The 55,135-nt window shown below is 69.7% G+C and carries 56 protein-coding genes and 3 pseudogenes (2 of these 59 running past the window's edge); 40 read left to right on the top strand and 19 right to left on the bottom strand.

The features are described 5' to 3' along the window. Window positions 1-444 carry the 3' end of an ADP-ribosylglycohydrolase family protein gene (locus tag ABZX12_RS29145; RefSeq protein WP_355698265.1) on the top strand. 690 nt of this gene lie to the left of the window's left edge, so 444 of the gene's 1,134 nt are visible here — the last part of the coding sequence; the start codon falls outside the window, past its left edge; it ends in the stop codon at window positions 442-444. A gap of 3 nt (window positions 445-447) precedes the next feature. On the opposite strand, the gene ABZX12_RS29140 is transcribed toward ABZX12_RS29145, so the two are convergent. Together ABZX12_RS29140 and ABZX12_RS29135 are read right to left on the bottom strand one after the other, a co-directional pair. Then, window positions 448-1,269, bottom strand: a complete 822-nt coding sequence (locus ABZX12_RS29140) for a hypothetical protein (RefSeq protein WP_355698263.1) — start codon at window positions 1,267-1,269, stop codon at window positions 448-450. Between the two features lie 12 nt (window positions 1,270-1,281). Further along, window positions 1,282-2,853: an alkaline phosphatase D family protein gene (locus ABZX12_RS29135; RefSeq protein WP_355698262.1), complete on the bottom strand. Its 1,572-nt coding sequence runs from the start codon at window positions 2,851-2,853 to the stop codon at window positions 1,282-1,284. Window positions 2,854-2,933: 80 nt separating this feature from the next. Between ABZX12_RS29135 and ABZX12_RS29130 the strand changes: the two genes are divergently transcribed. The 8 genes from ABZX12_RS29130 (at window position 2,934) to ABZX12_RS29095 (ending at window position 12,626) form a co-directional block, all read left to right on the top strand. Further along, the gene (locus ABZX12_RS29130) at window positions 2,934-4,244 is read left to right on the top strand and encodes an ADP-ribosylglycohydrolase family protein (RefSeq protein WP_355698260.1); all 1,311 of its coding nucleotides are present in this window, start codon (window positions 2,934-2,936) and stop codon (window positions 4,242-4,244) included. Beyond that, the gene (locus ABZX12_RS29125) at window positions 4,222-5,127 is read left to right on the top strand and encodes a ribokinase (protein WP_355698258.1); all 906 of its coding nucleotides are present in this window, start codon (window positions 4,222-4,224) and stop codon (window positions 5,125-5,127) included. Before ABZX12_RS29130 ends, ABZX12_RS29125 begins: the two co-directional genes overlap by 23 nt. Further along, complete coding sequence (locus tag ABZX12_RS29120; RefSeq protein WP_355698256.1) at window positions 5,124-7,112, top strand: SUMF1/EgtB/PvdO family nonheme iron enzyme; 1,989 nt, start codon at window positions 5,124-5,126, stop codon at window positions 7,110-7,112. Before ABZX12_RS29125 ends, ABZX12_RS29120 begins: the two co-directional genes overlap by 4 nt. After that, window positions 7,109-8,293 carry a CoA transferase gene (locus ABZX12_RS29115; protein WP_355698254.1) on the top strand — a complete coding sequence of 395 codons (1,185 nt, stop codon included), beginning with the start codon at window positions 7,109-7,111 and terminating at the stop codon, window positions 8,291-8,293. The genes ABZX12_RS29120 and ABZX12_RS29115 overlap by 4 nt, the downstream gene beginning before the upstream one ends. A gap of 12 nt (window positions 8,294-8,305) precedes the next feature. Continuing rightward, complete coding sequence (locus tag ABZX12_RS29110) at window positions 8,306-9,133, top strand: CoA ester lyase (protein WP_355698252.1); 828 nt, start codon at window positions 8,306-8,308, stop codon at window positions 9,131-9,133. A gap of 135 nt (window positions 9,134-9,268) precedes the next feature. Then, a complete protein-coding gene (locus ABZX12_RS29105; RefSeq protein ID WP_355698251.1) occupies window positions 9,269-10,861 on the top strand; it encodes an NAD(P)/FAD-dependent oxidoreductase in 1,593 nt (530 codons plus the stop codon). Continuing rightward, window positions 10,858-11,265 carry a TIGR03668 family PPOX class F420-dependent oxidoreductase gene (locus ABZX12_RS29100; protein WP_355698250.1) on the top strand — a complete coding sequence of 136 codons (408 nt, stop codon included), beginning with the start codon at window positions 10,858-10,860 and terminating at the stop codon, window positions 11,263-11,265. The genes ABZX12_RS29105 and ABZX12_RS29100 overlap by 4 nt, the downstream gene beginning before the upstream one ends. 128 nt (window positions 11,266-11,393) lie before the next feature. Then, on the top strand, window positions 11,394-12,626 hold the full coding sequence (locus ABZX12_RS29095; protein ID WP_355698248.1) for a sigma-70 family RNA polymerase sigma factor: 1,233 nt from the start codon (window positions 11,394-11,396) through the stop codon (window positions 12,624-12,626). On the opposite strand, the gene ABZX12_RS29090 is transcribed toward ABZX12_RS29095, so the two are convergent. The 4 genes from ABZX12_RS29090 to ABZX12_RS29075 all read right to left on the bottom strand — a co-directional run bounded on the left by ABZX12_RS29090 (window position 12,616) and on the right by ABZX12_RS29075 (window position 16,693). Next, window positions 12,616-13,680, bottom strand: coding sequence for a class I SAM-dependent methyltransferase (locus ABZX12_RS29090; RefSeq protein WP_355698247.1), 1,065 nt, complete (start codon window positions 13,678-13,680; stop codon window positions 12,616-12,618). The genes ABZX12_RS29095 and ABZX12_RS29090 overlap by 11 nt on opposite strands. After that, a complete protein-coding gene (locus ABZX12_RS29085) occupies window positions 13,656-14,645 on the bottom strand; it encodes a Gfo/Idh/MocA family oxidoreductase (RefSeq protein ID WP_355698245.1) in 990 nt (329 codons plus the stop codon). Before ABZX12_RS29085 ends, ABZX12_RS29090 begins: the two co-directional genes overlap by 25 nt. Continuing rightward, window positions 14,642-15,649 (bottom strand): alcohol dehydrogenase catalytic domain-containing protein, encoded by a 1,008-nt coding sequence (locus ABZX12_RS29080; protein ID WP_355698243.1) that lies wholly within the window; start codon window positions 15,647-15,649, stop codon window positions 14,642-14,644. Before ABZX12_RS29080 ends, ABZX12_RS29085 begins: the two co-directional genes overlap by 4 nt. Before the next feature lie 63 nt (window positions 15,650-15,712). Beyond that, complete coding sequence (locus ABZX12_RS29075; protein ID WP_355698241.1) at window positions 15,713-16,693, bottom strand: LacI family DNA-binding transcriptional regulator; 981 nt, start codon at window positions 16,691-16,693, stop codon at window positions 15,713-15,715. A 63-nt stretch (window positions 16,694-16,756) separates the two neighbouring features. Between ABZX12_RS29075 and ABZX12_RS29070 the strand changes: the two genes are divergently transcribed. Together ABZX12_RS29070 and ABZX12_RS29065 are read left to right on the top strand one after the other, a co-directional pair. Next, window positions 16,757-18,055: an acyl-CoA dehydrogenase family protein gene (locus ABZX12_RS29070; RefSeq protein WP_355698239.1), complete on the top strand. Its 1,299-nt coding sequence runs from the start codon at window positions 16,757-16,759 to the stop codon at window positions 18,053-18,055. Then, window positions 18,055-19,257, top strand: a complete 1,203-nt coding sequence (locus ABZX12_RS29065; protein ID WP_355698237.1) for an acyl-CoA dehydrogenase family protein — start codon at window positions 18,055-18,057, stop codon at window positions 19,255-19,257. The genes ABZX12_RS29070 and ABZX12_RS29065 overlap by 1 nt, the downstream gene beginning before the upstream one ends. Before the next feature lie 618 nt (window positions 19,258-19,875). Here the strand turns inward: ABZX12_RS29065 and ABZX12_RS29060 are convergent. After that, a complete protein-coding gene (locus tag ABZX12_RS29060; RefSeq protein WP_355698235.1) occupies window positions 19,876-20,022 on the bottom strand; it encodes a hypothetical protein in 147 nt (48 codons plus the stop codon). 8 nt (window positions 20,023-20,030) lie between these two features. Further along, a complete protein-coding gene (locus ABZX12_RS29055; protein ID WP_355698234.1) occupies window positions 20,031-20,279 on the bottom strand; it encodes a hypothetical protein in 249 nt (82 codons plus the stop codon). 167 nt (window positions 20,280-20,446) lie between these two features. Between ABZX12_RS29055 and ABZX12_RS29050 the strand changes: the two genes are divergently transcribed. The 4 genes from ABZX12_RS29050 to ABZX12_RS29035 are packed head-to-tail and all read left to right on the top strand — an operon-like array spanning window position 20,447 to window position 23,597. After that, entirely contained in the window at window positions 20,447-20,818 is a 372-nt protein-coding gene (locus tag ABZX12_RS29050) for a YciI family protein (RefSeq protein ID WP_355698232.1), read from the top strand. Between the two features lie 22 nt (window positions 20,819-20,840). Further along, window positions 20,841-22,016 (top strand): sigma-70 family RNA polymerase sigma factor, encoded by a 1,176-nt coding sequence (locus ABZX12_RS29045; RefSeq protein WP_355698231.1) that lies wholly within the window; start codon window positions 20,841-20,843, stop codon window positions 22,014-22,016. 35 nt (window positions 22,017-22,051) lie between these two features. Further along, window positions 22,052-22,492 carry an SRPBCC family protein gene (locus tag ABZX12_RS29040; protein ID WP_355698229.1) on the top strand — a complete coding sequence of 147 codons (441 nt, stop codon included), beginning with the start codon at window positions 22,052-22,054 and terminating at the stop codon, window positions 22,490-22,492. 49 nt (window positions 22,493-22,541) lie between these two features. After that, window positions 22,542-23,597, top strand: coding sequence for an ABC transporter substrate-binding protein (locus tag ABZX12_RS29035; RefSeq protein WP_355698227.1), 1,056 nt, complete (start codon window positions 22,542-22,544; stop codon window positions 23,595-23,597). A gap of 110 nt (window positions 23,598-23,707) precedes the next feature. Here the strand turns inward: ABZX12_RS29035 and ABZX12_RS29030 are convergent, their stop codons facing one another. From ABZX12_RS29030 to ABZX12_RS29015, 4 genes are read right to left on the bottom strand one after another with little or no spacing between them, the layout of a single operon-like run. Further along, window positions 23,708-23,875, bottom strand: coding sequence for a hypothetical protein (locus tag ABZX12_RS29030; RefSeq protein WP_355698225.1), 168 nt, complete (start codon window positions 23,873-23,875; stop codon window positions 23,708-23,710). Between the two features lie 36 nt (window positions 23,876-23,911). Further along, a complete protein-coding gene (locus ABZX12_RS29025) occupies window positions 23,912-24,736 on the bottom strand; it encodes a sulfite exporter TauE/SafE family protein (RefSeq protein WP_355698224.1) in 825 nt (274 codons plus the stop codon). A 7-nt stretch (window positions 24,737-24,743) separates the two neighbouring features. Then, window positions 24,744-26,120 (bottom strand): MBL fold metallo-hydrolase, encoded by a 1,377-nt coding sequence (locus ABZX12_RS29020; protein WP_355698222.1) that lies wholly within the window; start codon window positions 26,118-26,120, stop codon window positions 24,744-24,746. 7 nt (window positions 26,121-26,127) lie between these two features. Further along, on the bottom strand, window positions 26,128-26,430 hold the full coding sequence (locus ABZX12_RS29015) for a rhodanese-like domain-containing protein (RefSeq protein ID WP_355698220.1): 303 nt from the start codon (window positions 26,428-26,430) through the stop codon (window positions 26,128-26,130). A 133-nt stretch (window positions 26,431-26,563) separates the two neighbouring features. Here ABZX12_RS29015 and ABZX12_RS29010 point away from each other — a divergent pair, with 133 nt between their 5' ends. The 7 genes from ABZX12_RS29010 (at window position 26,564) to ABZX12_RS28980 (ending at window position 31,471) form a co-directional block, all read left to right on the top strand. Next, window positions 26,564-26,821 carry a metal-sensitive transcriptional regulator gene (locus ABZX12_RS29010; protein WP_355698218.1) on the top strand — a complete coding sequence of 86 codons (258 nt, stop codon included), beginning with the start codon at window positions 26,564-26,566 and terminating at the stop codon, window positions 26,819-26,821. A 103-nt stretch (window positions 26,822-26,924) separates the two neighbouring features. Beyond that, the gene (locus ABZX12_RS29005; RefSeq protein ID WP_355698217.1) at window positions 26,925-28,127 is read left to right on the top strand and encodes an FAD-dependent oxidoreductase; all 1,203 of its coding nucleotides are present in this window, start codon (window positions 26,925-26,927) and stop codon (window positions 28,125-28,127) included. 104 nt (window positions 28,128-28,231) lie between these two features. After that, on the top strand, window positions 28,232-28,606 hold the full coding sequence (gene trxA, locus ABZX12_RS29000) for a thioredoxin (RefSeq protein WP_355698215.1): 375 nt from the start codon (window positions 28,232-28,234) through the stop codon (window positions 28,604-28,606). Further along, window positions 28,606-29,010 carry a DUF302 domain-containing protein gene (locus tag ABZX12_RS28995; RefSeq protein WP_355698213.1) on the top strand — a complete coding sequence of 135 codons (405 nt, stop codon included), beginning with the start codon at window positions 28,606-28,608 and terminating at the stop codon, window positions 29,008-29,010. Before trxA ends, ABZX12_RS28995 begins: the two co-directional genes overlap by 1 nt. Continuing rightward, the gene (locus tag ABZX12_RS28990; RefSeq protein WP_355698211.1) at window positions 29,007-29,273 is read left to right on the top strand and encodes a metal-sensitive transcriptional regulator; all 267 of its coding nucleotides are present in this window, start codon (window positions 29,007-29,009) and stop codon (window positions 29,271-29,273) included. The genes ABZX12_RS28995 and ABZX12_RS28990 overlap by 4 nt, the downstream gene beginning before the upstream one ends. Window positions 29,274-29,676: 403 nt before the next feature. Then, window positions 29,677-29,859 (top strand): hypothetical protein, encoded by a 183-nt coding sequence (locus ABZX12_RS28985; RefSeq protein ID WP_355698209.1) that lies wholly within the window; start codon window positions 29,677-29,679, stop codon window positions 29,857-29,859. Window positions 29,860-29,932: 73 nt separating this feature from the next. After that, the gene (locus ABZX12_RS28980) at window positions 29,933-31,471 is read left to right on the top strand and encodes an alpha/beta fold hydrolase (protein WP_355698207.1); all 1,539 of its coding nucleotides are present in this window, start codon (window positions 29,933-29,935) and stop codon (window positions 31,469-31,471) included. A gap of 44 nt (window positions 31,472-31,515) precedes the next feature. Here ABZX12_RS28980 and ABZX12_RS28975 read toward each other — a convergent pair whose 3' ends face one another. Both ABZX12_RS28975 and ABZX12_RS28970 read right to left on the bottom strand, forming a co-directional pair. Beyond that, window positions 31,516-32,085: an OsmC family protein gene (locus ABZX12_RS28975; protein WP_355698206.1), complete on the bottom strand. Its 570-nt coding sequence runs from the start codon at window positions 32,083-32,085 to the stop codon at window positions 31,516-31,518. Window positions 32,086-32,098: 13 nt separating this feature from the next. Next, window positions 32,099-33,280, bottom strand: coding sequence for an NAD(P)/FAD-dependent oxidoreductase (locus ABZX12_RS28970; protein WP_355698204.1), 1,182 nt, complete (start codon window positions 33,278-33,280; stop codon window positions 32,099-32,101). A 148-nt stretch (window positions 33,281-33,428) separates the two neighbouring features. Here ABZX12_RS28970 and ABZX12_RS28965 point away from each other — a divergent pair, with 148 nt between their 5' ends. Together ABZX12_RS28965 and ABZX12_RS28960 are read left to right on the top strand one after the other, a co-directional pair. Continuing rightward, window positions 33,429-34,106, top strand: coding sequence for an AzlC family ABC transporter permease (locus ABZX12_RS28965; RefSeq protein ID WP_355698202.1), 678 nt, complete (start codon window positions 33,429-33,431; stop codon window positions 34,104-34,106). Next, window positions 34,103-34,420 (top strand): AzlD domain-containing protein, encoded by a 318-nt coding sequence (locus tag ABZX12_RS28960; RefSeq protein ID WP_355698200.1) that lies wholly within the window; start codon window positions 34,103-34,105, stop codon window positions 34,418-34,420. Before ABZX12_RS28965 ends, ABZX12_RS28960 begins: the two co-directional genes overlap by 4 nt. On the opposite strand, the gene ABZX12_RS28955 is transcribed toward ABZX12_RS28960, so the two are convergent. Beyond that, complete coding sequence (locus ABZX12_RS28955) at window positions 34,395-34,853, bottom strand: hypothetical protein (RefSeq protein ID WP_355698198.1); 459 nt, start codon at window positions 34,851-34,853, stop codon at window positions 34,395-34,397. The two genes, ABZX12_RS28960 and ABZX12_RS28955, sit on opposite strands and share 26 nt — an antisense overlap. Before the next feature lie 310 nt (window positions 34,854-35,163). On the opposite strand from ABZX12_RS28955, the pseudogene ABZX12_RS28950 reads away from it, so the two are divergent. The 3 genes and pseudogenes from ABZX12_RS28950 to ABZX12_RS28940 form a co-directional block, all read left to right on the top strand. Then, a pseudogene (locus ABZX12_RS28950) lies at window positions 35,164-35,801 on the top strand (transposase); the annotation flags it as partial. Window positions 35,802-36,300: 499 nt separating this feature from the next. Next, window positions 36,301-36,975: a GAF and ANTAR domain-containing protein gene (locus tag ABZX12_RS28945; RefSeq protein ID WP_355698196.1), complete on the top strand. Its 675-nt coding sequence runs from the start codon at window positions 36,301-36,303 to the stop codon at window positions 36,973-36,975. Between the two features lie 112 nt (window positions 36,976-37,087). After that, the gene (locus ABZX12_RS28940) at window positions 37,088-37,294 is read left to right on the top strand and encodes a hypothetical protein (RefSeq protein ID WP_355698194.1); all 207 of its coding nucleotides are present in this window, start codon (window positions 37,088-37,090) and stop codon (window positions 37,292-37,294) included. A gap of 89 nt (window positions 37,295-37,383) precedes the next feature. Here ABZX12_RS28940 and ABZX12_RS28935 read toward each other — a convergent pair whose 3' ends face one another. Together ABZX12_RS28935 and ABZX12_RS28930 are read right to left on the bottom strand one after the other, a co-directional pair. Then, a complete protein-coding gene (locus ABZX12_RS28935; protein ID WP_355698192.1) occupies window positions 37,384-38,493 on the bottom strand; it encodes a beta-propeller fold lactonase family protein in 1,110 nt (369 codons plus the stop codon). Between the two features lie 114 nt (window positions 38,494-38,607). Continuing rightward, a complete protein-coding gene (locus ABZX12_RS28930) occupies window positions 38,608-38,757 on the bottom strand; it encodes a hypothetical protein (protein ID WP_355698190.1) in 150 nt (49 codons plus the stop codon). 34 nt (window positions 38,758-38,791) lie between these two features. Between ABZX12_RS28930 and ABZX12_RS28925 the strand changes: the two genes are divergently transcribed. Further along, window positions 38,792-39,424: a glutamate-cysteine ligase family protein gene (locus tag ABZX12_RS28925; protein WP_355698189.1), complete on the top strand. Its 633-nt coding sequence runs from the start codon at window positions 38,792-38,794 to the stop codon at window positions 39,422-39,424. Beyond that, window positions 39,403-39,705: a hypothetical protein gene (locus ABZX12_RS28920; protein ID WP_355698188.1), complete on the top strand. Its 303-nt coding sequence runs from the start codon at window positions 39,403-39,405 to the stop codon at window positions 39,703-39,705. The genes ABZX12_RS28925 and ABZX12_RS28920 overlap by 22 nt, the downstream gene beginning before the upstream one ends. A 27-nt stretch (window positions 39,706-39,732) precedes the next feature. Here the strand turns inward: ABZX12_RS28920 and ABZX12_RS28915 are convergent, their stop codons facing one another. Further along, on the bottom strand, window positions 39,733-41,172 hold the full coding sequence (locus tag ABZX12_RS28915) for an ATP-binding protein (RefSeq protein WP_355698186.1): 1,440 nt from the start codon (window positions 41,170-41,172) through the stop codon (window positions 39,733-39,735). Between the two features lie 196 nt (window positions 41,173-41,368). Between ABZX12_RS28915 and ABZX12_RS28910 the strand changes: the two genes are divergently transcribed. From ABZX12_RS28910 to ABZX12_RS28900, 3 genes are all read left to right on the top strand, one after another. Next, entirely contained in the window at window positions 41,369-42,298 is a 930-nt protein-coding gene (locus ABZX12_RS28910) for an alpha/beta hydrolase (protein WP_355698184.1), read from the top strand. After that, window positions 42,295-43,068 carry an SDR family oxidoreductase gene (locus ABZX12_RS28905; RefSeq protein WP_355698183.1) on the top strand — a complete coding sequence of 258 codons (774 nt, stop codon included), beginning with the start codon at window positions 42,295-42,297 and terminating at the stop codon, window positions 43,066-43,068. Before ABZX12_RS28910 ends, ABZX12_RS28905 begins: the two co-directional genes overlap by 4 nt. A 265-nt stretch (window positions 43,069-43,333) precedes the next feature. Further along, window positions 43,334-43,879: an ATP-binding protein gene (locus ABZX12_RS28900; protein ID WP_355698492.1), complete on the top strand. Its 546-nt coding sequence runs from the start codon at window positions 43,334-43,336 to the stop codon at window positions 43,877-43,879. A 401-nt stretch (window positions 43,880-44,280) separates the two neighbouring features. Here ABZX12_RS28900 and ABZX12_RS28895 read toward each other — a convergent pair whose 3' ends face one another. Continuing rightward, the gene (locus tag ABZX12_RS28895; RefSeq protein ID WP_355698181.1) at window positions 44,281-47,115 is read right to left on the bottom strand and encodes an AAA family ATPase; all 2,835 of its coding nucleotides are present in this window, start codon (window positions 47,113-47,115) and stop codon (window positions 44,281-44,283) included. A gap of 292 nt (window positions 47,116-47,407) precedes the next feature. Here ABZX12_RS28895 and ABZX12_RS28890 point away from each other — a divergent pair, with 292 nt between their 5' ends. From ABZX12_RS28890 to ABZX12_RS28855, 8 genes and pseudogenes are all read left to right on the top strand, one after another. After that, a complete protein-coding gene (locus ABZX12_RS28890; RefSeq protein ID WP_355698180.1) occupies window positions 47,408-47,905 on the top strand; it encodes a DNA starvation/stationary phase protection protein in 498 nt (165 codons plus the stop codon). After that, complete coding sequence (locus ABZX12_RS28885; protein ID WP_355698178.1) at window positions 47,905-48,504, top strand: sulfite oxidase-like oxidoreductase; 600 nt, start codon at window positions 47,905-47,907, stop codon at window positions 48,502-48,504. The genes ABZX12_RS28890 and ABZX12_RS28885 overlap by 1 nt, the downstream gene beginning before the upstream one ends. Further along, window positions 48,393-49,076, top strand: a pseudogene (locus ABZX12_RS28880) (FAD-binding oxidoreductase); the annotation flags it as partial. The gene ABZX12_RS28885 and the pseudogene ABZX12_RS28880, both read left to right, overlap by 112 nt. A 27-nt stretch (window positions 49,077-49,103) precedes the next feature. Then, a pseudogene (locus ABZX12_RS28875) lies at window positions 49,104-49,907 on the top strand (ATP-binding cassette domain-containing protein); the annotation flags it as partial. An 86-nt stretch (window positions 49,908-49,993) separates the two neighbouring features. After that, window positions 49,994-50,749: a ferredoxin reductase gene (locus tag ABZX12_RS28870; protein WP_355698176.1), complete on the top strand. Its 756-nt coding sequence runs from the start codon at window positions 49,994-49,996 to the stop codon at window positions 50,747-50,749. Further along, complete coding sequence (locus tag ABZX12_RS28865) at window positions 50,746-50,982, top strand: DUF6510 family protein (protein ID WP_355698174.1); 237 nt, start codon at window positions 50,746-50,748, stop codon at window positions 50,980-50,982. Before ABZX12_RS28870 ends, ABZX12_RS28865 begins: the two co-directional genes overlap by 4 nt. Before the next feature lie 64 nt (window positions 50,983-51,046). Beyond that, complete coding sequence (locus ABZX12_RS28860; RefSeq protein ID WP_355698172.1) at window positions 51,047-53,776, top strand: AAA family ATPase; 2,730 nt, start codon at window positions 51,047-51,049, stop codon at window positions 53,774-53,776. Window positions 53,777-53,853: 77 nt separating this feature from the next. Then, window positions 53,854-55,135, top strand: partial view of an NAD(P)/FAD-dependent oxidoreductase gene (locus tag ABZX12_RS28855; protein ID WP_355698170.1) — the 5' portion only. The gene runs 164 nt beyond the window's last position; 1,282 of the gene's 1,446 nt are visible here — the first part of the coding sequence; the start codon lies at window positions 53,854-53,856; the stop codon falls past the right edge of the window.

Here is a 55,135-nt window from a genome sequence, read left to right as displayed (position 1 = left end):
GCCGAAGCGGCCGACGGCGTGACGGACTGGGAGGAGGCGATTCCCGTGCTACGGAAGGCGATCGAGCCGTACGACACGGTCGGTCCGAACTACCGTGAGCTGTCGATGGACGCCCGCCGGCCGAGCCGTACCAAAGCGATCGAAGAGCTTCCGGTCGCGCTCGGGTTCGTCCTGGTCGCCGAGGGAGACGTACGGCGGGCTGTCCTGGGCGGCACCAACTACGGGCGCGACGCGGACTCGATCGCGTCGATGGCGGGCGCGGTCACCGGAGCTTTGCAGGGCCACGACGGCGTACCGTCCGACTGGGCGGAGCGGATCGCCGAGGCCAGCAAGACCGATCTGGTGGCGCCGGGTCGTGTCATGGCGTCCGTCGTACGGGACATCCGGGCGGCCGACGCCGAGCGGTGGGCCCGGCGTGCGGCCGCGTTGGATGCGCTGGTCTGAATGTCAGTTGGCGTACGCCTCGAGCTCGACGATCCGGGAGTACCCGTGGTCGTTGGAGTCGTGGATGACGAGCTGGACGGCGTCGACCGCGCGGGGCTCGAAGGTGATGACCAGCCGGCCTGCGGTGTTGTCCCGAACCTCCTCCATGGTCGTCCATACACCGTCGTTCCGGACTTGGACATCGAAGTCGCGGATGCCCATCACGGCCGCGGGGTACTTGGCCGAGTCGAGGGTTTGGAGGACGACTCGGCCGATGGCGGTCGGCTGGACGAAGTCGACGCCGTAGCTGTCGGGGAAGACGCCCTTGGTGTTGTCGTGCCAGCCACTGGCGCCCCACTGTTCGGAGTCGGCGTTGCCGTCGACGCCGCCGCACAAGCGCATGTTGCCATTGGTGGAGGATGCGACGGCCTGTTCGCCGAGCAGCAGGTTGTCGCGCGCAGGGACGGGCTTGATCACGACGGGTACCTGCAGGTGCTGCTTACCAACGGTCAGGTCGACGGAGTACGTCGCGGGCGCGGTGCCGCGCGGGACGGTGACCTCGAGCGGCGCCTTCACGAGCTGATCGACCGGCAGGTAGCTGGAGAACTGGTGCCGGGACAGCGTGAGGGCGGCGTCCCCGGTGACACGCAGGTCGGCGATCGTGGGTTTGCGGCCGGTGTTGGTCATGCCGAGCGTCAGCTTCCCGGCCGGGAAGCACGGCAGCGGCACGACTTCCACGGGCTGCGGCGTGGCGCTGATCTCGACCTGGTTGTTGCCGCTGGCAACGGCAACGGCGGGCACCACGAGTGTGAGCGGGACGGCGGCGAGGGCGATGCGTCGGAGCATGGGCTGGTCCGTTCAGGCGAGATGGGTTCCGGGACGGCCGTCCTCGACGACCAGGGTGGCGCGCGTGGACGCCGTACCGCCGGGCGTGACGACGCGGTCGACGACACGGAACTCCGACGTCCACTGCGTCCGGTCGAGCCGGCAGCTGAGGTAGCCGCGCTGGACGTTCTGGTACTTGACGTGCGGGTTCTCGGCGAGCAGCGCGCGCCCGGTGGCGTCGGCGTCGACACCGTCCTTGCCCGACGAGATCGACGTGGTGACGAACTCGGACCCGATCGCCGGCGTGGACGGATCCGCGAAGTCCACCCGCAGGTCGGAGGCGACGCTGCGGTGCAGGTCGCCGGTGAGGACGACGAAGTTGCCGACGCCGCGGTCCCGGACGCCGGACAGCACGCGATCGCGCGCGGCGGCGTACCCGTTCCAGGTGTCCATCGGAAGCTCGAGCTCCGGCCCGGTCTTGCGGTCGAGCTGGGCCATGGCGACCTGCTGCGCGACGACGTTCCAGCGGCTCGTGGAGGATCCGAGCGTGTCCAGGAGCCAGCGTTCCTGGGCGGCGCCGGTGATGGTGCGCGCCGGGTCGGTCGACACCTCGTCCGGCGGCAGCCATCCACCGGTCGACGTCTGGTCGTCGCGGAACTGCCGCGTGTCGAGGATGCTCAGGTCGGCGGTACGGCCGTACCGGAGGTGGCGGTGCAGGCGGATCGACGGGCCGTCGGGGGACTGGTCGAGACGCAGCGGCATGTGCTCCCAGTAGGCCCGGAACCCGTTCGCCCGGCGGACGAGGAAGTCGTCGTACGGGATGCCGTCCTCGGACACGTACCCGGCCCAGTTGCCCTCGACCTCGTGATCGTCGAGCGTGACGATCCACGGCGCCGCCGCGTGCGCGGCCTGCAGGTCGGGGTCGGTCTTGTGCAACGCGTACCGGGCCCGGTACTCGTCGAGCGAGAAGATCTCGCCGGCGAAGTCGACCGGTACGGACTGGTTGCGGACGCCGGCGGTCGGTCCGACGCCGACCTCGTAGATGTAGTCGCCGAGGAACAGCACGACATCGTGCTCCCGGCGTACGACGTCCTGGTAGGCGGTGTAGAACCCGTCGTAGTACGCCTGGCAGGACGCGACCGCCAGCGTCACGGCCGGCTCGTCGGACGGCGCCGGCGCGGTCCGGGTCCGACCGGCCGGGCTGATCTGACCGGCGGCGCGGAACCGGTAGAAGTAGTGCCGCCACGGCCGCAGTCCCCGGACGTCGACATGCACGGTGTGCGCGTACTCCGGACGGGCGTGCGCCGTACCTCGGCGTACCACTCTGCGGAACGACTCGTCCTCGGCGACCTCCCACTCGACGTTCATCGGGCGGTCGTCCATCCCGCCGAACGGTTCGAGCGGACCGGGCGCGAGGCGGGTCCAGATGACCACGGCGTCCGGCAGCGGATCGCCCGACGCGACGCCGAGCGTGAACAGCGGTCGGTTGTCGGTGCGATGCGATATCCCTACCGCATCGACAAGTTCGGGGAGGTTTCCGGTAAGAGCGAGCGCGGCGGCGGTTCCGGTCAAGAAGCTGCGGCGGGTGACAGCTGTTCGGGACATGGCCGGAAGTATCAGGCCGCGCCGACTGAACGATCCAGGTGTGCGTTTCGCCTGGCGCAACAGGGGAAGGAAGAGCCTCGATGAGATTGACCTGGGTGCAGCCGGAGGACCTCCTCCCGCACCAACTGGTCCAGGCGCGGTCGGAGGGCGTCGACGTCACGGATGTCCAGGCCCGCTGGCTGGCTGCCGGCGGGACCACGGACGCGCCCGTGTCGGGCGCCTCCGACGAGCCCGCGACGCCCGCGCTGCGGGCACTCGCCCGCGAGTTGCTGGACGTGCTCGACGCCCGGACCGGAGACTGGCGCGAGCCGGTGATCCCGGAGCTGCCGTCGCTGGGTGAGCCGGTCGATCTCGAGACCCGCACGCTGAACGCCTGGCTCGGCCGGATGGCCGGGAACCTGCTCGGCAAGCCGGTGGAGAAGATCCCGCGCGAGGGTATCCGGGAGATTCTGGCCACCTCCGGTCAGTGGCCGCTGTCGCAGTACATCACCGCGGCCGGTGTGCCGGACGAGGTGCAGCGGCGCTGGCCGTGGAACCGGCGGTCCAAGGTGAACAGCCTGCGCGAGGTCATCGACGGCATGCCCGAGGACGACGACATCAACTTCGCCATCCTGGCGCTGCTGATGATGGAGCGTTTCGGGCCGGACATGACTACCGAGGACGTGGCGCAGAGCTGGCTCGGCGACCTGCCGGCCGGCCGCGTGTTCACCGCCGAGCGTGTTGCCTACCGCAACCTTCTGGAAGGGGTCGAGCCGGCCCGCGCGGCCGTCGTCGGGAACCCGTTCCGGGAGTGGATCGGCGCCCAGATCCGGACCGACGCCTACGGCTGGGCGCATCCCGGCGACCGCACGGCGGCCGCGCGGCTCGCGCTGGTCGACGCGCGGCTCAGTCACACCGGCGCCGGGGTCGACGGCGCGCTCTGGGTGGCCGCGATGTCCGCGGCCGCGCTGGTGCTCGACGATCCGGTCGAGGCCGCGGTCGCCGGCCTCGACGTGGTGGGCGGTCAGGGCGCGATCGCCCGCGCGGTCCGCTTCGGCCTCAGCCTCGCCGACGCCGAGCTGGACGACGCGCTCGACGCGCTGCACCACGAGTACGGCGACCTGCACTGGGTGCACGCGGTGAACAACACCGCCCTCACCGCGTATGCGCTGACCGCTCCGGATTTCACCACGGCGATCGGCCGCGCGGTGATGGGCGGCTGGGACACCGACTCGGCCGGTGCCACCGTGGGCGCGGTTTTTGGCGCGACGCGCGGGGTTCCGGCAGAGTGGTCCGCACCACTGGACAATCGGGTGGCCACCAGCCTCCCGGGGATGAACCAGATCGCGATCGACGAGCTGGCGCGGAGGACTGTGGAGGTGGCCCGGGGTGGAGCCTGTCGTGGTAGCTGATGTGTTGGTGGTGGGGAGCGCGAATGTGGATCTTGTGCTGCCGGTTCAGCGCATTCCACGTCCGGGTGAGACGGTTCTCGCCGGTGCGATGACGCGCGGTCCGGGCGGCAAGGGCGCGAACCAGGCGGTCGCCTCGGCCCGCGCGGGCGCCCGGACGGCGATGGTGGTCGCGCTGGGTGACGACGACGGCGGCGCGCTGCTGCGCGACGCGCTCGAGGGTGTGGACCTGTCGCTGGCGACGACCAGCGACGCCCCGACCGGTACGGCGATCATCACGGTCGAGGACGGCGGTGAGAACTCGATCGTCGTCGCCCCGGGCGCGAACGGCGGGCTGACCTTGTCCGCGGCCGCGCTGACCGCGATCGGCGATGCGAAAATCGTTCTTTCTCAATTGGAGATCCCGTTCCCGACGGTGCAGGCGGCGGCCGCGGCGGCGAAGTACTTCGTGCTCAACGCGGCACCGGCCGCGGAGCTCCCCGACGAGCTGCTCGCCGAGGTGGACCTGCTGGTGGTGAACGAGTCCGAGGCCGAGGCGATCGCCGGGCCGGACCGGTCCGCGCTGCTGAAGCAGGTGCCGGCCGCGGTGGTCACGCTCGGCGGGGCGGGCGCGGTGATCCTGACCCGCGAGGCCGAGGAGATCGCGGTTCCCGGCGTACCGGTCGAGGTCGTGGACACGACCGCGGCGGGGGACACGTTCTGCGGAGTACTGGCCGCCACGTTGGCTGCCGAATCAGCTAACGACTCGATCACGGCAAGCGACCTGACGAACGCGGTCCGACGCGCTACCGTTGCTGCTTCATTGAGTGTTCAGGCCGCGGGGGCGATTCCCTCCGTGCCGCACGGGGATGCAATCGACGCGCGTTATGCGGAGGTGTACCTGTGAATCCGCTCGAACCGCGGCCCATCGACCTTCCGGCGAAGGTCGATCTCGGGCTCCGGGCCGACCTGTCGTTCCTGGACGACGCCAAGATCCTCGGCGCCCCGGAGGACCCCGCCGACCTGCCGCGGTGGCGCGCCAAGCTGGCCGAGTGGCGGTTCGGCGCCTTCGAACGGACCAGGTACGACGGCTCGCACTACGACGAACCCGGTCGCGCCTGGACCCAGACGGCGTACTCGGTGGCGCTGGTCTGGCTCTGGGACGACCTGCTCTACAACGTTGAGACGGGGCGCTTCACGCCGGAGAAGTTCGTCGAGCACGGGATCGCCGAGTTCGGCGGGTACGACGCGATCGTGCTCTGGCACGCCTACCCGGTGATCGGGATCGACGACCGCAACCAGTTCGACTTCTACCGCGACGTCCCCGGGCTGCGTGAGCTGATCGACGACCTGCACCGGCTCGGCCTCAAGGTGTTCTTCGACTACAACCCGTGGGACGTCGGCACCCGCCGCGCGGACCGCTCGGACGCCGACGAGTTCGCTGCGCTGGTCACCGACTACACGGTCGACGGTGTGTTCCTGGACACGCTGAAGGAGGGCGACCCGGAGTTCACCCGCGCGATCCGGCAGGCGAACCCGGCGATCGCGCTGGAGGGCGAGTCACGGTTGCCGATGGCAAGGATCGGCGACCACGCGCTGTCCTGGGCGCAGTGGTTCGCCGACACGGACGCGCCCGGCGTGCTGCGGGCGCACCTGTTCGAGCGCCGGCACATGATGCACCACACCCGCCGGTGGAATCGTGACCACAGCGACGAGCTGCAGTCCGCCTGGGTGAACGGCGTCGGCATGCTGGTCTGGGAGTCGGTGTTCTCGGCGTGGGTCGGGTGGAACGCCCGTGACCGCGCGACGCTGCGCCGGATGGTCGCCGCGCAACGGGCCTTCGCGCCGGTGCTGATCAACGGGGACTGGATCCAGCTGACGCCGGAGATCCCGGAGAAGGCCCGCGACCACGGCGTCCACGGGTCCCGGTTCGACCTGGCGGACATCACGTTCTGGACGTTGATCAACCGCCACGACGAGGACTTCGACGGCATCGTGCTGCGCTCCGAGGACCAGGTCGGCGACTGGTACGACGTGACGACGGGCGTCCCGATCACCGCGGACGACGACGGTGTCCATCTGGTCGTACCGGGCCGCGGCGTGGCCGGTATCGTCCGCGTCGGCGCCACGGCCGGCGCCTCCTGCCGGGCCACCGCGCGCCGGCTGGGCACGATGCCGCGCGCCCATGTCGACGAGTCCGCGTTCCCGATGCGGCCGGCCGAGCGGGTCGTCGCGCCACCGGTCGCCGGTCCCGCCGAGATCGGCCCGGCGGTCGACGTACCGGCGGGGGAGCAGACGCTGATCGTCCGGCACCGGCGGCGCGAGACCGGCCTGTACGACACCGCGCCGTACGTCGAGGAGTGGAAGCCGCTGCCGCCTCGCCTGCACGACATCCAGACCGTGACGCGTGAGGTGTCGCTGCCGGGATGCTCGGTGGCTGTCGCCGAGGTGACCAACGCGGAGTACCTGACGTTCCTGCAGGCGACCGGCTACCGTCCGCTCGTCGCGAACCGGTTCCTGAAGCACTGGGTCGACGGCGCGCCCGTCCCCGGGACCGAGGACCAGCCGGTGACGTACGTCGACCTGCCGGACGCCCGGGCGTACGCCGCCTGGCGTGGCGGACGGCTGCCCAGCGAGGACGAGTGGCAGGTCGCCGCGCTCGTCGAGGGGTTCACCCGGCGCGAGCCGTTGGTGTGGAACCTGACCGAGAGCGAGCACCGCGACGGCCGCAGCCGGTTCTGCATCCTGAAGGGCGGCTCGCACTACGTCGCCGAGGGCTCCGACTGGTACGCCGACGGCGGCCCGCAGGAGCCGGACGTCAGCTTCAAGCTGGTCCTCACCGGCGGCGGACTGGACCGCTCGCAGACCATCGGCTTCAGGTGCGCGGGATGAGACCTGCTGCACTCGACGGCGTGAAGGTGCTGGAGGCGGCGACGCTGTTCGCGGGGCCGTTGGCAGCGACCTTCCTGGGCGACTTCGGCGCCGACGTCACGAAGATCGAGCACCCGTCCCGGCCGGACGCGGCGCGCACGCACGGCGCCTCGAAGGACGGTGTCGGGCTCTGGTTCAAGACCCTCGGCCGGAACAAGCGGCTCGCGACACTTGACCTGTCCCGCGGCCGGGAGGTGTTCCTCGACCTGGTCCGGCAGAACGACGTCCTGGTGGAGAACTTCCGGCCCGGGACGCTGGAGCGCTGGGGCCTCGGTCCGGACGTGCTGCTGGCGGCGAACCCGCGGCTGGTGATCGCGCGGGTGACGGCCTTCGGGCAGGTCGGGCCGTGGTCGCGGCGTCCCGGGTTCGGGTCGCTGGCCGAGGCGATGAGCGGGTTCGCGGCAGTCACCGGCGAGCCGGACGGCCCACCGACGCTGCCGCCGTTCGGCCTCGCGGACGGGATCACCGCGCTCGCCACGGCGTACGCCGTCCTGGTCGCGCTGCGCGGACGGGACCGGTCCGGGGCCGGGCAGGTCATCGACATGGCGATCATCGAGCCGATCCTGATGATGCTCGGCGGCGGCATCACGGCGTACCAGCAGACCGGGTACGTGCAGCCCCGGCTGGGGAACCGCTCGTCGAACAACGCTCCGCGCAACGTCTACCGCACCGCGGACGGCCGCTGGGTGGCGGTGTCGACGAGCTCGCAGAGCATCGCCGAGCGGGTGCTGACGCTGGTCGGGCGCGCCGATCTGGTCGCGCAGCCCTGGTTCGCGACCGGACGCGAGCGCGCCCAGCACGCCGACGAGCTCGACGAGGCGGTCGGGTCGTGGATCGCGGCGCGGTCGCTGGAGCTCGTGATGGAGGAGTTCGAGAAGGCCGAGGCCGCGGTCGGGCCGGTGCACGACATCCGCGGGATCATGACCGACCCGCAGTACGCCGCGCTCGGGACGATCGTCAGCGTGGACGACGACGAGCTGGGCCCGGTGCAGATGCAGAACGTGCTGTTCAGGCTGTCCGAGTCGCCGGGGGAGATCAAGTGGGCCGGGCGGCCGCACGGTGCGAACACCGACGAGGTGCTCGCCGAGATCGGTGTGACGCCGGATCAGGTGGCGGCGCTGCGGGCAGCTGGAGTGGTGTGAGGGGGTGTTGAGGTGCTGACCGCACTGTATGTACCGGCGAACCGGCCGGACCGGTTCGCGAAAGCTGTCGCCGCAGGCCCTGATCTGGTGGTGTTCGACCTGGAGGACGCCGTACCGGTCGCCGACAAGGCGGACGCCCGCGGCTGGGCGGTCGCCTGGGTCGCCGCGAACGCCCGCGGGCCAGTCGAGATCCGGGTGAATGCGCTGGATTCGCCCTGGATCGAGGACGACCTGGCGGCGATCCGCGCCGTGCCGCAGGTGCGGTTGCGGGTGCCGAAGGTGGAGCGCGCGGCCGACGTCCACGCGGTGCTGGACAAGGTGCCGTCGGCAAGGATCACCGCGCTGATCGAATCCCCGCTGGGTCTGGAGCGGGCGTTCGAGATCGCCACCGCCGACTCGCGGGTCGTCGCGGTCGCGCTCGGCGAGGCGGACCTGTCCAGCGCGCTCGGCGTGGACGGTCCGGAGGGTTTGACCTGGGCCCGTGGCCGGCTCGTCTCGGCGTCCCGAGCCGCCGGTCTCGGCGCACCGATGATGTCCGTGTACGCGAACGTGCACGACCTCGACGGCCTCCGCCGTACCTGCGAGGAGGGCCGCACACTCGGCTTCGTCGGCCGTACGGCGATCCACCCCCGGCAGTTGCCGACCATCGTCGAGGCATTCACCCCGACCCCCGCCCAGATCACCGCCGCGCAGGAACTGCTGGCCGCGGTCGAGAAGGCAGACATCGCGAACGGCGGAGTGATCGTGTTACCGGACGGCCGCATGGCCGACCCGGCAATGATCGGCCGAGCTCGCGAGCTCACCACCCTGATGCGGGAGATCGAGTCCCACCGGGGCTGACCGGCCCGGACCCCCACCACTCAGCAACCTGCGGCAGCCGGGCCGGCGTCCGCTCCCGCGAGGGCCCGAGGCGTCGTTCGGCGCGTGTTGGTGAGTGATACAGGTCCGCGGGGCGTGGTCGGCTAAGGTCGAAGCATGCTCCCGCGCAGTGTTGATGCCGTGGTGATCGGGTCGGGGCCGAACGGGCTGGTGAGCGCGATCACGCTCGCCGACGCCGGCTGGGACGTGCTGGTGCTGGAGGCCGCCGACACGTTCGGCGGCGCCGTCCGGTCGACCGAGGACGGCGGCTGGATCAGCGATCGTTTCAGTTCGAACTATCCCCTCGGGGTCGCGTCACCGGTGATCCGGGCGCTGGAGCTGGAGAAGTTCGGCCTCAAGTGGGCGCACGCTCCGCTGCCGCTGGTCCATCTGCTCGACACCGACGGCTCCGCGGCGGCGATCCACCCGGATCCGGAGGACACCGCGAAGTCGCTCGGCGCCGAGCACCCGGGCGACGGTGACGCATGGTTGCGGCTCTACCAGCAGTACGTGTCCATCCGCGAGCCGTTGCTGAAGGCGCTGCTGACCACCTGGCCGCCGATCGGCCCGGGCGTGCAGCTGGCCCGGAAGCTCGGTTCGGCGGGGGAGTTGCTCCGGTTCGCGCGGTTCATGGCGATGCCGATGCACCGGATGGGCCAGGAGCTGTTCGACGGGCGGCACGGGCCGGCGATCATCGCCGGGAACGCGCTGCACGCGGACGCGTCGCTGTCGGGCGCCGTCAGCGGCACGATGGGCTGGCTGCTCGCGATGCTCGCCCAGGACGTCGGCTTCCCGGTCGCCGCGGGCGGATCCTCGGCCTTGTCCGGCGCGCTGGTACGACGGGCCGAGCGGGCAGGTGCGCTGCTGGTCGGGGACACGCCGGTGTCCGGTCTCGAGGTGTCGGCGGGCCGGGTGACCGCCGTCCACACGGCCTCGGGGGAGACGGTGGCCGTCGAGCGGGCCGTGGTCGCGGACACGTCCGCGCCGGTGCTGTACCGCGAGTTGTTGCCCGAGGCACTCGTTCCGGCCGGTCTGCGCCGCGATCTCGACGAGCGGTTCGAGTGGGACTACCCGACGGTCAAGCTGAACTTCCGGCTGAGCGGACCGATCCCGTGGCTGTCACCCGAGGCGCGGTCGGCCGGCGTCGTCCACCTCGCCGGGACCGCCGACGACCTGGTGCATCTGTCCGCCGACCTGGACACCGGGCGGGTGCCGTCCCAGCCGTTCCTGCTGATCGGCCAGACCACGAAGTCGGATCCGACCCGGTCGCCGGACGGCGCCGAAGCGGTCTGGGCGTATGCGCACCTGCCGCGCGGTGTCGCCGACGACGCGTCCGCGGAGAAGCTGGCCGGCCGGATGGAGCGCGCGATCGAGCGGTTCGCACCCGGGTTCGGCGACCTGGTCGTCGCGCGGGACCTGCAGCGCCCGTCGGGGCTGGAGTCCGGGAACGCCGCTCTCGGCCTCGGCGCCGTCGGCGGCGGCACGATGCAACTCCAGCAGCAGCTGATCTTCCGGCCGACGATCGGGCTGGGCAGCGCCCGCACCTTCGTCGACGGCCTGTATCTGGGCAGCTCCGCGATCCACCCGGGCGGCGGTGTCCACGGCGCCTGCGGCCACCTCGCCGCCCGCACCGCCCTCCGCGACGCTTCCCTGCTCGGCCCTCTCACCCGCAAGCTCCCCGCCGCCGCTCTCCGCCACCTGCAGAAGTGAGACTCGACGAGGCGACCTGCAGGGCTCGGGTAGCGGCCGCTCGGGTCGGGCGGCTGGCGACGGTCGGGGTGGATCTCCGGCCGCACGTAGTGCCGGTGACCTACGTCGTTCACGGTGACGAGCTGTTCATCGCGGTCGATCAGAAGCCGAAGTCGACGACCGCGCTGAAGCGGCTGCGGAACATCGCCGCACACGAGCGGGTCGCCGTCCTGGTGGACGAGTACGCCGAGGACTGGACGCACCTGTGGTGGGTCCGGGTCGACGGCGTCGCGCGGGTGATGCCCGGCCACGCGGCGGCGGTGGAGCTGTTGGCGGCGAAGTACCCGCAGTACGAGGCCGACCCGCCCCGGGGCCCGGTGATCACGATCCACGCCGACGGTTGGTCGGGCTGGTCGTACGGTTGAGTCGGCAGCTCGACAGGATGTGTTCGCTCGGCCCCGCCCCGCGCACGCTCAGCGACATCGCCGATCGGGCGTAGTGGACGTATACGTACTGTCGAGCTGCGGGCTGCTCGGCGCGTAGGCTCGGCGGGGTGAATGTGGAGGGGTTGCTGCGCGAGCTCGCGCCGCAGGTGCTGGGGTTCCTGGCGCGGCGGCACGGGCAGTTCGACCTGTGTGAGGACGCCGTGCAGGAGGCGCTGCTGGCGGCGGCGACGCAATGGCCGGTGGACGGTGTACCGGCGAACCCGCGCGGCTGGCTGATCACGGTCGCGACGCGTCGGCTCACAGACGCGTTCCGCAGCGAGAGCGCGCGGCGCCGGCGTGAGGACAACGCTGCGGCGATGGCCGGCCCGGAGGAGCTCGTGTCCCCGGCCGCCGACGTGGACGAGGCGCCGGACACCGACGACACGTTGACCTTGCTGTTCCTGTGCTGCCACCCGGCAGTGACTCCGGCCTCGCAGGTCGCCCTGACGCTGCGGGCCGTCGGCGGTCTGACCACGGCGGAGATCGCCCGCGCGTTCATGGTGCCGGAGGCGACGATGGCGCCGCGGATCAGCCGGGCGAAGAAGAGCATCAAGGCGGCCGGCAGCCGGTTCGAGCTGCCGCCGCCGGCGGAACAGGCCGAGCGGCTGCGCGTCGTACTGCAGGTCCTCTATCTGATCTTCAACGAGGGGTACACCGCCAGCTCAGGCGAGGAGTTGCAGCGCGTCGAGCTGACCGCCGAGGCGATCCGCCTGGCGCGGATGCTGCGATCGGCGCTGCCCGACGACGGCGAGGTCGCGGGCCTGCTGGCGTTGATGCTGCTGACCGATGCGCGCCGGGCCGCCCGGACGACGGCCGACGGCGGCCTGGTGCCGATCGACGAGCAGGACCGGTCGTTGTGGGACCGCGCGCAGATCACCGAGGGCGCCGACCTGACCCTGGAGACACTGCGCCGCGGCGCGGCCGGGCCCTATCAGTTGCAGGCCGCGATCGCCGCCGTCCACGCGGAGGCGCCGAGCGCGGCGGAGACCGACTGGCGGCAGATCCTCGCGCTGTACTTGGTCCTGGAGAAGCTCGCCCCGAACCCGATGGTGACGCTCAACCGCGCGATCGCGCTCGCCCAGGTCGAGGGTCCGCAGGCCGGCCTCGACCTGCTCGCGACCCTCGAGGACGACAAGCTCATCACCGAGACTCATCGTCTGGACGCGGTCCGCGCCCACCTGTACGAGCGCGCCGGCGAGCAGGCGTTGGCCCACGAGCACTACCTGGCCGCGGCCCGCCGTACGACGAGCCTCCCGGAGCAGCGCTATCTCCAGGCGAAGGCGGACGCGGTCACGGGATGAGCCGGTAGAAGCGGAACAGTGCGGTCTGGAACGCGAGGGTCCGCGTCTCGGCGAATCCCGCCTGCGTGGCGTAGCGGCGCAAGGTCGCCGGGCGCATCACCGCGCCGGTCGCGGCCGACTCCGGATCGCCCATCGCCTCCGGCAAGCAGGACATCAGACTCCAGCCGTAGTGGTAACGCTCCAGCTCCGACGCCGGCGCGGTGAACTCGTCCTCGACCAGCTCGTCGAGGATCAGCACCGAACCGCCCGGCGCGAGTAGCTGCCGCGCGCTGCGCAGCGCATCGACAGGTCGCGGGATGTCGTGCAGCGCCTCCAGGATCGTGACCAGGTCGAACTGCCCGGTCTGCGCGGCGTCGGACGCGTTCGCCACCGAGAAACCGACCCGATCGCTCAGTCCGGTGTCGCGGGCATGCCGGCGCGCCGCGGCGATCGCGTCCTCGTCCAGGTCGAGGCCGTGCACGGTGATCCGTGGATAGGCCTGCGCCATCGCGATCGACGACCAGCCGGTGCCGCAGGCGAAGTCGGCGACCCGGGCCGGTGGATCGGAGCGGAGGCGCTGGTCGATCTCGGGGATCGCCGGGAGCCACTGCTTGCCGAGCAGGTTCAGGTACGTCGGCCGGTTGAACTCCGCGCGCCCTTCCGGCTCCCACGGCTGGTGCGGCGGCGCGGCACCGGTGCGGTAGGCCTCGACGAGGTCGGGCAGCATCCGCGCCGCGCGGGCGAGCTCGACTCCCTTGTAGCCGTGGTAGTCGACGTTGTCCGGATCGGCCAGCACCGGAACGTGCTCGGCCGGGAGGGTGTAGCGCCGCTCGGTCGGCGCTGCCGTGGCGTCGTCGACGTCGACGAGTCCGCTGACCGCGTGGTGCTCGAGCCACTCGCGGATGTAGCGCTCGTTGGTGCGGGTGCGTTCGGCCAGCTCGACCGACGTGGCGGTGCCGTGCTCGGCGAGTGCTCGGTACAGGCCGAGTTGCTCGCCGAGGTAGACGGCGTACAGCTCGAGGGCCGCACCGGCGTTCCGGAAGAGGCGCTCTACGAGTGCATTGGTCCGGTCCATGGATTGGATCGTACTGCCCGACCGGTCGCGTGCGAGTCGATCGCTGCGTGCGCGAGTTCGAGCGCGCGGCGGCCTGCTCTCGCGTGGACGGGCGGCGGGTCGCCGGCCCGGAGTGCGGTGAGCAGCGCGTCGACGTGGCGGTCGAAGGTGCCTGCGAAGTCGCGGGCCTCGTCGTCGAAGTACGTCGAGTGCCAGCGCTGCTCGACCGGGTCGCCGGCCTTGGAGAACGTCAGCGCGCGGACGGTGTCGTGGATGACCACGCGTCCCTTCGTGCCGTTGATCTCGATCCGCTGCGTGTCCGGGTAGGCGTACGAGGAGTCGTACGTGCCGAGCATCGTGCCGACGGCGCGGTTCTCGAAGTCCAGAGCCAGCGCGACCGTGCTGAACGCGCCGTACGTCTTGTCGGTCATGTGCGCGGAGACCGCGGAGATCGGGCCGACGAGGTGCTCGAGCAGGTCGAAGCCGTGGCACTGGGTCTCGATCAGGTTCGCGTGCGGGGACCCGCCGCGGTTCGCCTCGCCGCCGAAGCGCCAGGTGGCGAAGATCAGGTCGCCCAGTTCGCCCGCGTCGATCAGCGCCTTCGCGCGGCGCACGGGTTCGGCGTACCGGTGGTTGAAGTTGATCGCGAAGAACCGGTCGCGGGCCACGTCGAGGAGCGCGTCGGCCTCGGCCAGGTCGAAGACGAGCGGCTTCTCGACCAGCAGCGGTACGCCGGTACGCACGAGGCGCAGCGTGACGTCGTAGTGGTCCTCGTTCGGCAGGCACACCGTGACGAGGTCGGGGCGTTCACGCTCCATCATGAGGCCGAGATCGCTGTACGGCGTGGCGCCGTACCGCTCCGCCCGGCGCCGGGTCTTCTCGGGCGTGCGACCGACGACGGCGCACAGCTCGGTGTCCGCGCGCCGCGAGAAGATGCGCGCGTGGTGCTCGCCCCAGCCGCCGGCGCCGACGACCGCGACCCTCATGCGGCGCTCTCCTGGGTGATGACGACCTTGCCGGTCTCACCGGCCAGGAACAGCCGGAACGCTTCGGCGATGTCCGAGACCGGGAAGCGGTGACTGATCACTCGGGCGATCAGGTCCTGGTGCGCCGACAAGAGCGCGAGGTTGCCGGGCATCTCGTCGTACCGGAAGTACTCGCTGCCGAGGACGGCGTGCTCGGGACCGATCAGGTCGTCGGAGGCGTTCAGGGTCACGCCTTCACCGTGGCCGACACAGATCAACGCGCCGCGTTTGCCGATGATGTCGAGAGCCGCGCGGCGCGCGGACTCCTTGCCGGAGGCATCGAACGCGACATCCGGGTGGCCGGCCGCGGAGATGTCGTCGGCAAGCAGCGGGACCGCGCCGAACGTCTCGGCGAAATCGAGTCGCCAGCGGGCGACGTCCGAGATGTAGACCGGGACGTCCGCGCCGTACTTCAGCTTGCTCATCACGGTGAGACCGAGGCCGATCGGGCCTGCGCCGGCGATATAGACGCTCTCGACGTCCTGGCGGACGAGCGCGGCACGGCCGAGCGCGTGGGCGCTGGTGCCCATCACGTCGAGCAGCATGGTCGCGTTGCCGATCTCGATGTCGTCGGTGATCGGGAAGAAGTTGGTCTCGTGCACGAGCTCGTAGGGGCCGTACCCGCCGTCGTGGGTGAAGCCCATGTCGGCGCGCTTCGCGAAGCACTGGTTGGTGGCGCCGTACTTGCAGCTGCGGCACTGGCCGCAGAAGTCCATCAGGAAAACGGCGCCGCGGGTGCCGACCGGCGTGCTGGTGCCTTCACCGGCCTGCAGGACGGTGCCGGCGGCTTCGTGTCCGGGGACGACGGACGAGCCGTCGTAGTACTGGTGGCGGTCGGTGCCGCAGAGGGCGTTGGCCTGGACGGCGAGCAGGAGCTGACCTGGTCCGGGGTCCGGGTACTGGTGGTCCGCGAACTCGATGCTGCCGGCTCCGGTGAACCTGGGGGCGAGGGCGGTACGCGTCATGTCGGTGGAATTTACTACGTAGCAAATCCAGGCCACAAGGGTTCGTGACGTGGCGGTTGCCGGTCAGCGGGTGGTGCTCTCCCGGATGCGGAGCTCGTAGCCGGCCATCCGGTGCTGCGGGACATGGTCGTCGGCGAGCTGCTCGTCGAGCAGGTCGAGCGCGCCGGCCGCGATCTCGTCGAGCAGCGGCGCGACCGTGCTGAGCGTCGGCGTGCTGAGGCCCGACTCGACGATGTCGTCGAACCCGATCACCGAGGTGTCCGCTGGTACGTCGACGCCGGCTCGACGCAGAGCGTGCAGCGCGCCGAGGCCGGCCGAGTCGTTCATCGCGAAGATGCCGTCGGGCTTCAGATTCCGGAAGTGCTTCATGATGGCTGCTGCGGCCGCTGCCGTGGTCCAGTCGCAGTCGACGAGCAGATCGGGGTCGAGTGCGATGCCGTGCTTCTTGAGGGCGGCCTGGTAGCCCTGGCGGCGCAGCTGGTACGAGCGTTTCGGGCCGTGGTTCGCGCCGAGCAGCAGGATCCGCTGCCGTCCGGTGTCCAGGAGATGGGTGACGGCGGCCTGGGCGGCCTCGCGGTTCCTGATGCCGATGTGGTCGATCGCGCTGCCCGGCTCGCGGTCGCCGATCAGGACGACCGGATGCTCGCTGCGCTGCTCGGCGCGGCCGAGAGAGACCGCGCTCATGATCACGCCGTCGGTGAGGACCTCGCCGCCGCGGAGCAGCTCCAGCTCGGTGTCGCGGCGGCCGCCGGTGGTCTCGACGAGCACCGTCGTACCGCGGTCCCGGGCGGCGGCGACGACGGCCTCGGCGAGATCGGCGAAGTACCGCTCGCGGAACGTCGGCACGGCCAGCGTCACGGTGCCGGTGCGGCCGGTGCGCAACCGGCGGGCGGCTGTGTTGGGCCGGTAGCCGAGGGCGTCGAGGCTGGCCTGGACCCGGGCGCGGGTCGCGGGGGAGACGTGGACGTAGTTGTTCACCACGTTCGAGACGGTGCGTTGCGACACGCCCGCGTGCCGGGCCACATCGGACATGCTGACCGCCATGGCGTCAGGCTATCAACCGCGGTAGGCGTGACCTGAGTTGTAACTTCGGTTTACAGTGGGGCCATGAGCCTTCAAGAGCGGACCAGGCGGGACGCGATCGGGGTCGGCGTCGCGCTGCTGAACAAGCTGGCGCGGTCCCGGACGATCGACCGGTTCGGGTTGCGGAAACCGGCCGAGCGGGCCGTGTTCGAGGCGACCAAAACCGGATTCCGGACGGCAGGAGCGCTGTCGCGGCGGTTCGCGGCGGTCTCGAAGCCGGCCGCGCCGACCCGGCTGCCCGCGGCGCGCGGCACCGGCCGGTTCGACCTGACGCCGACCGAGGACCAGCAGATGATGGTCGACGTCGTCCGCGAGTTCGCCGCCGACGTACTGCGACCCGCTGCCGCCGCCGCGGACACCGCGTGCGTGACCGACCCGTCGGTCCTGGAGTCGTCCGCCGAGCTCGGGCTGAGCCTGATCGAGGTGCCGGAGGACCTCGGCGGCATCGTCACCGAGCGGTCCGCGATGACCGGCGTCCTGGTCGCCGAGGCGCTGGCCCACGGCGACATGGGTCAGGCCGTCGCGTGCCTGGCACCGTCCGCGGTGAGCACCGCGATCTCGTTGTGGGGCGACGAGACCCAGCAGGCGACGTACCTGCCGGCCTTCACCGGCTCCTCGGTGCCCGCCGCCGCGCTGGCTTTGCTGGAACCGCGAGCACTGTTCGATCCGTTCGAGCTGACGACGCGGTCCACGGGCGGGCTGCTGAACGGCGTGAAGTCGCTGGTCCCGCGAGCTGCCGAGGCGGAGCTGTTCGTGATCGGCGCGCGGACCGACGCCGGTCCGCGGCTGTTCGTCGTCGAGCCGGATCATCCCGGTGTGACGATCGAGGCCGAGCCGTCGATGGGCCTGCGCGCCGCTTCGCTGTCGCGGGTGATCCTGGCCGACGTACCGGCGGTTCCGCTGGGCACCGTCGAGGACTATGCCGAGTGCGTGCGGTTGTCGCGGCTCGGGTGGTGCGCGCTGGCTTTGGGTACGGCGCGGGCGGTGCTCGACTACGTCACGCCGTACGTGAACTCCCGGGAGGCCTTCGGTGAGCCGATCAGTCATCGGCAGTCGGTGGCGTTCATGGTGGCGAACATCGGGATCGAGCTTGAGGGCATGAAGCTGGTGACGTACCGGGCCGCCTCGCGTGCCTCCCAGGGGCTGCCGTTCGCGCGCGAGGTGGCGCTGGCGCGGCGGTTGTGCGCCGAGCAGGGCATGCGGATCGGGACCGACGGCGTTCAGTTGCTCGGCGGGCACGGGTTCGTGAAGGAGCATCCGGTCGAGCGGTGGTACCGCGACCTCCGGGCGATCGGCGTGATGGAAGGTGCGGTGCTGGTCTGATGATCAACCTCGAGACCCCGCGGAAGTTCCGGGCCTTCGTCAACCAGGCGCATCAGGTCGCGGCCGAGATGCTGCGGCCGAACTCGCGCCGCTACGACCTGGCCGAGCACGACTACCCGGTCGAGCTGGACATGCTGGCCGCGATGGTCGACGGACTGGGTGCCTCGGGCAACGGTTCCGGCGCGGGCGCCTCCGGCGTACGACGGACCGCCGGCGCGGAGGACGGCGTCGTTAACGGATCGAACTTGTCGTCGGTGTTGTCGATCATGGAGATGTGCTGGGGCGACGTCGGGCTGCTGCTGTCGATGCCGCGGCAAGGCCTCGGCAACTCGGCGATCGCGTCCGTCGCGTCCGACGAGCAACTGAAACGCTTCGAGGGCGTGTGGGCCGCGATGGCGATCACCGAGCCGGACTGCGGCTCGGACTCTGCGAACATCCGGACCACCGCGCGGCTGGACGGCGACGACTACATCCTCAACGGCGAGAAGATCTTCGTCACCGCGGGCGGCCGCTGCGACGCGGTCGTCGTCTGGGCGACACTCGACAAGTCCCTCGGCCGGGCCGCGATCAAGTCGTTCGTGGTCATGAAGGACACGCCCGGCATGACGGTCGAGCGCCTCGAACACAAACTCGGCATCCGGGCGTCCGACACCGCCACGATCCGCTTCGACAACTGCCGCGTCCCGGCCGCGAACCTGCTCGGCTCGGCGGACATCGACAAGGGCTTCGCCGGCGTCATGCAGACCTTCGACAACACCCGCCCCCTGGTCGCCGCGATGGCCGTCGGCTGCGCCCGCGCCTCCCTCGAACTCACGCGGGAACTGCTGTCCGAGGCCGGCGTACAGATCGACTACGACCGCCCCACCCACCACCAGCCCGCCGCGGCCGCGACGTACCTGGCCATGGAAGCAGACTGGGAAGCCGCCTACCTCCTCACCCTGCAGGCCGCCTGGATGGCCGACAACGGCCAACCCAACTCCCTCCAGGCCTCCATGGCCAAAGCCAAGGCCGGCCGCGCCGCCAACGACATCACCCTCCGCTGCGTAGAACTCACCAGCACCCTCGGCTACTCCGAACACCACCTCCTGGAAAAGTGGTCCCGAGACAGCAAGATCCTGGACATCTTCGAAGGAACGCAACAAATCCAACAGCTCATCGTGGCCCGCCGACTCCTTGGCAAGACTTCCGCCGAACTCAAATAGCCCTACCTACAAGGGATTTGGCATCTGGTCGTCTCGACCTTCAGGGCAGTTCTGGGCAGGCGCCGCGGTGGCCGTCATTTGGCGGATTTTGTGGCCCTGCTCCGCGACTGCTCCGTCAGCTGCAGCCAAGATCAGCGCTTCAACTAGCCGACCTGGTCGACCTTCGGGTATCACGTCGGCTGGCGATTGTGCTTCGCGGCCAGTTGGCGTTCGACTCTGGTGGTGTTGTACCGCCGGCGGGCGAGTTCGACGGTCGTGCCACACTCCTCCGCGATCCCCTCAGGAATCATTCGCTGCCGCGCGGCGTGCAGGAGGAGCGGTCTCGGGAGCAGGCGAGGCGGGCCGGGACGCCGGGGCGAAGCGTGGTGGCGGCCCTGAGATGGCAGGCGATCAAAGCGGTCGGTTCCGGCCTCCGCGATCGACCCGTTCCAGGACCCGTCGCGTGAACCAGTTGGTGGCGAGCTCCGGCTTCACCTGGCGACCACGGGGTGCCCTTCGGGTGAGCATCGAAGGCGATGAAACGGCGGTCCGGGCAGTACTTGAGTCCGGCAACCTGCGCCCGGTGCACAGCTGAGCGGACACGTAGTGCCTGATTGCGGTGCTGACATGTCTCGTCGGTCAGTTCCCGCGGACGGATGCCCGGGCGAAGGTCACTGCCTCGGCGAGTAGATCGCGCCAGAGATCACGGTCGAGGGTGGGCAGCGCTACCCATTCGCGGAAGACCTTGCCGGCGGGGGCGAACGGGAGGCCGGTGCCGGAGTTCACGAGTTCGGCTACCCGCGTGGCCGGGAGTTTGACGACGAGACCGCTCGATTCGTCGTACGACGCGAGGAACCGCTCGATTCGTCGTACGACGCGAGGAACCGCTCGGCCAGGCGCACGCACGGGTAGCCCATCATGGTCGAGCGGCCGATCGCCGGGTCGTAGAGGAGGGCGTCGGTGAGCTCGTCGTACAGATCGCGACCGTCATCCTCGTCGGCTTGCTGATTGGCGCTGTGGCTGCCAGGAGCGGGTTGGGTCATGGGTCTGTCCTCCGTTGTGCGACGCGCTCGGTCCAAGAGTCGCAGCCGCTCGCGTCAACCCTATGTCGGTGTTGGGGGAAGATTGAGATGCTGAGGTGTCCTGATCGCGTAGCCGTCTTTCGTCGAAAGGACGGAGCGGGATGGTCCCGCGGAGTCGAGGTGCGGTGATGAACCAGTACTTGTTGTCGGTGTACGACGGTGGGCGGCGCGCGCCCGCCACGCCCGAGGACATGCATGCCTTCATGGGCCGGGTGATCGCGCTGGAGGAGGAGATGGACGCGGCCGGCGCCTTCGTCTTCGGCGGCGCGCTGCACGGGTCCGACACGGCGACCGTTGTCCGGGGCGGCACCGGTCTCGACAAGGTGACCATCGACGGTCCCTTCGTCGAGGCCAAGGAACATGTCGGTGGCTTCTACGTGATCAACGCCGAGGATCTGGACGCGGCGCTGGCGTGGGCGGAGAAGGTGGTCGAGGCGATCGACCACGACATCGAGGTGCGGCCGTTCCGGGCGACGGGCCGGGTCCAGGCCGGACACTGATGGGCGACTGACGGGGCTGCGGATGGAGGAGGTCGAGCGGGCGTTCCGCGACGCGCACGGTCCGGCCGTGGCCACGCTGGTCCGGCTGTTCGGGGACATCAGCCTGGCCGAGGACGCCGTCCAGGACGCCTTCGTGACCGCGATGGATCGCTGGCCGCGGGACGGCGTACCGGAGAATCCGGCCGGGTGGATCGTGACGACCGCTCGGAACCGGGCCGTCGACGTCGTACGGCGAAACGCCCGCGGCCGCGAGCTGACCAGGGACCTCGCGGCCGATCAGCTGCGTGCCGAACCTGATAACGATCAGCTGAGGCTGATGTTCACGTGCTGCCATCCGGCCCTGAGAGGCGAACATCAGGTGGCGCTCACGCTGCGGCTCGTCGCCGGTCTCACACTGCCGGAGCTGGCTGCGGGCTTCCTGGTCAGCGAGGAGACGATGTCGAAGCGCCTCGTGCGGGCGAAGTACAAGATCAAGGCAGCGCAGATCCCGTACCGCATTCCCGGCGACACCGAGTTGCCCGGCCGGCTTCGTGCTGTGCTCTCGGTGTTGTACCTCGTGTACAACACCGGCGCGGACGACAGGGATCGCGCGTACCTGTGCGCCGAGGCGATCCGGCTGACCAGGCAACTGGCAGCGCTCATACCTGCTGAGCCCGAGGCTGTCGGTCTCCTGGCGCTGATGCTGCTGAACGATGCGCGCAGGCCCGCGCGCGGGGACCAGGGGGTCGGGGTGCTGCTGCAGGACCAGGACCGGTCGCTGTGGGATCACGCTCTGATCGACGAAGGGCAGACGCTTGCACTCGCCTGCATCCGCCGACGACGCCTCGGACCGTTCCAGCTACAGGCGGCGATCCAGGCGTTGCACTGCGCGGCGGCCCGCTACGAGGACACCGACTGGGGCGCGATCGTTCGCTTCTACGATCGGTTGCTCAAGATGATGCCGACGCCTGTTGTTGCCTTGAACCGGGCGATCGCACTCGCTGAGCTGCAGGGGCCGGGTGCTGGGCTGGCCGTCCTGGACACACTTGCCGACGAGCTCGATGACTATCACATGCTGCACGCGGCGCGAGGCCGCATGCTCAGCCAACTCGACCTGCGAGCCGAGGCCGCGAGCGCCTACGCCCGCGGCGCCGCCGTGGCCAGAACCGAACCCGCCAGGATTTTCCTCGAAGACCAGGCCGCCTCGACAGGTGTGTGATGAGGTGTGCACCGTTGAATTCGGAGGGAGGATCGATGGCTGTCGATGTCGTGACCGAGATCGTCATCAACCGGCCGGTCGGCGTCGTCGCCGAGTACGTCGGCGACCCGTCGAACGCGCCGGAGTGGTACGTCAACATCGAGTCGGTCCAGTGGCGAACCGAGCCACCGGTCGCTGTCGGGTCGCGGATGGACTTCGTCGCTCACTTCATGGGACGGCGTCTCGCCTACACCTACGAGGTCATCGAACTGGTCCCCCAGGAGCGCCTGGTGATGCGGACCGCGCAAGGACCGTTCCCGATGGAGACCAGCTATCACTGGTCGGCTGTCACCGACGGGTCCACCCACATGTCACTGCGCAACCGCGGAGAACCCTCCGGCTTCGCGGGCGTCGCGGCTCCGTTGATGTCCGCAGCGATGCGTCGCAGCAACCAGAAAGATCTGGCCCGCCTGAAATCCCTACTCGAGACCAGCTGATCGCCGGAGGCGCGAACGTTGTGCTCAGTACGAAACCTGACCCGGCGCAATGGCGGAATCTTGCTTGTTCAGGCAGCGAGCTGTCGTTCTAATGACTGCCATGACGACGCCACCTTCACCAATTCTGATCGGTGCGCTCGCCCCACTGTCCCCGCCTGGCTGGGCTGCCGCCGGCAGACACCTGGTGGCCGGCCTTGAACTTGCAGTGCGCGACCTCAACTCATCGGGCGGGGTGGACGGCCGTCCGCTGAAATTGCTGGTCCGGGACACCGCCGCGGATCCGATGCGAGCCACAGCTGCTGTGGACGAGTTCGCCGACATCGGCGCGGCTGCCGTCGTCGGGGAGTTCCACAGCGTCGTAGCGCGCGCGGCGGCGGCGCAGTCCGTCGTACGCCACCTACCCTTTGTCTGCTCGTCGGCGGTTCTGGACGCGCTCACCGACGAACCGACCGATTTGGTCGCGAGGATCGCTCCACCCCAGTCTCGCGGCTGGACTCTCTACGCCGACTACTTGCGCTCGCTTGGACACGCTCACATCGCGGTGGTCGCCCAACCCAGCATTTACTGGGCCGCCGGCGGCCAGATCCTCTCGAGGCGCTTGGTCGTCACCAGGCTGACGCCCGATCAGCTGACCTCGCCGGGCCCGCGCATTCTCGCCGGCGCCACCGCCGTACTCCTCCTGACCGGCCACCCGGAGCCTGCCCTCTCGCTGGTCCGATCCATCCGTCGCGATCACCCCGATGTCCTGATCGGCGCACCCGCCGGCCAACCGGAGCTCCCCGAGTGGTGTACTCCCGAAGGCGCCGGGATCCCTTTCCTGCGCTACCTGCCGTCACGTTTTACCTCCCTTGGTGGCAGGGTCGCCGCCGACCTGCCTCGAAGCCCGTCGTTCGTCGCGTTCGAGGGCTACGACGCCGTCAAGGCGGTAGCGGAGTTCCTGCGAGCCAGAGCATGGTCGGAGGTCGATGTGGAGGGCACCCGCGGCCGGATCACCTTCAGGAGCACGCCAGAGCTTCCCATCTGGCAGTGGACGTGGTCGCCACTTCAGATCGCGGACCGCGACCCAGCAGACCCGACGGCCTTCCGGGTCTTGCGCTCGGGCTGAACCTTCGCCGACGGAGACGCGAACGGTGGTCGCCGGCGGGTATCGCCGGGGCTCTGCCGAAGCCCCGGGCAGCAATCGGGGTTTGCCGCGCCAGGGCTTCGCAAGGTCTGTCAGCGGCCGAGCAGTCGGCCGAGCCAGTTGCCGCCTTGGCGTTCGGCCTTCGGGTGGCCGCCGCACCAGTGGTCGGCTGGGACCATCGCCTTGACCTGTGCGACGTGCTGGCCGCACCCGGCCCAGGTGGTCTTGGAACAGGTCTTGCAAGTGACGGGTCGGCACATGGTGGTTCTCCTTCATGGGGTTTGGGATGTACGACGTCAGAAAAGAGCGGGAAGCGCTTGGGCCGCGGTGTAGATCGCGACCCCAAGCACGAGAACGGTGAACCCCGCGGACAGCCGTGCACTGTCCACCTTGCCAGCGATGCGAGCTCCCACCACCGCTCCCACGGCGGCGACGGCCGTGAGGAGCAGTACTGGGACCCAGTCCGGACTGAAGCCGGCTCCGGCCCGGACCGCCAATGCGGCAGTGCTCGTGATCGTGATGACGACCAGTGAGGTGCCGGCTGCATAACGGATCGGCAGGCCTAGGGCGAGGGTCAGGGCGGGGACGACGAGGAAGCCCCCGCCGACGCCCAGGAAGCCGGTCAGCAGGCCGACAACCGTGGCCGTGACAAGGACCTTCAGTGCCCGCGGGCACGCGCACGCGAAGGCCGGGGTGAACGTGATGATCGGGTCGTCGAGCCTCGGCCCGAGGGCGACCGATCGGCCGGCCGTGCGGGAGCGCTGCAGCTGACGCCGGCCCATCAGGCCGCCGACGACGAGCAGCAGTACCGCGAAGGCCGCCATCAGGATGTTCGGTGGCACGAGCGCCGAGACCCTGGCTCCGAGTGTCGCGCCGCCGAGAGCGACGAGGCCGAACGCGATGCCGCGTCCGAGCAGGACGTGACCCGCGCGCCTTGCGGTGATCGCGCCCAGGATCGACGTGATGCCGACCACGACCAGGGAGCCGGTCGTTGCCTGTGTTGCGGACTGGCCGAGCAGGTAGACCAGAATCGGTACGGCCAGGATCGATCCGCCCCCGCCCAGTGCGCCCAGGCTGAGGCCGATGAGTGCTCCAGCGGCGACGGCGAGGACGATCGTCACCGGTCGGTCAGGCTTCCGGGCCGACGAGTTGGAGGCCGGCTTTCGCGGCGTTCTCGAACTGGTCGTCGACGGCGACGAGGGTGCGGCCGGCGGCGTGCAGGAACGACGCGGCGATCGACGCCCGGTAGCCGGCGGCGCAGTGGATCCACACCTCGCCCGCTGGGATGTCGTCGAGCCTGCGGGGCAGTTCGTGGATGGGGATGTTCACCGCGTCCTCGATCCGGGCCGCGGTGTGTTCCTCGGTACGGCGTACGTCGAGCACGACGACGTCGCGGTGATGGCGAACAAGCTCGAGATCGGCGAACGTGGCGGTCGGGAAGGAAACGGGTGCGTCGACGCTCCATTGCTCGGGGCTGCCGGTGGCATGCGCCGCCGGGCGATCGATGCCGATGCGCACCAGCTCACGCTGGGCCTGTGTGACGTCCGCCGCGGTCGTCCCGAGCAAGGTCACCGGCGTTCCCCAGGTGATCAGCCAGCCGAGGTAGGTGGAGAAGGCGCCGTCGAGGCCGAAGTTCAGGGTTCCCGGTGCGTGGCCGGCCGCGAACGCAGTTCGAGTGCGCAGGTCGACGACCCACTCGCCGGCCTCGATTCGACGGCGCAGTTCGACGGCGTCGGCGGGTTGTGGGAGGGACAGATCGGGCGCGCCGGGGCCAGCGGCGTTGGCGGGTGCCATGTGGGCGTAGTAGGCAGGCCAGGCTCCGAGCCCGTCGAGCAGGTCACGGACGTAGTCCTCTTCGTCCCGGGTCAGGACGGGGTTGGAGCGCTTCTCCTGTCCGATGGTCGACTCGGCGGATTCGGCCTGGGTTGCCGAGCAGAACGAGCCGAAGCCGTGGGTGGGGTAGACCTCGGTCTCGTCGGGGAGCGTCCGGGCCAGTTTGCGAGCAGAGTGGTGCTGATGCCGTACGAGGGCGTCGGTGTGGTCCGGACCGAGGAGATCGGGTCGTCCGGTCGCGCCGTACAGCAGGGAGCCGCCGGTGAAGACGGCGACGGGCCGGTCGGAGTCGGTGAGGGCGTAGGACAGGTGGGTGAAGGTGTGGCCGGGGGTGTGGATGGCGCGGACCCGCATCCGATCGCCGACCTGGATGACGTCGCCGTCGCGCAGCGGGGTGCGGTCGAAGGTGACCTCGTCGTCGGCGTTGACGAGGTAGGTGGCGCCGGTGGCCTGCGCGAGCGCGAAACCGCCGGTGACGTAGTCGTTGTGGATGTGCGTCTCGAAGACGTGGGTCAGGCGGACCGCCTCGGTCCTGAGGATCTCCAGCATGCGGTCGATGTCGCGCTGCGGGTCGACGACGAACGCCACGTCGCCGTCGTGGACGAGGTAGCTGCGGTCACCGAGCGACGGCGTCTCGATGGTCCGGATGGTCAGCGGGTGGTGGTCGGTCATCGTGTCCTCACTTGTGGATCGGGTGTCCGGAGCGAATCCAGGCGCTGGTTCCGCCGGCGACGTTGTACGCGTCGAAGCCGGCTCCGATCAGCAGTTGAGTCATGGCCGACGACCGGTTGCCCGTCGCGCAGACGACGTACACCGGTGCTGACCGGTCGATCTCGTCGATGCGGCCCGGCAGACGACCCATCGGAATGTTGACGGCGCCGGGAACATGGCCGTCGGCGTACTCCCGTGGCTCCCTGACGTCCACGACCGTCGCTGTGGACCGCAGCGCGGTGGCGAGTCGGTCGGGGTCGATCTCTCGCATCGGATTCCTCTCTGGTTCGCGGTATCCCCCCAGGGGGTTCGAAGAGAATCTAACATATCCCCCCAGGGGGATGTAGAATCGGCTCCGGCGACGCCGAACGGGCGCGTCATTGGACTCACCGGGAAGGGCTTCGATGGACTTCGAGCCAGCCGAGATCAAGCCGATCGTCACGCGGATGAAGCGCGCCCACGGGCATCTGGGCAGTGTGATCCGCATGATGGAGGAAGGTGCGGACTGTGAATCCGTGTTGACCCAGCTCGCCGCCGTGAACAAGGCCCTCTCGCGGGCAGGGTATGCCATTGTGAGCACCGGCCTGCAGCACTGCCTCACCGACGAGAACAGCGACGTCGACGCCGCGAAGATGGAGAGGCTCTTCCTGGCTCTGGCTTGAGTCGAGGACCTATGACCCCGGGGTGGGGGTCGATCGGCTCTCCTGGTGCTGATACGCCCCTGGGTATTCCTGGATCGAGAGAGTTCGATCGAGGAGGCCTCAGATGCGCAAGAAGGTGCTGGTGCTCGGCGCCAATTTCGGTGGGATGACGGCGGCGCTGGCGGTCAAGCACGACCTCGACGGCGACGTGGACGTGACGGTCGTGTCAGCGAGCGACCACTTCCTCTTCAATCCCAGCCTGATCTGGCTTCCGTTCGGCAAGCGGGACGAGGCGGACATCACGTTCCCGGTGGCGCCGACGCTGGAGACCCACGGCATCGAGTTCGTGCACGCGGCCGCGACCGCGGTCGATCCGGTGGCCAAGCAGGTCACGATCGACGACGGCCGGCAGTTCGGTTACGACTACCTGGTCATCGCGACCGGTTACCGCAACAAGGACGATGTCGTTCCCGGGTTCAAGGAGAACGCCAACACGATCACCACTCTGCGGGAGGCCGAACGGACCGCTGTCGCGTGGCGCCGGTTCCTGGATGATCCCGGTGATGTCGTGGTTGCGGCGACGCAGGGTGCGGGCTGCTTCGGGGCGGCGTACGAGTTCTTGTTCAACACCGCGTACCAGTTGCGGAAGGCCGGTCTGCAGAAGAAGGTGAAGCTGACCTACGTCACGGCGGAGCCGTTCCTCGGGCATTTCGGGATCGGCGGGCTGCCGCACGGTGAGCAGTTGCTGGGGATGTTCCTGAGGAAGGAGGGGATCTCCGCGCGGATCTCGGTCGGTATCGACCATGTCGACGACGGCGCGCTCGTGCTGGCGGACGGCCAGAGTGTGCCGTTCCGATTCGGGATGGTGGTTCCGCCGTTCCTCGGGCAGCGCTTCCTGCAGGACTCGAACGGGCTGGCCGACGAGAAGGGGTACGTCGTGGTGCGGGACACGTACCAGAGCGAGAAGTACGACGACGTGTACGCGGTCGGGGTGGCGGCCGCGGTCGACGTGCCGTGGCAGACGCCGACACCGGTCGGGATCCCGAAGACGGGCTTCCCGACCGAGGTGATGGCGCACACCGCCGCTGCGAACATCGCCGCGCAGATCCGCGGCGAGGAGCCGGTGAACACGAAGTCGTTCGGCGACATCAAGGCGGTCTGCGTGATGGATGCCGGGAACAACGGCGTGATCATCCTGGCCGACAAGATGCTGCCGCCGCGCAAGCACGGCGTACTGATCCCCGGTCCGCAGGCGCACCTGATGAAGCTGGGCTTCGAGAAGTACTTCCTGTGGAAGATGCGCCACGGGTACATACAGCTGCCCTGAGTCGGGCGATTTGGAATACCTCCCGGGGTATGTAGTGTTGGGAATGAAGACACCCCGGGGGTATCGCGAAGAGCGCGGGCTCCTCAGTGTGGGAGGAGAGTGACATGAGCACCATCGAGATGACGGCCGCCGACTTCGAGCAGACGATCACGGAGAACGGGATCGTTCTTGTCGACTTCTGGGCTTCGTGGTGTGGGCCGTGCCGGAGGTTCGCCCCGATCTTCGCGGCCGCCTCGGATCAGCACACCGACATCGTGTTCGCCAAGGTCGACACCGAGGCCGAGCAGGGACTGGCCGCAGCCGCCGGGATCACGTCGATCCCGACTCTGATGGCCTTCAAGGAGGGCGCGTTGGTCTTCTCGCAGCCTGGTGCGCTGCCGGCGCACGCGCTGGAGCAGGTCATCGCCGCCGTCCGTGACTTGGACATGGTGAAGGCGCGCGCGGAGGCGGCGGCGCGCGGAGACGCGCGGAGCGCGTGATGTCCGGCTACACGCTGATGGGGAAGGTCGGCCTGCCGTACCAGAAGGCCGTCGAGGCCGTCCGCTCCGCGCTTGCCGAGCAGGGATTCGGGATCCTGTCCGAAATCGATCTGAAGGCAACGCTGTCGGCCAAGCTAGGCGTCGACGTACCGGAGCAGGTCATCCTCGGCGCCTGCCGGCCGCCGTTGGCCTACCGGGCGCTTCAAGCCGATCCGTCGATCGCCGTGATGCTGCCGTGCAACGTGGTGGTCCGGGCGCTCGACGAGACGACCTCCGCGGTGGAGGCATTCAACCCGGATGTGATGCTTGGACTCAGTGCTGCGCCCGAGTTGGGGCTCGTCGCGCGGGACGCGAAGGACCGGTTGGTCGCAGTGCTTGCGACAGTGAGTGAGGAGAAATCATGACGGCGCTCGACGAGAGCGAGATGGTCCCGGTCGTCAATCGGATCAAGAGAGCCCAGGGCCAGTTGGCGGGGGTGCTCCGGATGCTGGAGGAGGGGCGGGACTGTGAGGAGGTCGTCACCCAGTTGGCCGCGGTCTCCCGCGCCCTCGACCGTGCGGGCTTCGCGGTCGTCGCGAGCGGTCTGCGCCAGTGCATCGTGAACGGCGACGGCCCCGACAGCGTCGACACCAAGAAGATGGAGAAGCTCTTTCTGTCCTTGGCGTGATGCGCGTCAACCGCTGCGCCTGGACTGCGTCTGCTTGGACGTGCCGGCCCCCGACCACGCCCAGACCCCGTGGCGTTGCTGGATGAGCCTGTCCGGGTGGCGGAGCAGATCGACGTACCTGTCGAGGATCTCAGTTGGAGGCTTGCGTGAGGGATGCGCTGCGTACGGACGGTGCCCCACGGGGCCGACGGATGGCGGACCCCGAACGCGGTCGGCGAGAGCACGCCGGCCGACCTGGCGGCCGCGTACACCTGTGGACCGCTCGGCAGAACGGCGGCCAGGCGGACCTCGGCCTCATCGCGGCCAGGCCCGCGACCGGATCGACGGCGTTGCGCGGTGATCTCCTGGTTGCCGACAGCCACAAGCCGGGCGACGCGGACGGCCGGGTCATGCTCGGTGAGTCGTGGGACGCGTACGGGTACGGGTACGGGAACCCATCGATGGCGTCGCGCTCGACCCGGCGAAGACGTACCGGATCGCGGCCCTCGCCTACACGGTGATCGGCGCCGACGGCTACTCCGCCTTCAGGAGCTACACGAACCCGGTCCGCAAAACACCGACCACGAGACGTTCGCGGCGTACCTGAAGGCGCGGCAGACCTTGACCCCGGCACCGCTTGACCGCGTGACGCAGAAGGGCTGATCCGGCATAGTCGTCATGTGGTGCTTGGGTTCGGTGGGGGTGTGGAGTTCGACCCGGCGTTGTTCGAGGTACGGCGGGGTGGCGTGCCTGTGCCCCTGGAGCCGCAAGCGTTTGATGTACTCGCCTACCTCGTCTCGCACCGTGACCGGGTCGTTCCGAAAGAGGAACTGATGGACGGCGTCTGGGGCGGCCGGTTCGTCAGCGAAACGGCCGTCACCAGCCGGATCAAGCAGGTACGGCGGGCGCTCGGGGACGACGGCCACAGCCAGCGGATGATCCGGACCTTGCACGGCCGCGGGTACCGGTTCGTCGCGCCGGTCGAGTCCAGGTCCGAGGACCGGCCGAGCGAGCCGATCCGGTACACCGTCTCCGACGGACTCCACATCGCCTACCAGATCACCGGCGGCGGGGAGCTCGACATAGTGCTGATCTCAGGCTTCGTGTCGCACCTCGAACTGGACTGGGGAGACCCGCGGCACGCGCACTTCCTGCACCGGCTCGGCTCGTTCGGCCGGCTGATCAGGTTCGACAAGCGCGGCACTGGGATGTCGGACCGACCGTCCGGGCTCCCGGACGTGGAGACGCGGATGCACGACGTACTCGCGGTGATGGACGCCGTCGGGTCCCGTCGCGCCGTCCTGGTCGGGTACTCCGAGGGTGGGCCGATGGCGATCCTGTGCGCCGCGGCCCACCCGGAGCGCGTGGCCGGACTGGTGCTGTACGGCACCTACGCGAAGCGGATCTGGTCCGAGGACTATCCGTGGGCGCAGAAGCAGGAGGAGCGTCAGGCCTACACCAACGAACTGGTCAGCAAGTGGGACTGGGAGGCCGACATGCTGATGCGCTGCCCGTCGGCCGACGCACCGATGCAGCGGTGGTGGGCGCAGCGGATGCGGTCGGCCGCGACGCCGTCGACGGTGCAGGCGCTGATGGACATGAACTCGCTCGTGGATGTCCGCGACGCGTTGCCGGCCGTGCGTGTGCCGACACTGGTGATGCACAGGGTCGACGATGCGCTCATGAACGTCGGCGGTTCGCGGTATCTGGCGGAGCACATCCCTGGTGCACAGTTGGCGTTGCTCGACGGTGCGGACCATTTCGTGTCGGGGAACCCGGACCAGCTTCTCGACACGATCGAGCGGTTCCTGAGCGACCTGCCCACGCTGAGGGGGCATCCGATGGCGCTGGCCGCTGTCGCGGCACCGGCCGGACCAGGTGCCGCCGATCTGGCCGACGGGCTCGTGGCGGCCGGTGGCCGCCGCGCCTCTGGTCCTGACGGTCGTGCGCTGGTGCTGTTCGACGGACCGGCAACCGCAGTGCGCGCCGGCCTCGCTCAGTTGCACCGCACCGACAGACTTGGTGTCGCCATCGCGGAGGTGCCACGGCACGAGACTCAGCTCGACGCACACGGCGTACGGCTGGCCGTCTCACTGGCGGACCAAGCGACTCCGGGGTCGTTGTGGCTGAGTTCGGCTGTGAACGACTTGGTGGCAGGGTCCGGTGTTGTGACCGAGCCAGTGGAAGACGCGGTCTTCAGGGCCGTCGCTGCGGAGTGAAGGCCGGTCTGCCAGCCCCGGAGCAGACCGGCCCTGTGGGGGGATCAGGCGGTCGCGACGTCGACCGATACCGGGACGCCGTGCGTCATGACGTCGTACACCGCGGAGCGCTTCATCGACTGCTCGACCAGTGCCTTGAGCTTGTCGGCTTCAGCGTCGCCCTTGACGTGGAAGACCACGCGGATCGTTTCGTAGCCGTTGCGCACCTCGGGATCGAGTCCGAGGATGCCGAGCAGGTTGATGTCGCCCTCGACGGTCGAGGTGACCTCCTCGAGGTCGATGCCGCGGGCCGCCGCGATGTTCGCGAGTCCGGCGGTCAGGCAGGCGGCGAGTGCGTGCAGCAGATGCTCGGCCGGCGTGGGTCCTTGGTCGGTGCCGCACAGCACCGGCGGGTGGTCGGCGTCGAAGTGGAAGTCCGCGGTACGGGCGTTCTCCTGCCCGGCCCCGTAGTAGCGGTTGATCGTGCCGCGGTTGTGGGTGCCGCTGATCCACCGGTTGGTGGCGCGGAACTGGAACCGGGCGATTTCGGGTTGGGCCTTGACGGCGTCGAGGGTCGCGAACAGTGTGGCGGTGTCGACCCCGTTGCGGTGGCTGTCGGTGGCGGTTGCGGTCATGGTGCTGTTCCTTTCAAGCGGCCAGATGCGCTGTGAGTCCGGGAAACGAGGCCAGTTCGTCGGCCTCACGCTCGAGTGCCTCGCTGAGCCGCAGCTGCAGTTCGACGAAGCGGTCGGGCGCTGGGAAGGCGGTGAGGGCGCGGGTCAGCTCGAACACCTCGCGCGCCATCAGATCGCGGTTCTGCTGGTACGACGTCATCGCGGCCGGCTCGTCGCGCGGGTCGCCGAGACTGTCGTTGACGGCGGTCGCGAGGAGCTCGGCGTCCCGGAACGCGTCGGTGATGCCATGCCCGGTGATCGGGTCCCGGTGGTAGCCGGCGTCGCCGACGAGCGCCCAGCCGGGGCCGTGGGCCTGACGACGGTAGTTCGGCAGATCGGCGGTACCGCGGAGTCTCGTGGTGATCTCGCCGACTTGCTCGCCCAGCTGGGGTACGAGTTCTTCGAGCTGCTGGACGAAGACGGGGATGCGCGCCGAGCCCGCCGTACGGATCGGTTCGAGGAGCGGGGTCGGACGGATCAGCCAGACGCAGGCGGTGTCGTCATGCGTCGGGAAGGCACCGGCGAAGGTGTCCTTTGCGATGTGGAACTCGTAGGTGTCGGGTCTGAGTCCGGTCACGTACGTGTAGAAGACCGCGCAAGGTGAGGTGAAGTGCTCGAGCGTCTCGGCGCCGAAGTACCCGGCCATCCGCGACCTCCTGCCGTCTGCGCCGATGACGATGCGAGCAGGTAGCTCGATCAGTTCGCCACTCGCGGTTCGACCGGTGATGCCGGTGACGCGCCCGTTGTCCGAGCGCAGTACGCCGGTCGCCGTCACGCCGGTGTGGAGTTCGGCCCCCGCCTCGACGGCTGCGTCGACGAGGAGGCCGTCGAGGATGTGGCGGCGTGGCGCGACGAGCGCATCCACGCCCGCGCGTTCCTTGATCCGCCGTACCTTTGTCACGCCCTGCGCATCGAACAGCACCTGGGTGATCGCGGGTGCGCCGCTCGCGAGCACGCGACCGAGCAGTCCCCAGCGCGACAGCTGGACCACACCGCCGCGCAGCAGCCCGTGGGTCGACAGCGTGTCGCTCGGCAGTTGCGCCTTGTCGACCATCACGACGTTGCGGCCCAGCTCGGCCAGCAACTTCGCGGTGGCCGCACCGGCACAGCGTGCGCCTACGACGAGTACGTCGTACATCTTCTGCCCCCATCTCATCGTGATGGGACGACTCTGCGTCGTTGCGGCGGGCAGATGCTTGGAGAGGATGTGGAGGCCGGGTGGAGGGACGATCTCCACGAGTTCTCCACATTTCCTGCTGTCGCTAGCCAAGCGGTCTACGCGCGACCGGCCTGAAGGTTGTGGCATGAGGACTTTTGTCGACAGCCGGCCATCTGAGCTGGCGTTACGCGACACCGCGTCGGTGGCGCTGGGGCTGGGCGCGTTCGGTGTGACCCTCGGGGTGACGATGTCCGCTCTCGGAATCGGCGCGCTGCCCGGCCTGATCGGTGCGGCCGCTGTGTACGGCGGCAGCGCGCAACTGACCGCGGTGACACTCATCCACGCCGGTGCCGCGTTTCTGGCAGTTGTCGTGTCGGCGGCGATCGTGAACGCGCGGATGCTTCTGTACGGCGCGTCGCTGTCGCCGCGGTTCAGCGACCAGCCGACCTGGTTCCGCTGGCTGGCGCCGCAGTTCGTCATCGACCAGACGTACCTGCTGTCCGGCGCGCGGCCCGAGCTCGTCGGGCGCGCGTTCCGGCGCTACTGGGGATCTCTCGGCGCGTTCATCCTGGTGGTGTGGTGCGGCTCGATCGCGGTCGGCATGCTCGCCGGTCCCGCGCTACCGGACCTGCCGCACCTCACCTTCGTCGGCACCGCGATGTTCCTCGGCCTCCTGGCACCCCGGCTGACCAGCCGCCCTGCTGTCGCTGCTGCTCTGACCGGCGGACTGGTCGCTGCCGTGGTTGGCCTGGTCCGCCCGGAGCTCGGCATCCTCTGTGGAGCCATGAGCGGCGTCATGGCCGGATCGGCGGCCCGACGATGACCGCGCTTCTCGCCCTCCTCGCTCTGGGCGCTATCAGCTGGGTACTCCGCATCATCTTCATCACCCTGGTCCCGGCCGACCGGCTACCGGCCCGCCTCCGCGACGGACTCGAGTACCTGGCGCCGGCGGTGCTCTCGTCGATCATCGCGGTGGAGCTCATGCGCCTCGTCCACGACGCAGAATCCCTCGACCTGACAATCCTCCTGGCCGGCGCCGCCACCATCGGCTGGGTAGCCCACCGCACCCGAAACATCTCCCTCGCCTGCGGACTGGGCGTCGCCGTCGTACTCATACTTGACTACGCACCCCTCTGAGCCCGGGTGTGCCCGAAGGGCTGGCCGCGGGGGCGCGGGCCTTCGTCTCGGCGGTCGGCAGGTCGAGGATTCGCGCCGCGTCGCGGAGGCCGACCAGGACGTGGTCGCCAGTCGGGGGCGCTGGCTGGCGTACGGCGAGGGGGCGGGCGAGTTGGCGGCGCCACAGGATCTGGTACCGGCGTACGGGGAGCAGGGGGCCGGTGGCCGCGAGTGTGCGGGTGTGAATCAGGGCCCACAGGTCGGCGGTGGTGCAGTCGAGGATCGCGATCGCCTCGTGCACGGTGATCGGTTGGGCCAGGTGTTCGACGTCGCTGGTGCGGTAGCGGCGGTGGTGGTGCCCGGGGTGGACGGTGAGGATGCCGGCCTTGGCGAGCAATTGGACCCGTTGCCGGGTGTCGTGCAGCAGGGCCGCGGCTTGGGATGCGGTAAGCATCGGGTCGGAGGCGAGGCGAGGCTCGCCGCTGCCCGGTTCGGCGGGAGCATCAGCTCGCCCTGGGATCGGCCGGTCGGAGGTCACGGCGTCGTACGGTGACGTGTCCGTGTGGCGATGCTGGGCACGCCCGTGATCCTACGGCGCGGCACGCGCCGGGATCGGTTTGCTGGCTGGGGGAGTGGTTCGGTGAGGGTGCAGGCGTGTCCCGGCCACTGGGCGACAGCGTCGTGTCTGCGGGCTCGATGCCCTGCAGTATTCGACTCCCGGCTTGCGCCGGCCCGGGGAGGCGCGGTTACGGGTCGCGTCTCCCCTGCTTGGCGAGGCGCTCGCCGAAGCGTCACCTGATCTGATGCGCTCGCTGTTGCAGTCGATCATCAACGCGTTGCTGTCGGCCGATGCTGACGCGGTGGTCGGCGCCGAGTGGGGACGACCCCGGCCGGCCCGCGCGGCGCAGCGCAACGGCTACCGGCACCGCGACCTGGACACCCGCGTCGGCACCGTCGGCGTCGCGATCCCGAAGCTCAGGAAGGGCACCTACTTCCCGGAGTGGCTGCTGGAACGTCGCAAACGCGCCGAGTCCGCGCTGACCACCGTGGTGGCCGACTGCTACCTCGCCGGCGTGTCCACGCGGCGGATGGACAAGCTCGTCAAGACCCTCGGCATCGACTCACTGTCCAAGTCCCAGGTCAGCAGGATGGCCGCCGACCTGGACGCAATCGTCGAGGACTTCCGGCACCGGCCACTGGACGCATCCGGGCCGTTCACGTCGTGGCCGCCGACGCGTTGACGATGAAGGTCCGCGAAGGCGGCCGCGTGGTCAACGCCGTCGTACTGCTGGCCACCGGCATCAACGGCGACGGCCACCGCGAGGTGCTTGGCCTGCGCGTGGCCACGTCCGAGACCGGCCCGGCCTGGAACGAGTTCTTCGCCGACCTCGTCGCCCGCGGCCGTACCACCGGATACGCGAGAAATCCACGTCCGGCAGGCTGGATCCACTCAAGCCGACCATCATCCAGGATCGCACCAACAGGCCGGCCGAAGGCCCTACGAACCTGCTCCGTCACTGCTCCGTGGAACACCGGCAAACGTTGGTCAACGATGACTTCGGGTGAGCAGCAAATGCCCAGGTCAGAGGCCACATTGGGGCGGTCCGGCCACGGACCGCCGTGAGCACCAGCAAGATCCTGGACATCTTCGAAGGCACCCAACAAATCCAGCAGCTCATCGTGGCCCGCTGGTTGTTGGGCAAGACGTCGGCCGAGCTGAAATAGCCCTGCCTGCAGGGGCTTCCGTCCTGGTCCGTGCCTGGTCCGTCAACCGCCGCGCAAGTTGCGTCAGCCGGCGATCGACGGCCTGCCGGGCCCGTGCTGGTCGATATGGAGCAGACTGGGGCTTGGGTGATTGCCATGCCTGTCGACGAGAGAGGCTTGTTGTGGACGTTACGCGGTTGTTCGAGGCGATGGAGAGGGTGGCCGATTCGCTGCGGTTCCCGGTCGACGGGGACGACGCGGCGAAGATGCTTACTCTGAGTGCGGTGGACACCATCGATTCGATTGACCATGCCAGCATCTCGGTGACCGCCATGGACGGCCGGATCCAGACGCTGGCGCCGACCGACGAGGTGGTGGCGCGGGCCGACGCATTGCAGTACGAGCTGGGACAGGGGCCGTGTATCGAGGCGGCGCTGGACGAACCGGTCGTGCAGGTCGACGACCTGGGTGACGATCCACGCTGGCCGGTGTTCGGGCCGAAGGTCGCCGAGACGCTCGGTTTGCGGGCACAGGTGGCGTTTCAGTTCCGGGCTGATCCGCAGGTGCGCGGGGCACTCAACCTCTACGCCGACCGGCCGCACAGCATCGGCGCCGACGATCGGCTGATGGGGATGATGTTCGCCAAACTTGCCGCGGTTGCCTTGGGCTGGACCCGCGACGACGCCAGCGCGTCTGCGACGCTGGACCCGCACGAAGAGATCGGGAAGGCGGTCGGTATCGTGATGGAGCGTTACCAGGTGGACCCGGACCGGGCGTTCGCGATCTTGGTGCACACATCGCAGAGCCACAACATCAAGTTGCGGAAAGTTGCCGCCGACATCGTGGCCGAAGCGGCGCGCAGACCTAAGTAGCCTGGGGCAACGTCATGGCTGCGACCCGCCGCCGAGCCGGGGTGGTTTGCAGCCGCCGTCAAGCGGTTACCTGGGACGAATCAGCCGCCGCGCAGCTCTAAGGACTGACCCGATGAGCAGCAACGACGAGCGCGAAGACCCAGACTGGGACAGGGCCGACCCGTCCGCGGTCATCGGAATCGCCGAAGGGATCCTGATCGAGCGGTACCACATCCCTGGCCCGATGGCTTCCGCCTTGCTGGAATCGTTCGCCACGGCCGCCGACATGTCCGTGATCGACGCGGCTCGCTGGCTACTGAGCACGGGCCGGCTTCCTTGACGACCGCCGCATTGGCGGCGGATTGCAGGCCGCTGCCCGCATCGCGGTGGTCGTGCGGGCAGCGGTTGCGGCGTTGGTCGCCTGTGATGTCAGTCGGTGGCGAGGCCTGCGGTTCCGCTCGTGGCGGCGCCGGCCGTGTCCTGCTGGGATGTCAGGTCGCCGTTGTGAGACACGGCGTACGAGGCGATGTTCCCGTTGCCGAGGCGGATCTGCAGCGTCGTGCCGTCCGGGCTGAGGGCGGCGTCGGTGCCGCCTCCGGAGGTGCGAGCGGCGACGGCCTGCAGCAAGGAGACTCGCCCGTCGGTGCTGATGCGGTACGACGAGACGGTCGAGCTGGCCGCGTTGACTGTGAACGCGTAGCGGCCGTCCCGGGTGGTGACGAGCCAGCAGGCAGCCGCCTGGGTGTCGCTCACGGACGGGCTGATCGTGCGTAGGCGGCCGAAGCTGACGGCGTACGACGACACCGCGCTCGGGCCCGCCTCGGACACGATGGCGTGGCCGTGGCGGTCGAAGTCGAAGCCATACGGCGTCGAGCCGGCGGAGCGAGTCGGCACCGCGCGGCCCGCGTACTGGCCGTACACCGCGTAGGTGTCGATCGTCTGATCACCTTTGTGTGTGACGAGGAGATGGTGTCCGTCCGGGGTGAAGGAGATCTGCGCGGCTGCCGCGTCCGTGTCGCCGACCTTGCTGAGTTGCCTTGTCGAACCGTGGAGGGGAGTCAGGTGACCGTCCGGCCCGAGGCGAAGTCCGCTGATGGTTGCGTCGCCCTGGTTGAGGACGTACACGGAGCTTCCGTGGACCGTGACACTCACGGGCCGGTCACCGCCGGTGGGCTCGACGTCTCGCTGGACGAGACCTCGTGGGGTGATCGCCAGCGTCGAGATGGTGTCGTCGCCGGCGTTGACCACGAACAACAGGTCCCCTTGACGAACCAGCGCGTTCTGGGACGCCAGCGACGCTCCGAGCCCGAGTCCGCCGGTCGCGACGACGCTTCCTGTACGCAGCCGACCGTCGCGCAGCCGGTCGAAGATCTGGACCGCGTTGCCGGCCGCGGCGTTGGTCGCTTCGTAGACATGACCAACGACTTGCGCGTCATTGGTTGCTGTCAGCCCCTGAGCGTTGGCGACGCCGGTACCGCCGGCGGCAACCGCCGCTACCGCGAGCAGCGGCGGCAGGGAACGGGTGAACGGATTGCGCATGGTGATTGATTCCTTCGACAGAAAAGGGATGTACGCGGTCGACAGTAGATCCGAAATCGTCGCCGTCGAGTGGATCGGCCGATCGGTAAGCCGGCCGTTAGCGCCGAGCACAGGTCAGCCGTGGTTGTGTGGTGTGACGACCGGAAGGTCTGCGTCGGTATCGGCGACGATGGTGAAGTAGTTGGTGAGGATGTTCAGTGCCAGGTTGGCGACAACCTCGGCGATCTCCGCGTCGGTGACTCCTGCCGCGCGGGCGGTCGTCAACGTGACGTCGTCGACGGCGCCCCGGCTGCGAGCGATGGCGTCGGAAAGCGTCAGCAGCGCGGCGACCGGGAGGCTCCGTTCGCCAGCGCGTCGGAGAGGGCCATGTATCCCTGCAGCGCGGCGGGGCTGTTCGCCACCGCCTTCGCCATGTTGGGGATCGAGCCGAGCTTTCGCCGCTCTGCGTGCCGAGGTCGAAGGCGTTCGGGCGGCGGTCGCGGGACTCGGGATCGGGTTGGTGGAGGTCGGAGCCGATCCGCTGCGCCCGTCGTACCGGACGAACCCGAGTGCGCGATATCGCGCGATGGAACAGTACTTCGCGGCCACCGGCGCTGTCGGCCCGGGCGCGGTGACGATGAACTCGACGGCCGCCCTTCAGGTGAACCTCGAGGCAGGCCTGCGGCGGGAGTGGGCCCGGTGGGTTGCACAAGCACATCGGCTGGGTCCCGTGCTGCTGGCGGTCTCGGCGACCTCGCCCTGGCTGCACGGACGCTCGACAGGCTGGAAGTCGGCACGTCAGCGAGCCTGGCTCCAGCTCGACCGCCGGCGCACGGGTCCGGTGCTGGACGTGTTCCCGCCCGTCCGCCTGCGTGGCTACCTCGAACTGCGGTTCCTGACGCGACGCCACAGCGCTGGTGGCCGGGCGTCGTGGCCGTCACCACGACCCTGATGGACGACGTGATCGCCGCCGACCTCGCGGCTGAGGCCACCGAGCGCACGAGGTCGCTGTGGACCGAAGCGGCGCGCGACGGCCTGACCGACCCGCGGCTCGCCGAAGCTGCCCGCAGGTGCCTGCGGATCGCCGCGGACCGCGGGCCGGCCGACTTGGCCGCGTCGGTGGCCGAGCTGGCGGAGCTGGTCGAGTCCGGCCGGTCGCCAGGCGACGTCCTGGCCGAGCGGATCGAGCACATCGGCCCGCGGGCAGCGCTCGCGGAGCTGGCCCGGCTGTGATTCCTGTGACGGCGCAGCGCGCGGCGGTCAGTACTCGGGCCGTTGTGTCTCTGATGTCAGCGGCAGGCGCACGGTGAAACGGGTGTCTCCTGGTGACGACTCGACCGACAGTTCACCGTGGTGTTTGCCGACCACGATCCGCCAGGAGATGTCGAGGCCCAGACCCAGCCCTGCACCGACCGGTTTGGTTGTGAAGAACGGTTCGAAGATGCGGCTCCTGATCTCCTCGGGCACCCCCGGTCCGGTGTCGCCGATCTCGACCAGGACCTGGTCGTTGTCGCGGGCGGTGCGGACGGTCAGCCGGCCGCGGCCGTTCATCGCGTCGACGGCGTTCTCGACGAGATTCGTCCACACCTGGTTGAGTTCGGCAGCGTAGACCGGGACGGCGGGCAGGCTGCGGTCGAGATCGGTGACGACCGTGATGTTGTCGCCGATCGTGTGGGCGAGCATCATCAGGGTGCTCTCCAGCAGCTGGTTCAGGTCGACCTCGCGGTACGGCGTACGGTCCACCTGTGAGTACTGCTGTGCTGCCGTGACGAGGGTGGAGATCCGGGACGTGGAGTCGTCGATCTCGTCCAGCGACAGCTCGAGATCGATCGTGTGGTGCAACCAGTCGAACGCAGCTTCGAGGGCCGGGCTGTCACCGACAGCTTCTGCGACGGCTTCGAGCCACTCGACGTCCCACCCGGCCTGCACGAAGGTGGGAGCCGTCCGCCAGCCAGTGGTGATTCCGTGGACCTCGAACCAGCCGGTCAGCTCGTCCTCACGGTCGGTTGCGTCGAGCGGGCTCAGCGACGGAGTCTCGACGAGATGCTCGAGAGCCTTGTGCTGCAGGGTTTCCAGTGACTTCCACGCGGCAAGGTCGAGGCCTTGCCGGACAGACGACTCGACGCGTCGCAGTCCGGCGAGTCGCTCCCGCAGAGCGGCCGTCGCACGCATCGCTGCGGCGGTGGGGTTGTTCAACTCGTGCATCAGGCTCGCTGACAAGGAGCCCAGAGCAAGCAGCCGCTCGTGCTCACTGATCGCCCGCTGCGTGTTCTTCATGCCGAGGAACAGGCCTTCCAGCAGGTGCAACGGCATCGGGAACCACTCACGCATGATCGCCGCGAACTTGTCCGCGGCCAGGACGTACAGTCGTGACGGCCGGGTCGCCCGCAGAGTGTTGTCCAGTGTCTGACTGACGCCTTCGCCGAAGAACGGTCGCCAGGCTCCTGCGTACGCGCCGACCTGGCTGGTCCGATTGATCTCGGTGTCCTCGTGGCCGACCCGGCGGGAGATGACCAGTTCACCGTCCAGCAGTACATAGAACGAGGTCGCGACGTCGTTCTCCCGGTAGATGTAACCGGCCTCGAAGAGCTCCACGCGCCCGTTACGGCACAGCCAATCCAGCTGATGCTCGTCGAGCCTCTCGAACAGAAACAGCGTTCTGAGCTCGGTCACGTCGCAGGGCACGCTTCGGGTCACCATGCCGACATCGTCAAGGCCGGGCGAGTCGGCCGCATCTGGGAACACACCAGGCAGGCCCCGGTCCAGCACACCGGCCCTGCCGCGCACCGGGGATCTGCCGGAAGCGAGTGGACAGACGCCGCGGCCATGGTGAGGAGATCCGCAGGTGCAGCTCGTCAGCACCGACACCTCACCGGCGATTCAAGGAGAAGCGGACATGTCACCTGTACACCACCGGTACGCCGAGGTAGCCGGACGGCAACTGTTCTACCGGGAGGCCGGACCGCCGGACGCGCCGGTCGTCGTCCTCCTGCACGGGTTCCCGACCAGTTCGTTCATGTTCCGCAACCTCATCCCGGAGCTGGCCGAGAACTACCGGGTCATCGCTCCGGACCATCTCGGGTTCGGTCTGTCCGATGCTCCGTCGGCGGACGACTTCGAGTACACCTTCGATGCGCTGACCGACCTGACCGCCGGCTTGCTCGCCGCTCTGGGCGTCGAACGGTACGCGCTGTACGTCCAGGACTACGGGGCGCCGATCGGTTGGCGGCTGGCCCTGCGCGCCCCGGCTGCCATCACCGCCATCATCACCCAGTCCGGCAACGAGTACGACGCCGGCTTCGTCGAGAGCTTCTGGCGAACGGTCTGGGACTACCAGCGCGAACAGACGCCGGAGACCGAGGCAGCGATCAGGCAGGCGTTGACCCTCGAGGTCACCCGCTGGCAGTACGTGACCGGCGTACCCGACGAGACGCTTGTCAGTCCGGACACGTGGCACCACGACTACAACCTGCTCACGCGGCCCGGCAACGACCAGATCCAACTGGCGTTGTTCCGCGACTACAAGACGAACCCCGCCATGTACCCGGAGCTGCACGAGTATCTGCGCGCCAGTGGTGTGCCCGTGCTGGCGGTGTGGGGCCGTGGCGACGAGATCTTCGGCCCGGCCGGCGCGGAGGCCTTCGCGCAGGACGCTGCCGACGCTGAGATCCACCTCCTCGAGGGAGGTCACTTCCTTCTCGAGAGCGCCGGCCCTGAGGTAGCCGCACTGGTGCGGGACTTCCTCAGTCGAAGGGTCGCACCCCAGGGCAAGCACGCGATGACCGCAGGACAACAGGAAATGACAGGGATTGGAGAACACTCATGACGTACAACTTCAACGGTCACAAGCTGGTCGTGATCGGCGGAAGCAGCGGGATGGGGCGGCAGACCGCCATCGACGTCGTCCGGGGCGGCGGTACGGCGGTCATCGTCGGCCGCAACCAGGACCATGTCGACGAGACGGTGAAGACGCTGTCCGGCGACGGCCAGGCGTGGGGGATCGTGGCCGACCTGGCCAACCGTGACGAAGTCGCCAGGGCACAGCACCAACTGGCGACGGAGCACGCCGACGCGACGCTTCTGGTCAACGCGGCCGGCATCTTCGTCCCGAAACCCTTCCTCGACCACGACGGGGACGACTACGACTCCTACCTCGAGCTCAGCCGGGCCATCTTCTTCCTGACCCAGACGGTGGTGCGCGGGATGGTTGCGGCAGGTCACGGGGGTTCGATCGTCAACATCGGGAGCATGTGGGCTCATCAGGCCGTCGCCGCAACGCCGTCCAGTGCCTACTCGATGGGTAAGGCCGGGCTGCATGCACTCACCCACAACCTCGCTCTCGAGCTCGGTGACCAGCAGATCCGGGTCAACGCCGTCGCACCGGCCGTCGTGGCGACACCGATCTACCGGGCCTTCGTTCCCCCGGAGCAGATCGAGGCGACCATCGAGAGCTTCAACGGCTTCCACCCATTGGGCCGGGTGGGCTCGGCCGAGGACGTCGCGTCGGCCATCACCTATCTCCTCTCGGAGGAGGCCGGCTGGGTGACAGGCACGATTCTGAACGTCGACGGCGGAGTGATGGCCGGACGCAACTAGGCCCTGGACGTTCGCGAGCCGAAAGCCTTGCTGCTTCGCGCGTCGCGGCGCGAGTGCGCCACAATAGGGTGCTCGGGCAAACGGCCGACGGAGCGTAGGAGGTCTCGCGATGAGGGGCAGGTCGACGCGGCTGGGGCGTCCGGTGCTGCCGGCTCCGGTGCGTTAGTCCTGTGGTGCACTTCCGGCGAGGCGAGTGCGACCTGCTCGACCGCATCGTCGACGAGGTGGGCTCGGGCGAGAGCAGGGTGCTGGTCCTCCGTGGTGAATCGGGATCGGGAAGACAGACCTGATCGAGTATGTGGCAGGGCGGGTGGCCGGCTGGCGTTCGGTGCGGGCCAGTGGGGTCGAGTCCGAGCAGGAGCTTGCGTTCGCCGGTCTGCATCAGGTGTGCGCGCCGGTGCTCGAGTTCATCGAGACGCTGCCCACGCCACAGCAGGAGGTGCTGCGCACCGCATTCGGCCTCGCCCCCGGCAAGCCGCCGGACCGGTTCGTCGTCGGTCTGGCGGTTCTGGGACTGCTCGGCGAGGCATCGCGGGACCGTCCGCTGCTCTGCCTGATCGACGACGCACAGTGGCTGGATCAGGCATCGGCGCAGGTCCTCGGGTTCGTGACGCGCCGGTTGCGCCGGCAACCCGCTGGCTCTGCTCGAGCTTCCGCGGGGCTTCACGCGGGCCGAGCTCGCGGGCGGATTCGGGTCCTTCGGGCCGGTGGTGCTGCCGGGGCGTATCGAGGAGAGCTTCCTGCGCCAGATGGCGACGCTGTCACCCGTGACGCGGGAGGTGCTGCTCGCCATACCAGCACCGGTCGGTGACTCGGTGCTGGTATGGCGCGGTCGCTCGCCTCGGGATCGTGGTGGATGCCGACGTAGCGCGGGAGGCGGCGGAGCGGTTCGTGGATCTCGGCGTACGGATCCGGTTCCGGCACCCGTTGCTGCGGTCGGCCGTCTATCGCGCGGCGACGAGCGAGGAACGGCGGCGAGTTCACTGGGCCCTCGGCGAGGTGACCGATGCCGGCACGGATCCCGACCGCCGGGCCTGGCACCGTGCTCAGGCTGCCGAGGCCCCCGACGAAGCCATCGCGGCCGAACTGCAGGAGTGCGGGCGGCGAGCGCATGCACGCGGGGCTGCGACTGCCGCGGCGGCCTTCCTCGAAAGGGCCGCCGTCTCACGTCCAGGCGACAGCTGCAGCGTTGACTCCGGGCCGTCGGCTCCCTCAGTGGCCTGCGGCCAGGACGTCCGGCCCGTCGCCGGTCAGGGCGTCGGTAGCCGCCTGCAGTACGAGGTGCAGTTCCGTCCTGGACGTGATTCCGAGCTTGGCGAAGACCTTGTGCAGGTGGTACTCGACCGTGCGGGGACTGAGGAACAACCGGGCACCGATCTCGGAGTTGCTGAGCCCGTCGCGTGCCAGGTAGCCGATCCGGGACTCCTGAGTCGTCAGCTGGAGGCCGGTCTCGACGTTGCGCTTGCGGACCCGCTCGCCGGTGGCCAGCAGTTCGGTGCTTGCACGCAGGGCGAACCCCTCGGCGCCGATCGTTGCGAACATCTGCTGGGCAGCTCGCAACGGCTCGCGAGCGTCGACGCGCCTGTTCTGCCGTCGCAGCCACTCGCCGTAGAGCAGTTGGGCTCTGGCGAGTTGGACACGGATGCCGGTCTCGGACAGCCGGTCGATGGCCTCCCGGTACAGCGGCTCGGCCGCCGGCGCGTCGGCGAGCAGCGCGTGGGCGGCTGCTCGCACGCCGAGTGCCCAGGGAGTCCGCGAGGCCTCGGCATCGGCATCGAGCCGGGACAACGCCGCGGCAGCCACGTCGCGTCGCCCACAGCGCGTCCCCGCCTCGATCAATTCGGCCCGCGCCCAGCCGGACAGGGCGAGTTGGTCGGCCTCGACGGCTTCGCGGGCGGCTGCCAGGGCTTGCTCGTAGTGTCCCGCGCTGTTGTGCAGCACAGCCTCCGCCAGTTGGGTGGCGGCCAGTGTCAGGGCGTCGCCACGCTGCCGAGCTTGCCTGCGCGCTGTCGGCAGCGCCCCGCGCAGGAGGTCTCTTCTCCCCTGCCAGGCGGCGAGCATCAGAGATGCGGGGGTCGGGGGCCCGCCGACCGTACTCAGTGCGCGGGTGTTTCCGCGGGCGATGGCGTCGTGCGCTGCCTGGAAGCGGCCACGGAACAGGTCGATCAGAGCAGCCTGCGTGAACGGGTGGCCCAGCGGCGGCGCCACGTGCCCGGCGGCACGGTCCTCACCGCGTTCGTCACGGTTCCGGGCGGTCAGCGTCGCCCAGGAGTCCTCGTTCCATCCGTCAGCAGCGGCCAAGCCGGCCAGCCAGGACCATCCACGTGCCGCGAGGTCCAGGCTGTCACCGCCGAATGCCTTGAGCGCCCGGGAGAGGGCATCAGCCGCAGCGTCCGGCCCGTCGATTGCCCTGGCTGTCAGCGCTTCGAGGAGCAGATCGACCGGGTCAGCCGATCCTTCGGCAGCTGAGTCACGTGCGGCCTGTGCGGCGACTCGAACGCTGGGGGCCTCCGGACCACGACAGGAGAACATCGATGCTGCGAGGGCTTCGAGGTGTGCGTCCCGGGCCAACGCGGGTGAGTGCGCCCGGAGGCGGTGGGCCGCATCCAGCAGCAGCTGCGGGGTTGCGTCATCCCGGCGCGTGGCGAACTTGATGCGTGCCCGCTGAAACTCGATCTGCGCTTCCCGTTCCGGGTCGGCAGGCCCACTCTCCGCGATGGTCAGCAGGTGCTGCGCGGCGTCGAGGCCGCCTGCTGCGTGGTTGGCGCATGCGGCGGACAACGCGCGGCCGGCACGGACGGCCGGATCGGCCGTGAGCAGGGCGGCCCGTTCGAGGAAGGCGGCGCGCGCCGCGATCCCGCCCCGTTTTTGAGCCGTCGTCGCGTTGTGCTCCAGGTCGGCTGCGATCCGCTCGTCGAGCCCGCTGGTGGACAGCGCCAGATGCCAGGCCCGGCGATCAGCGTCCGCGTCACTGGTGATGGCCTCGGCCAGCGCCCGGTGGGCCAAACGGACCTCGGGCGGCGTCGCGCCGGCGTAGACAGCTGTCCGCAGTGTGGCGCAGCCGAACACGACCCGGGGCCCGAAGGTCAGCAAGTTCGCTGCCTCGAGTACCTCCGCGGCCGGCTTGCCGATGCCGAGCCAGTCGGCCGCCCGTGAGGCCAGCGCCGGGTCCCCGGTCGGCTCGGCAGCGACAGTCAGCAGCAGTTGCCGCGCGTCGGCGGGCAGCTGCTGTGCACGCCGTACACAGTCGTGCTCCCGGTCCCGGGAGTCGTGGCGCGGCGCCGGGAGCGCGTAACCGCCGGCGAGCTCGGCTGCAGTGACCCCATCGACCGCGTCCAGGAGCGCGCGCGGGTTTCCACGCGCCTCGAGCAGGACCCGCTCGATCACGGCTGCGTCGATCCGGCCCGGTGCAGCGGAGAGGAGCATCGAACGTGCGTCGCTCCAGGGCAACCGTTCGAGTCGCATCTCCGCAAGCCCGTCGAGCTCCGGCACGCCCGGCTGATCGCGTTCGCCGAACACAATCAGCACGCGGCTGTGTTCGGCGCGACGAACCACGAATGCCAGTACCAGCAACGAGGCCGTGTCCAGCCAGTGTGTGTCATCGACCAGACAGCACACCGGATCGCGTTCGGCGACGCAGGTGAGCAGGTTGAAGGTGGCGACGCTCACCAGCAGGCGGTCGGGCGGTTCGCCGCCGCTGAGCCCGAGCGCCGTGGAGAGCGCGGCCTGCTGCGCGGGCACGAGCCGTTCCAGGTCCTCGAGCACCGGAGCACACAGCAGGTGGAGGCCGGCGTACGGGAGATCGCGCCCGTCCGGGACGCCGCTCGCCCGCAGAACTCGGTAACCGTCTGCACAGCGAGCCACGTAGTCCAGCATCGAGCTCTTGCCGATGCCGCGTTCGCCCCGCAACCGCAGTGCCCCGGCATGTCCGGTGGACGTGTCGTGCAGCAACTGGTCCATTCGGGCGCACTCGGCGGCGCGCCCGTACAGCCGCGGCAGCTCAGACGGGGCGCATGGTCGTTCGGTGTCGGGGAGGAAGGTCGTCACGTCACCACCGTGCCGTGATCGCGCTGTCTTCGTAGCCCGAGTCGAGCACGGGTGTACCCCCGGGCCCGGGTACCGGGGAGACCCGTGGTTCACCGTGCGTCACCGGGGCGAGCGGCGGGTGCGCTGGACGACGTACCCCGATGGACGGCGCCTGGCCCTGGCCGAGGACAACCCGTGGGTCGGACCGGTGAACTCCCTGGGGCGAGTGACGGCCGCGAGTGGTGGGATCGGTTCCGATCGCCGGCGGCGAGGGCGGGCCTCGGTTCCGGAGCGATGTCAAGGAGATGGGTCGATGGAAACCGTTGCGAATGCTGTCCACCTGCCGGCGCTGGACAATCCGAACGAGCGAAACGCGGTGGGTGCCGAGTTGCAGGCGGTGCTCCAGGACCTGATCGACCTGTCCCTGATCGGCAAGCAGTTGCACTGGAGCGTGGTCGGCCCGGCGGCCCACAACCTGCACCTGTTCCTCGACGACTTGGTCGGGGAGTGGCGCGAGCTTGCGGACCTGGTGGCCGAACGCGCGGTGACCCTGGGGTTCGTCCCCGACGGTCAGTCCGTGGCGGTGGCGGACGGATCCCGGGTCGAGCCGGTGCCGGTGCGTTCCGTGCCGGATCATGCGGTGATCTGGGAGCTCGCGCGCAGGGTGGCGGGCTCGGCAGAGCGGGTACGTGAGCGGCTGGCGCCGATCGGCGCGGCGGACCTGGTCACCCAGGATGTCCTCGTCGACGTGGTCCGGACGTTGGAGAAGCAGCAGTGGCTGCTGCGCAGCCAGTTCGGGGAGAAGGTCTGATGGCGATCTCCCGGGGATTTCGCGGCCGGCCCGTCACCGAGGACGCGGCACGGGTGCCGCCGGGGCAGTACGTGACGAACGACTTCCCAGTGCTGTCGGCGGGTCCGACGCCGCAGACACGTTTGGACGCGTGGAGCTTCACCATCCGCGGCGCGGTCGAGGAACCGGTCTCGTGGTCATGGCAGGAGTTCCGCTCGCTGCCGCGAGAGACCTTCACCGTGGACATCCACTGTGTGACGAAGTGGACCAAGCTCGGTACGACCTGGTCCGGAGTCTCGGTCGACACGTTGCTGGCGGCGGCGCCTACGGAAGCGGCGTTCGCGATGGCCTTCGCCGACGGTGGTTACACCACCAACCTGCCGCTGGCCGACCTGCGTGGCCGACGGGCCTGGGTGGTCGACGAGTACAACGGTCAGCCGCTCGATCCTGAGCACGGTGGGCCCGCCCGGCTGCTGGTACCGCACCTCTACTTCTGGAAGAGCGCGAAGTGGGTGCGTGGACTGGAGTTGCGTTCTGTCGACCAGCCCGGTTTCTGGGAAATGTTCGGCTATCACAACTACGGAGACCCGTGGCGGGAACAGCGCTACACCGGCGACTGAGCTGGCAGGCCGCGACGGTGGTCAGGACGATCTACGCGACCCCTCGGGCGAAGACGATCACACTCGATGTTCCCGGCTGGACCGGCCACCGTGCGGGACAGCACGTCGATCTCCGGCTGACCGCACCTGACGGCTATCAGGCTCAGCGAAGCTACTCGATCGCGTCCGCTCCCGAGGAGCCGCAGCTGATGGTGACCGTCGAGCGGCTGGACGACGGCGAGGTGTCCCCGTACCTCGTGGACGAGCTACGAGTGGGCGACGAGCTCGAGGTGCGAGGCCCGGTCGGCGGCTACTTCGTCTGGGACGGGGATCTCGGCGACCCGCTGTTCCTGGTGGCGGGTGGTTCCGGTGTGGTCCCGCTGCGGTCGATGCTGCGGCACCACCGTGCCATTCACAGCCGGGCGCCGGTGCGGCTGCTGAGTTCGGTGCGTTCGCTGGAGTTGCTGATCTACCGCGAGGAGCTGATGCAGTTCGCGACGTACGACCAGTTCGATGTCTCGGTCACGCTGACCCGGGAACTGCCGAGTGGATGGCACGGCTACCGCGGCCGGCTCGATCAGGAGTTGCTGGCCGAGGTCGCCTGGCCCGCGGCCGACCGGCATATGTCGGTGGCCGACAACATGGGCTTCGCGCTGAAGATGCAGGGCGTCCACAAGGACGAGCGCGCCCGGCGCGTGCAGGAGGCCGCCAAGCTGCTCGGTCTGGAGGAGTACCTCGACCGCAAGCCGAAGGCGCTGTCCGGGGGCCAGCGGCAGCGGGTCGCGATGGGCCGCGCGATCGTGCGTAACCCGCAGGTGTTCTTGATGGACGAGCCGCTGTCGAACCTGGACGCCAAGCTGCGGGTGCAGACCCGCACGCAGATCGCGGAGCTGCAGCACCGGCTCGGGGTCACCACCGTCTACGTCACCCACGACCAGGTCGAGGCGATGACGATGGGCGACCGCGTCGCGGTCCTTCGCGATGGCGTGCTGCAGCAGGTGGACACCCCGCTGAATCTCTACGACCGGCCGCGGAACAAGTTCGTGGCCGGCTTCATCGGGTCGCCGGCGATGAACCTGATCACCGCCGAGATCACCGACGGCGGCGCCAGGATCGGCGACTACGTCGTACCGATCGCCCGCGACGTGCTGGCCAAGGCCGGCCACGACACGACGCTGACGCTCGGCATCCGGCCGGAGGCGTTCCACCTCGCCGACGACGGCCTGCCGGTGAAGGTCTCGGTGATCGAGGAACTCGGCTCGGACGCGTACCTGTACGGGACCGCCGAGCACACCAGCGACCAGATCATCGCCCGGATCGGCACCCGCCTGCACAACGACAAGGGCACCGTCGTCCACCTGGCGCCGGACCCCGACAAGCTGCACCTGTTCTCGACCTCCACGGAGGACCGCCTGAACGCTTGAGAAGGCCGGGGGCAGGACTGGGGAGTTCCCTGGGGCGAGGCGGTTGCGCTGGGTGATCGAATCGAACACCCCAACGACGGAGACTCGTGGAAAGAACAACGTTTCAGCGGCGACTGAGCTGGCAGACCGGGACCGTGGTCGAAGCGGTCCAGGAGACCGCACGTGCCCGCACGATCAAGCTCGCCGTCCCTGAGTGGACGACCCACCGCGCCGGGCAGCACGTGGACGTGCGGCTGACCGCCCCCGACGGGTATCGAGCCGAGCGGAGCTACTCGATCGCGTCGGCGCCCGAGGACGAGTACGTCGCGCTCACCGTCGAGCGAATCGAGAACGGCGAGGTCTCGCCGTATCTCGTCGACGAGCTGCGGGTGGGGGACGAACTCGAGCTCCGCGGCCCGGTCGGCGGGTACTTCGTGTGGGGCGACGAGTTCGGCGGACCGTTGTTTCTGGTGGCAGGCGGGTCGGGTCTCGTCCCGCTGCGGTCGATGCTGCGGCACCACCGCACGGCCGGCAGCCGCGTCCCGGTGCGGGTGCTGTGCTCGGCCCGGTGCCTGGACCTGCTGATCTACCGTGACGAGTTGATGGAGATCGCAGCGTACGACCTGTTCGACATCTCGGTCACGTTGACCCGGGAGCCGGCGAGCAGTTGGCGCGGGTACCGGCGGCGGATCGACGGCGAGCTGCTGACGGAGACTGGCTGGCCGGCCGCGGACCGGCCGCTGACCTACATCTGCGGACCGACCGGCTTCGTGGAGGCCGCGGCGAACGATTTGGTTGCGTTAGGCCACGATCCGCTCCGGATCCGGACCGAACGCTTCGGTGGAACGGAGGTGACACGATGACACCGCTGGACGGCAACGCGATCGCCGGCATGCTGCACGAGGCGTTCGGTCGTGACGTCAGCGCGGGCGGGTACTCCTGCCGGACCTGCGGCAGCTCGGGGTACGTCGCGGAGCTCGCGGTCTACGCGAACGGCCCGGGGACCGTCGGGCGGTGCCGGAACTGCGACGCGGTACTGCTGATGATCACCGAACGGCAGGGGTGGTACTGCATCGACTCGGGTGGGCTGTCCTGAGTCCGGTCGGTCCGGCTTGCGGTTGCTGGAATATCGCGGCAGGCGGCGACGTACACTCCGCAACGTGTTGCACGATCGCCGGGACGAGAGTCGGCTGCTGAGCGGCCTGCTCGATGCTGTCCGCGCCGGTCGCAGCCGCAGTCTCGTCGTGTGCGGGGAGGCCGGCGTCGGCAAGACCGCGTTGCTCGACCACTTCGTCGGCCAAGCGACCGACTGCCGGGTCGCGTCGGTGGGCGGCGTCGAGGCCGAACGGGAGCTGGCCTTCGCGGGCCTGCACCAGATCTGCCGGCCGTTCCTGGACCGGCTCGACGTCCTGCCGGAACCGCAGCGCAACGCACTGTCGACCGCCTTCGGGCTGCGGTCCGGGCCGCCGCCCGACCCGTTCCTGATCAGCCTGGGCACCTTGAGCCTGCTGGCCGAGGCGGCGACCAGACAGCCGCTGGTCTGCGTCGTCGACGACGCGCAGTGGTTCGACGCCGCGTCGCTGCAGGCGCTCACCTTCGCCGCCCGGCGCATGGTGGCCGAGCGGATCGCGATGGTGTTCGCGGCACGGGACTGTGCTGCGGCCAAGGACTTCGACGGCATCCCGGAGTTGGTGCTCGAAGGGCTCGCCGACGACGACGCGCGCGAACTGCTCCGCTCGGTGCTGCCCGGTCCCGCGGACGCGCAGGTGCTCGATCAGATCGTCGCGGAATCACGAGGGATCCCGCTCGCGCTGCTCGAGGCGCCGCGGACGCTCGGGCCGGCGCGGCTGGCCGGTGGATTCGGTCTGCCGGGGTCGCAGCTCGTGCCGCCTTCGGTCGAGGAGACCTACGTTCGCGCGCTGGACGATCTGCCCGCCGACTCCCGGCGGCTGCTGGTGATCGCGGCGGCGGAGCCACTCGGCGACCCGCTGCTGACGTGGCGCGCCGCCGAGACGGTCGGCATCGGTCTGTCGGCCGCCGGGCCGGCGGAGGCGTCCGGCCTGGTTGAGCTCGGGACGCGGTTCCGGTTCCGGCACTCGCTGGTTCGCTCGGCCGTCTACCGTTCGGCCGCACCGGACGAGCTCCGCCAGGCACACGCGGCGCTCGCATCGGTCACCGATCCGGACACCGATCCCGATCGGCGGGCCTGGCACCGCGCGCAGTCGGTGAACGGTCCGGACGAGGACGTCGCCGCCGAGCTCGAGGAGTCGGCCGCGCGGGCGCAGGGCCGCGGCGGCCTGATCGCCGCCGCCGCCTTCCTGTCGCGGGCGGCGGAGCTGAGCGGCGAGGCGGCGCGTCGTACGGAACGGGCGATCGCCGCCGCTCGGGCCTACCACCAGGCCGGGCATGCCGACGACGCGCTGCGGCTGCTGCCGGTCGCCGAGGCCGGCCGGCTCGACGACCGGACGCGGGCTGGGATCGACCTGCTCCGGGCGCAGATCGCGTTCACCGCCAACCGTGGCGCCGCCGCGCCCCCGCTCCTGCTACGGGCGGCACGGAACCTGGAGGCCATCGACCCGCGAACGGCGCGCGAGACGTACTTGGACGCGGTATTCGCGGCGATGTTCGCCGACGACTGCTCGTCCTCGAAGAGCCTGGGCGAGGTTGCCGCGGCGGCCCGGAGCGCGGTCCGGCCGAGCTCTCCGAGTGCGACCGACCTGCTGCTGGACGGCCTGGCGGTGCGTTTCACGGAGGGCTATGCGGCCGCGGTACCGCTGCTGACCGATGCGCTGGCGGCCTTCCGGGAGCTGGAGCTGACGACCGAGTCGATGCGGTGGTTCTGGCTCGCACATATTGTGGCCGGCAACCTCTGGAACGAGCAGACGCTCGACAACCAGCGCCACCTCGACATGGCGCGTGAACTCGGGGCGATGGCGACGCTGCCGCTGGCGCTCAGCGTCCGGATGGGTGCGCACGTGCTGACCGGTGAGCTTCAGCAGGCCGCTGGGCTACAGACCGAGCTCGACGCTGTGAACGAGGTCACCGGCTTGCCGATGGCTCCGTACGGTGCCTTGCTGCTGGCCGCCTGGCAAGGCCAGGAGCAACGCGCCCGCGCGTTGATCGTGCGGGCGGAGCTGGAGGCGAAGCGTCGCGGAGAGAGTTTCGGACTGATTTTGACCGGGATGGCCGCCGCGGTCCTGAACAACAGCCTGGGGCGGTACGACGAGGCGTTCACCGAGGCGGCGAAAGCGTCGCAGCGGCCGCCGGTCATGGGCGTGGAGCCGTGGGCCGTCCTGGCCGAGCTGACGGAAGCAGCAGTGCGGCTGGGGCGTCGTACCGAGGCCGAGGTGGCCTGCGAGCGGCTGGCCGAGACGACCCAGGCGACGCGGACGGCGTGGGGACTCGGCGTCGAAGCGAGATGCCGGGCGCTGCTGGCAGCCGACGACGACGCGGAGGCGCACTACCGCGCGGCGATCGAGCACCTCACGCAGACGCGGATCCACGGCGAGCTCGCCCGCAGTCACCTCCTGTACGGCGAGTGGCTCCGCCGGGCGGCCCGCGTGACCGAGGCGCGAGCGGAGCTGCGGACGGCGTACGAGCAGTTCGAGCGGATGGGGATGCAGGCGTTCGCGGAGCGATCAGCCGGCGAGTTGCGGGCGGCCGGTGACTCGGTGCCGACGAACCCGGGCCCGGAGACGCCGGACCTGCTGACCGCGCAGGAGGCGCAGATCGCCCGGCTGGTCGCGGACGGCCTGTCCAACGCGGAAATCGCCGCTCGGCTCTTCCTCAGCCCGCGAACGGTCGAATGGCACCTCGGCAAGGTGTTCGCGAAGCTGCAGTTGACGTCCCGCAGGCAGTTGCGGCATCAGCAGTTGCCTGGCTCGGGCTGAGCCCGGGCATCACCGGTGCCACACACCGGGGATCTGACGGACGCGGTACCGGGGTCGGCTGGCGCACAGTCGCTGTCGTGACCAGTACAGAGGAAACACAGGAGTTCGACGTCGTCGTGATCGGTGCCGGTCCGATCGGCCAGTCGCTGGCCGACCGGGCCCGGGCCGGCGGCCTGACGGTGGCTGTCGTCGAGCGTGAGCTCGTCGGCGGCGAGTGCTCGTACTGGGCCTGCATCCCGAGCAAGGCGATGCTGCGGCCGGTGGTCGCGATCGCCGAGGCGATGGAGGTCGACGGCGCGCGGGAGGCGGTGACAGGCTCGGTCGACGCCAAGGGCGTCTTCGGCCGCCGCGACCGGTACGTGACCGACTGGGACGACACCGGTCAGGCGAACTGGGTCGGCAGCATCGGCGCGACCCTGGTTCGCGGCCACGGCCGGCTCGACGGTCCGCGTCGGGTCGCGGTGACGACGGCCGACGACCGGGTCGTGGTGCTGATGGCACGACAGGCGGTAGCGATCTGCACGGGCAGTGTCGCCGCGGCGCCGGACCTCCCAGGCATCGCCGAAGCGCGGCCCTGGACGAACCGGCATGCGACCGACAGCAGCGTGGTACCGGACCGGCTGGTGGTCGTGGGCGGCGGCCCGGTCGGCGTCGAGATGGCGACCGCCTGGCACGGGCTGGGCGCGGAAGTCACCCTGATCGCCCGCGAGCACCGGCTGCTGACGCAGATGGAGCCCTTCGCGGGCGAGTTGGTGGCCGAAGGGCTGACCGCCGAGGGCGTGACGGTGCGGACGGCGTCGATCGTCGAGTCGTTGCGTCGCCCCGTCGAGAGCGGGCCGGTGACGGTCGTGCTCGACGACGGAGGCACGGTCGAGGCCGACGAGGTGCTGTTCGCGATCGGGCGGATCCCGTTGACCGGCGACATCGGTCTGGACACGGTCGGGCTGCCGTCCGGGACCTGGCTCGACGTCGACGACACGTGCCGGGTCCGCGGTGTCGACGACGGTTGGCTGTACGCGCTCGGCGACGTGAACCACCGGGCGCTGCTCACCCACCAGGGCAAGTACCAGGCGCGGATCGCCGGCCAGGCGATCGTCGACCAGGCCGCCGACCGGCCGCTCGAGCTGACCGGCTGGGGGCCCCACGTCACCACCGCCGACGCTGCCGCCGTACCGCAGGTGGTCTTCACCACCCCCGAAGCGGCATCCGTCGGACGGACCGCGGCCAGGGCCGCGGCGGACGGGTTCCGGACCCGCGTGGTCGACGTCGAGATCGGTGACGTCGTGGTCGGCGCGAAGCTGTACGCCGACGGGTACCGCGGCCGCGCCCGGATGGTCGTGGACGAGGACACACGGACCC

This window comes from Kribbella sp. NPDC003505 (assembly GCF_040610875.1).
Classification (GTDB): domain Bacteria; phylum Actinomycetota; class Actinomycetes; order Propionibacteriales; family Kribbellaceae; genus Kribbella.
The sequence above is the reverse complement of the archived record's forward strand: the minus strand, read 5'-3'. Positions and strand labels throughout refer to the sequence as shown.

Excerpts from the sequence above, each read along its gene's own strand:
- ABZX12_RS28990 (WP_355698211.1), top strand. The coding sequence starts at position 29,007 with ATGACGGCGCTCGACGAGAGCGAGATGGTCCCGGTCGTCAATCGGATC.
- ABZX12_RS28965 (WP_355698202.1), top strand. The coding sequence starts at position 33,429 with ATGAGGACTTTTGTCGACAGCCGGCCATCTGAGCTGGCGTTACGCGAC.
- ABZX12_RS29140 (WP_355698263.1), bottom strand. The coding sequence starts at position 1,269 with ATGCTCCGACGCATCGCCCTCGCCGCCGTCCCGCTCACACTCGTGGTG.
- ABZX12_RS29085 (WP_355698245.1), bottom strand. The coding sequence starts at position 14,645 with ATGAGGGTCGCGGTCGTCGGCGCCGGCGGCTGGGGCGAGCACCACGCG.
- ABZX12_RS29005 (WP_355698217.1), top strand. The coding sequence starts at position 26,925 with ATGCGCAAGAAGGTGCTGGTGCTCGGCGCCAATTTCGGTGGGATGACG.
- ABZX12_RS29050 (WP_355698232.1), top strand. The coding sequence starts at position 20,447 with ATGAACCAGTACTTGTTGTCGGTGTACGACGGTGGGCGGCGCGCGCCC.
- ABZX12_RS28865 (WP_355698174.1), top strand. The coding sequence starts at position 50,746 with ATGACACCGCTGGACGGCAACGCGATCGCCGGCATGCTGCACGAGGCG.
- ABZX12_RS28910 (WP_355698184.1), top strand. The coding sequence starts at position 41,369 with ATGTCACCTGTACACCACCGGTACGCCGAGGTAGCCGGACGGCAACTG.
- ABZX12_RS28885 (WP_355698178.1), top strand. The coding sequence starts at position 47,905 with ATGGCGATCTCCCGGGGATTTCGCGGCCGGCCCGTCACCGAGGACGCG.
- ABZX12_RS28915 (WP_355698186.1), bottom strand. The coding sequence starts at position 41,172 with ATGGTGACCCGAAGCGTGCCCTGCGACGTGACCGAGCTCAGAACGCTG.
- ABZX12_RS29015 (WP_355698220.1), bottom strand. The coding sequence starts at position 26,430 with ATGCGAGAGATCGACCCCGACCGACTCGCCACCGCGCTGCGGTCCACA.
- ABZX12_RS29045 (WP_355698231.1), top strand. The coding sequence starts at position 20,841 with ATGGAGGAGGTCGAGCGGGCGTTCCGCGACGCGCACGGTCCGGCCGTG.
- ABZX12_RS29030 (WP_355698225.1), bottom strand. The coding sequence starts at position 23,875 with ATGTGCCGACCCGTCACTTGCAAGACCTGTTCCAAGACCACCTGGGCC.
- ABZX12_RS28925 (WP_355698189.1), top strand. The coding sequence starts at position 38,792 with ATGGCGTCGGAAAGCGTCAGCAGCGCGGCGACCGGGAGGCTCCGTTCG.
- ABZX12_RS28905 (WP_355698183.1), top strand. The coding sequence starts at position 42,295 with ATGACGTACAACTTCAACGGTCACAAGCTGGTCGTGATCGGCGGAAGC.
- ABZX12_RS29075 (WP_355698241.1), bottom strand. The coding sequence starts at position 16,693 with ATGGCGGTCAGCATGTCCGATGTGGCCCGGCACGCGGGCGTGTCGCAA.
- ABZX12_RS28975 (WP_355698206.1), bottom strand. The coding sequence starts at position 32,085 with ATGACCGCAACCGCCACCGACAGCCACCGCAACGGGGTCGACACCGCC.
- ABZX12_RS29135 (WP_355698262.1), bottom strand. The coding sequence starts at position 2,853 with ATGTCCCGAACAGCTGTCACCCGCCGCAGCTTCTTGACCGGAACCGCC.
- ABZX12_RS29105 (WP_355698251.1), top strand. The coding sequence starts at position 9,269 with ATGCTCCCGCGCAGTGTTGATGCCGTGGTGATCGGGTCGGGGCCGAAC.
- ABZX12_RS28890 (WP_355698180.1), top strand. The coding sequence starts at position 47,408 with ATGGAAACCGTTGCGAATGCTGTCCACCTGCCGGCGCTGGACAATCCG.
- ABZX12_RS29040 (WP_355698229.1), top strand. The coding sequence starts at position 22,052 with ATGGCTGTCGATGTCGTGACCGAGATCGTCATCAACCGGCCGGTCGGC.
- ABZX12_RS28960 (WP_355698200.1), top strand. The coding sequence starts at position 34,103 with ATGACCGCGCTTCTCGCCCTCCTCGCTCTGGGCGCTATCAGCTGGGTA.
- ABZX12_RS29055 (WP_355698234.1), bottom strand. The coding sequence starts at position 20,279 with ATGACCCAACCCGCTCCTGGCAGCCACAGCGCCAATCAGCAAGCCGAC.
- ABZX12_RS29035 (WP_355698227.1), top strand. The coding sequence starts at position 22,542 with ATGGCGGAATCTTGCTTGTTCAGGCAGCGAGCTGTCGTTCTAATGACT.
- ABZX12_RS29115 (WP_355698254.1), top strand. The coding sequence starts at position 7,109 with ATGAGACCTGCTGCACTCGACGGCGTGAAGGTGCTGGAGGCGGCGACG.
- ABZX12_RS29020 (WP_355698222.1), bottom strand. The coding sequence starts at position 26,120 with ATGACCGACCACCACCCGCTGACCATCCGGACCATCGAGACGCCGTCG.
- ABZX12_RS29130 (WP_355698260.1), top strand. The coding sequence starts at position 2,934 with ATGAGATTGACCTGGGTGCAGCCGGAGGACCTCCTCCCGCACCAACTG.
- ABZX12_RS29065 (WP_355698237.1), top strand. The coding sequence starts at position 18,055 with ATGATCAACCTCGAGACCCCGCGGAAGTTCCGGGCCTTCGTCAACCAG.
- ABZX12_RS29010 (WP_355698218.1), top strand. The coding sequence starts at position 26,564 with ATGGACTTCGAGCCAGCCGAGATCAAGCCGATCGTCACGCGGATGAAG.
- ABZX12_RS29070 (WP_355698239.1), top strand. The coding sequence starts at position 16,757 with ATGAGCCTTCAAGAGCGGACCAGGCGGGACGCGATCGGGGTCGGCGTC.
- ABZX12_RS28970 (WP_355698204.1), bottom strand. The coding sequence starts at position 33,280 with ATGAGATGGGGGCAGAAGATGTACGACGTACTCGTCGTAGGCGCACGC.
- ABZX12_RS29090 (WP_355698247.1), bottom strand. The coding sequence starts at position 13,680 with ATGGACCGGACCAATGCACTCGTAGAGCGCCTCTTCCGGAACGCCGGT.
- ABZX12_RS29080 (WP_355698243.1), bottom strand. The coding sequence starts at position 15,649 with ATGACGCGTACCGCCCTCGCCCCCAGGTTCACCGGAGCCGGCAGCATC.
- ABZX12_RS28955 (WP_355698198.1), bottom strand. The coding sequence starts at position 34,853 with ATGCTTACCGCATCCCAAGCCGCGGCCCTGCTGCACGACACCCGGCAA.
- ABZX12_RS28995 (WP_355698213.1), top strand. The coding sequence starts at position 28,606 with ATGTCCGGCTACACGCTGATGGGGAAGGTCGGCCTGCCGTACCAGAAG.
- ABZX12_RS28940 (WP_355698194.1), top strand. The coding sequence starts at position 37,088 with ATGAGCAGCAACGACGAGCGCGAAGACCCAGACTGGGACAGGGCCGAC.
- trxA (WP_355698215.1), top strand. The coding sequence starts at position 28,232 with ATGAGCACCATCGAGATGACGGCCGCCGACTTCGAGCAGACGATCACG.
- ABZX12_RS28935 (WP_355698192.1), bottom strand. The coding sequence starts at position 38,493 with ATGCGCAATCCGTTCACCCGTTCCCTGCCGCCGCTGCTCGCGGTAGCG.